This is a genomic window from Gordonia prachuapensis, assembly GCF_036350515.1.
Lineage (GTDB): Bacteria > Actinomycetota > Actinomycetes > Mycobacteriales > Mycobacteriaceae > Gordonia > Gordonia prachuapensis.
This window is the reverse complement of sequence record NZ_JAZDUE010000005.1, coordinates 230,687-288,357: the sequence shown is the minus strand read 5'-3', so window position 1 is coordinate 288,357 and position 57,671 is coordinate 230,687. Positions and strand designations below refer to the sequence as shown.

35 protein-coding genes and 1 riboswitch (2 of these 36 running past the window's edge) are annotated in these 57,671 nt (G+C 67.8%); of the genes, 12 read left to right on the top strand and 23 right to left on the bottom strand.

The window, feature by feature from the left end:
• Positions 1 to 150 carry the beginning of a mechanosensitive ion channel family protein gene (locus V1Y59_RS08270; protein ID WP_330504328.1) on the bottom strand. The gene continues 819 nt to the left of window position 1, outside the view, so 150 of the gene's 969 nt are visible here — the first part of the coding sequence; it begins with the start codon at positions 148 to 150; the stop codon falls past the left edge of the window.
• Between the two features lie 158 nt (positions 151 to 308).
• Here V1Y59_RS08270 and V1Y59_RS08265 point away from each other — a divergent pair, with 158 nt between their 5' ends.
• Positions 309 to 1,331: a nucleoside hydrolase gene (locus V1Y59_RS08265; RefSeq protein WP_330504327.1), complete on the top strand. Its 1,023-nt coding sequence runs from the start codon at positions 309 to 311 to the stop codon at positions 1,329 to 1,331.
• 307 nt (positions 1,332 to 1,638) lie between these two features.
• On the opposite strand, the gene V1Y59_RS08260 is transcribed toward V1Y59_RS08265, so the two are convergent.
• Complete coding sequence (locus V1Y59_RS08260) at positions 1,639 to 2,517, bottom strand: siderophore-interacting protein (protein ID WP_330504326.1); 879 nt, start codon at positions 2,515 to 2,517, stop codon at positions 1,639 to 1,641.
• The gene (locus V1Y59_RS08255) at positions 2,514 to 3,854 is read right to left on the bottom strand and encodes a lysine N(6)-hydroxylase/L-ornithine N(5)-oxygenase family protein (RefSeq protein ID WP_330504325.1); all 1,341 of its coding nucleotides are present in this window, start codon (positions 3,852 to 3,854) and stop codon (positions 2,514 to 2,516) included. Before V1Y59_RS08255 ends, V1Y59_RS08260 begins: the two co-directional genes overlap by 4 nt.
• Before the next feature lie 183 nt (positions 3,855 to 4,037).
• Between V1Y59_RS08255 and V1Y59_RS08250 the strand changes: the two genes are divergently transcribed.
• Entirely contained in the window at positions 4,038 to 5,201 is a 1,164-nt protein-coding gene (locus tag V1Y59_RS08250) for an isochorismate synthase (RefSeq protein ID WP_330504324.1), read from the top strand.
• A gap of 19 nt (positions 5,202 to 5,220) precedes the next feature.
• Here the strand turns inward: V1Y59_RS08250 and V1Y59_RS08245 are convergent, their stop codons facing one another.
• Genes V1Y59_RS08245 through V1Y59_RS08235 form a run of 3 tightly spaced genes read right to left on the bottom strand, consistent with a single transcriptional unit; the run spans position 5,221 to position 8,310 of the window.
• Entirely contained in the window at positions 5,221 to 6,486 is a 1,266-nt protein-coding gene (locus V1Y59_RS08245; protein ID WP_330504323.1) for a cation:proton antiporter, read from the bottom strand.
• Between the two features lie 46 nt (positions 6,487 to 6,532).
• Complete coding sequence (locus V1Y59_RS08240) at positions 6,533 to 8,041, bottom strand: tryptophan 7-halogenase (RefSeq protein ID WP_330504322.1); 1,509 nt, start codon at positions 8,039 to 8,041, stop codon at positions 6,533 to 6,535.
• Positions 8,038 to 8,310: a phosphopantetheine-binding protein gene (locus V1Y59_RS08235; protein ID WP_330504321.1), complete on the bottom strand. Its 273-nt coding sequence runs from the start codon at positions 8,308 to 8,310 to the stop codon at positions 8,038 to 8,040. The genes V1Y59_RS08240 and V1Y59_RS08235 overlap by 4 nt, the downstream gene beginning before the upstream one ends.
• Positions 8,311 to 8,580: 270 nt before the next feature.
• On the opposite strand from V1Y59_RS08235, the gene V1Y59_RS08230 reads away from it, so the two are divergent.
• The 4 genes from V1Y59_RS08230 to entS are packed head-to-tail and all read left to right on the top strand — an operon-like array spanning position 8,581 to position 33,615.
• Entirely contained in the window at positions 8,581 to 11,628 is a 3,048-nt protein-coding gene (locus V1Y59_RS08230) for an amino acid adenylation domain-containing protein (protein WP_330504320.1), read from the top strand.
• Entirely contained in the window at positions 11,625 to 19,199 is a 7,575-nt protein-coding gene (locus V1Y59_RS08225; RefSeq protein ID WP_330504319.1) for an amino acid adenylation domain-containing protein, read from the top strand. The genes V1Y59_RS08230 and V1Y59_RS08225 overlap by 4 nt, the downstream gene beginning before the upstream one ends.
• On the top strand, positions 19,196 to 32,326 hold the full coding sequence (locus V1Y59_RS08220; protein WP_330504318.1) for an amino acid adenylation domain-containing protein: 13,131 nt from the start codon (positions 19,196 to 19,198) through the stop codon (positions 32,324 to 32,326). Before V1Y59_RS08225 ends, V1Y59_RS08220 begins: the two co-directional genes overlap by 4 nt.
• On the top strand, positions 32,323 to 33,615 hold the full coding sequence (gene entS, locus V1Y59_RS08215) for an enterobactin transporter EntS (protein ID WP_330504316.1): 1,293 nt from the start codon (positions 32,323 to 32,325) through the stop codon (positions 33,613 to 33,615). The genes V1Y59_RS08220 and entS overlap by 4 nt, the downstream gene beginning before the upstream one ends.
• A 56-nt stretch (positions 33,616 to 33,671) precedes the next feature.
• On the opposite strand, the gene V1Y59_RS08210 is transcribed toward entS, so the two are convergent.
• Complete coding sequence (locus tag V1Y59_RS08210) at positions 33,672 to 35,249, bottom strand: (2,3-dihydroxybenzoyl)adenylate synthase (protein WP_330504315.1); 1,578 nt, start codon at positions 35,247 to 35,249, stop codon at positions 33,672 to 33,674.
• Positions 35,250 to 35,273: 24 nt separating this feature from the next.
• On the opposite strand from V1Y59_RS08210, the gene V1Y59_RS08205 reads away from it, so the two are divergent.
• The 4 genes from V1Y59_RS08205 (at position 35,274) to V1Y59_RS08190 (ending at position 38,790) form a co-directional block, all read left to right on the top strand.
• Positions 35,274 to 35,954 carry an isochorismatase family protein gene (locus tag V1Y59_RS08205; RefSeq protein WP_330504314.1) on the top strand — a complete coding sequence of 227 codons (681 nt, stop codon included), beginning with the start codon at positions 35,274 to 35,276 and terminating at the stop codon, positions 35,952 to 35,954.
• A complete protein-coding gene (locus tag V1Y59_RS08200; RefSeq protein ID WP_330504313.1) occupies positions 35,951 to 36,673 on the top strand; it encodes an SDR family oxidoreductase in 723 nt (240 codons plus the stop codon). The genes V1Y59_RS08205 and V1Y59_RS08200 overlap by 4 nt, the downstream gene beginning before the upstream one ends.
• Positions 36,674 to 36,721: 48 nt before the next feature.
• Positions 36,722 to 37,702 carry an iron-siderophore ABC transporter substrate-binding protein gene (locus tag V1Y59_RS08195; RefSeq protein WP_330504312.1) on the top strand — a complete coding sequence of 327 codons (981 nt, stop codon included), beginning with the start codon at positions 36,722 to 36,724 and terminating at the stop codon, positions 37,700 to 37,702.
• Between the two features lie 257 nt (positions 37,703 to 37,959).
• Entirely contained in the window at positions 37,960 to 38,790 is an 831-nt protein-coding gene (locus V1Y59_RS08190) for a DUF5995 family protein (protein WP_330504311.1), read from the top strand.
• 10 nt (positions 38,791 to 38,800) lie between these two features.
• Here V1Y59_RS08190 and V1Y59_RS08185 read toward each other — a convergent pair whose 3' ends face one another.
• From V1Y59_RS08185 to V1Y59_RS08165, 5 genes are all read right to left on the bottom strand, one after another.
• Positions 38,801 to 39,961, bottom strand: coding sequence for a lipase family protein (locus tag V1Y59_RS08185; protein WP_330504310.1), 1,161 nt, complete (start codon positions 39,959 to 39,961; stop codon positions 38,801 to 38,803).
• Positions 39,958 to 41,322, bottom strand: a complete 1,365-nt coding sequence (locus V1Y59_RS08180) for a hypothetical protein (protein WP_330504309.1) — start codon at positions 41,320 to 41,322, stop codon at positions 39,958 to 39,960. The genes V1Y59_RS08185 and V1Y59_RS08180 overlap by 4 nt, the downstream gene beginning before the upstream one ends.
• Before the next feature lie 198 nt (positions 41,323 to 41,520).
• Positions 41,521 to 42,546: a methylmalonyl Co-A mutase-associated GTPase MeaB gene (gene meaB, locus V1Y59_RS08175; protein WP_330504308.1), complete on the bottom strand. Its 1,026-nt coding sequence runs from the start codon at positions 42,544 to 42,546 to the stop codon at positions 41,521 to 41,523.
• Between the two features lie 11 nt (positions 42,547 to 42,557).
• Positions 42,558 to 44,837: a methylmalonyl-CoA mutase gene (gene scpA / locus V1Y59_RS08170; RefSeq protein ID WP_330504307.1), complete on the bottom strand. Its 2,280-nt coding sequence runs from the start codon at positions 44,835 to 44,837 to the stop codon at positions 42,558 to 42,560.
• On the bottom strand, positions 44,834 to 46,750 hold the full coding sequence (locus tag V1Y59_RS08165; RefSeq protein WP_330504306.1) for a methylmalonyl-CoA mutase family protein: 1,917 nt from the start codon (positions 46,748 to 46,750) through the stop codon (positions 44,834 to 44,836). Before V1Y59_RS08165 ends, scpA begins: the two co-directional genes overlap by 4 nt.
• Positions 46,751 to 46,876: 126 nt before the next feature.
• On the opposite strand from V1Y59_RS08165, the gene V1Y59_RS08160 reads away from it, so the two are divergent.
• Complete coding sequence (locus V1Y59_RS08160) at positions 46,877 to 47,611, top strand: TVP38/TMEM64 family protein (protein WP_431309128.1); 735 nt, start codon at positions 46,877 to 46,879, stop codon at positions 47,609 to 47,611.
• Between the two features lie 36 nt (positions 47,612 to 47,647).
• Here V1Y59_RS08160 and V1Y59_RS08155 read toward each other — a convergent pair whose 3' ends face one another.
• The 7 genes from V1Y59_RS08155 to V1Y59_RS08125 all read right to left on the bottom strand — a co-directional run bounded on the left by V1Y59_RS08155 (position 47,648) and on the right by V1Y59_RS08125 (position 53,167).
• Positions 47,648 to 48,445: an energy-coupling factor ABC transporter ATP-binding protein gene (locus V1Y59_RS08155; protein WP_330504305.1), complete on the bottom strand. Its 798-nt coding sequence runs from the start codon at positions 48,443 to 48,445 to the stop codon at positions 47,648 to 47,650.
• Positions 48,435 to 49,181, bottom strand: coding sequence for a CbiQ family ECF transporter T component (locus V1Y59_RS08150; RefSeq protein ID WP_330504304.1), 747 nt, complete (start codon positions 49,179 to 49,181; stop codon positions 48,435 to 48,437). The genes V1Y59_RS08155 and V1Y59_RS08150 overlap by 11 nt, the downstream gene beginning before the upstream one ends.
• A gap of 9 nt (positions 49,182 to 49,190) precedes the next feature.
• Entirely contained in the window at positions 49,191 to 49,586 is a 396-nt protein-coding gene (locus tag V1Y59_RS08145; RefSeq protein WP_330504303.1) for an energy-coupling factor ABC transporter substrate-binding protein, read from the bottom strand.
• Positions 49,583 to 50,308, bottom strand: coding sequence for an energy-coupling factor ABC transporter permease (locus V1Y59_RS08140; RefSeq protein WP_330504302.1), 726 nt, complete (start codon positions 50,306 to 50,308; stop codon positions 49,583 to 49,585). The genes V1Y59_RS08145 and V1Y59_RS08140 overlap by 4 nt, the downstream gene beginning before the upstream one ends.
• A 41-nt stretch (positions 50,309 to 50,349) precedes the next feature.
• A riboswitch (cobalamin riboswitch) is annotated at positions 50,350 to 50,540 on the bottom strand.
• 91 nt (positions 50,541 to 50,631) lie between these two features.
• Positions 50,632 to 51,849: an SPFH domain-containing protein gene (locus V1Y59_RS08135; RefSeq protein ID WP_330504352.1), complete on the bottom strand. Its 1,218-nt coding sequence runs from the start codon at positions 51,847 to 51,849 to the stop codon at positions 50,632 to 50,634.
• 8 nt (positions 51,850 to 51,857) lie between these two features.
• Positions 51,858 to 52,286, bottom strand: coding sequence for an NfeD family protein (locus V1Y59_RS08130; protein ID WP_330504301.1), 429 nt, complete (start codon positions 52,284 to 52,286; stop codon positions 51,858 to 51,860).
• Between the two features lie 50 nt (positions 52,287 to 52,336).
• Positions 52,337 to 53,167, bottom strand: coding sequence for a DUF3097 domain-containing protein (locus V1Y59_RS08125; RefSeq protein WP_330504300.1), 831 nt, complete (start codon positions 53,165 to 53,167; stop codon positions 52,337 to 52,339).
• Positions 53,168 to 53,257: 90 nt separating this feature from the next.
• Here V1Y59_RS08125 and V1Y59_RS08120 point away from each other — a divergent pair, with 90 nt between their 5' ends.
• Positions 53,258 to 54,061 (top strand): hypothetical protein, encoded by an 804-nt coding sequence (locus V1Y59_RS08120; protein ID WP_330504299.1) that lies wholly within the window; start codon positions 53,258 to 53,260, stop codon positions 54,059 to 54,061.
• A gap of 35 nt (positions 54,062 to 54,096) precedes the next feature.
• Here the strand turns inward: V1Y59_RS08120 and V1Y59_RS08115 are convergent, their stop codons facing one another.
• From V1Y59_RS08115 to V1Y59_RS08100, 4 genes are all read right to left on the bottom strand, one after another.
• Complete coding sequence (locus V1Y59_RS08115) at positions 54,097 to 55,182, bottom strand: ferrochelatase (RefSeq protein WP_330504298.1); 1,086 nt, start codon at positions 55,180 to 55,182, stop codon at positions 54,097 to 54,099.
• A complete protein-coding gene (gene inhA / locus V1Y59_RS08110) occupies positions 55,182 to 56,015 on the bottom strand; it encodes an NADH-dependent enoyl-ACP reductase InhA (protein WP_330504297.1) in 834 nt (277 codons plus the stop codon). Before inhA ends, V1Y59_RS08115 begins: the two co-directional genes overlap by 1 nt.
• Before the next feature lie 46 nt (positions 56,016 to 56,061).
• Positions 56,062 to 56,793 (bottom strand): 3-oxoacyl-ACP reductase FabG1, encoded by a 732-nt coding sequence (fabG1, locus tag V1Y59_RS08105; RefSeq protein WP_330432027.1) that lies wholly within the window; start codon positions 56,791 to 56,793, stop codon positions 56,062 to 56,064.
• A 64-nt stretch (positions 56,794 to 56,857) separates the two neighbouring features.
• Positions 56,858 to 57,671, bottom strand: partial view of a VWA domain-containing protein gene (locus tag V1Y59_RS08100; protein ID WP_330504296.1) — the 3' portion only. Its footprint extends 161 nt past the window's final position; the window shows 814 of its 975 coding nt (coding positions 162–975); its start codon lies off the right edge, out of view; its stop codon occupies positions 56,858 to 56,860.

Below are 57,671 nucleotides of genomic sequence, written 5' to 3'. Positions count from 1 at the left end.
GGACCGTTTGGTCATCCGGTCGATGAGCCGGTGCAGTATGTACCGGACGATCAGCCCCACCACCACGTACGTCGCGATCCGGATGGGGTTCTCGATCAGCCACTCGCGGTTTGTCTCCGTCCATTCGAAAGCGATGAGTTCAGGCGTCATGGCACCGACCGTACGGATGACGAATGGCATGTCCAGTTCGTGCGGCGACACCAACGCCGTGATCTCGCCGTGACCAAGCCGGATGTTGCGAATCTCACGATCCGCAGAGCGAGGAGGCCCCTCCCTGGGCCGTGCGACGTGCACGCGACAATGGCGGGGTGACCCGCATCCTCCTCGACTGCGACACCGGTATCGACGATTCGGTGGCACTGCTCTATCTGCTCGCGCGCCGTGATGTCGACATCGTCGGTATTGCCTCCACCGCGGGCAACGTGCCGGTCGACGTCGCCACCGCCAACAATCTCTCCTGGCTGCAACTCTGCGGGCGGACCGACATCCCGGTACACGTCGGATCGGCGACGCCGCTCGTCGCCGACCTGATGACAGCCGAGGACACCCACGGGCCCCTGGGAGTCGGCTATGCCGACCTGCCGACTGCGACGATCAGCCCCAGCGGAACCGATGCAGCCGATGCGTGGATCGACGCGTCCCTGGCATATCCGGGTGAACTGATCGGCCTCGTGACCGGACCGTTGACGTCGTTGGCCACGGCCATCCGCCGGGATCCGGCGTTGCCCGGTCGCCTGGCCCGGCTGGTCGTCATGGGTGGCGCATTCCACGTCCACGGCAACACGACGCCGACATCCGAGTGGAACATCGCCGTGGACCCGGAAGCCGGCGCAGAGGTGTTCGACGCCTTCTCCTCCGCCGGTGTCCGTCCGCCGATCATCTGCCCGCTCGACCTCACCGAATCGGTGGCGATGACCCCGGACCATGTCGTGCGTCTGGCGGCCGCGGCCGGCAGCGAGCCCGTCGAATGTCCTGATCCCGCAGACGAAACCGGGCTTCGGTCGGTCGCCGACAACCTCGTGATCCGTCATCTCGTCGACGCACTGCGCTTCTATTTCGAGTTCCATCATGCGCACGACGAGGGCTACATCGCTCATCTGCACGACCCGTTCGCGGCGATGGTCGCCCTGGCGCCCGAGATCGTCGACACGGTTCCGGCTCGAGTCGACGTGGAACTGGACGGACGGCTCACCCGCGGGATGACCGTCGCGGACGAGCGTGCCATGACCGGCGAACCCAACGCCCGTATCGCGACGGCCACCGATGTCGAGGCAGTGTTCGACGAACTGATCGAGACCATCGGTGCGTTCGCGCGAGGGCGGGTGGAGTAGGGCGAGCCGCCAACCCCACCGCCGGTCGCCAACCCCGTCGCCGGTCGAGTAGGTCGAGCCGCTAGCGAGACGGTATCCGCCGGATTGAGCCTGTCGAAATCAGACCACTTGATGTGCGGCGCAAGGGGTTTCGATACGCCCTCGCCTAGCGGCTCGGGCTACTCAACCACCGAGGGGAAGGCGCCTAGCGGCTCGGGCTACTCAACCAGCGGAGGGAGCGCGAGCGGTTCAGGCTACTCAACCAGCGGGTGAAGGCTCAGGCTACTCAACCAGCGGAAGGAACTCGCCAGCGGAAGAGCGCCAGGCGTCAGTCGTCGTCTTCCCCGTCGGCGGCGTGATGATCGAGGTTGACGGTTCCGGCACGCCAGTAGCCGTCGACCTTCACACGTTCCTTGGGCAATCCGAGTTCGCGGCGCAGGTGGCGGCGAACCGGCTTCAGCGAGTTGGCCTCACCGGCGACCCAGCAATAGAACGAACCGTCGCGCAGCTCGGCGGCGCGGATCGCGTCGTGGAGCAACGGGCTGTTGCCGGCAGGAGCGGCACCGCGATGCAGCACACGGATCTCGGTCCCGGCGCGCTGCGGGAGATCGATCTCGGCCGCGGCGTCGGACACCTCGACAAATGCGAGCACGCCCTTGTCGGCCGGCAACTCCTCCAGCCATCGAGCCAGCGCCGGCAGCGCGGTGTCGTCGGCGCCGAGCAGATACCAGTCGTACCCGGTCGGATAGATGTGCGAACCACGTGGGCCCAGCATGCCCAGCCGGTCCCCCGCGACCGCACGCGTCGCCCAGGAACCTGCGATCCCATGCGTGTGGAGGACGAAATCGATGTCCAGAAGGCCTGTTTCACGATCGAATGCCCGGACCGTGTAGTCCCGGTAGATCGGTCGGCGGCCGTCCTCCGGCGGACGCATGCCCTCCGGTCCGATCCCCGGCATCACGATCTCGCCGCTCTCGTCGGCGAAGAACAGCTTGATGTGGTCATCGGGTGCCATGTGGACGAAGTGGAAGTTGTCCGGCGAGGTGATGGCGAACGTGACACGACGCATCTCACTGCTGAGATCGATCGCACGGACGACCTCGACGGTCCGCGGCACGAGGTCGTACATGGTCAGTCGTACATCGGTGGCGTCCGGTGTCAGGTCGGCGTCACCGTTGACACCGCCGCGAGTGCGCGATCGGGTCATCGGAGTCCCTCCCCATTCAGTGCGCCCACGGCCTGCTGACCGTCGGGCCCGCCACCCGATCCCACGGTCGCGCCGACGCGGTCACGATCGTCCACCACTGCTCGCACGATCTCGCCCGAGCGAACGGCGACATTCGACAGCAACGTGGACGTCAATCCGTGCGTGTGTTCCGAATTGCCCTGGACGAAGATCCGTCCGGTGATGTCGTCGGCGGTCCGCACGCGATACATGCGGTCGAGGACGGGGCGCCCGTGTCGATCCTCGTGACATTCCCGCGCGAGCTCGCCCAGCATGTCGGCGAGGGGAGTCGGTTCGAATCCGGTGGCGAAGACCACGGCATCGCAATCCAGGCTGTGCTCCGCCCCCGTTAGCCGGTTGACGATGCGCAACCGCGCGGAATCATCGGTCTCGCTCAGTTCCAGAAGTTCGCTGGCACCGTGCACGAACAGGCGCCGCTTCCCGTCGACCCGTTCGGTGTACTCGCGCCGGTACAGGTCCTCGATGAGCGCGGGATCCACGGCGGAATAGTTGGTACTGCGGTGGTACTGCAGCAGCCGTTCCCGCCAGGCCTCGTCGGCCGAGAAGTACTCGTCGACGGCGTCGGGATCGAAGATGCGGTTCGCGTAGGGGCTGTCGTCGGCCGGCGTGTAACCGTACTTCGCGAAGACGGCATGTACGTCCGCGTCCGTCTCGGTGTGCAGGTAGGCCGCAACCTCGGCTGCGCTCTGACCCGCGCCGATCACGGCGTAACGCTTGTTGCGGTGAGCGGGGACGTCAGCGAATCGCGCGAGCATCTGGTGGTTGTGGAACACCCGTTGGCCCGCGGTGACACCGGCCGGCAACTTGGCCCGCAGTCCACCGCCGAGAACGATATGTCGTGCGCGCACGACACCGTGTTCGGTGGACGAGACCTCGAAGTGGTCGCCCGACCAGCGAACATTCGTCACCTCGTCCCCATAGGTCACCGGTACATCCACCCGCCGGGCGGCCCACGCCAGGTAGTCGTGGAACTCCGCACGCAGGGGGAAGAAGTCCTGGCGATTGATGAAATGTACGAGGCGATCGCGTTCGGCAAGGTAGTTCAGGAACGTGTAGGCGCTGCGCGCGTTGCGCTGCGTGGCGAGATCCTTCAGAAAGGACACCTGCATGGTGGTACCCGGCAGCAGCATGTCCGAATGCCACCCGAAATCGGACTTCTTCTCGAAGAATCGCGCCGACACCTTGGCACCCGCCGCGGCGGTCACATTGTGTTCCTCGATCGCGATGGCGAGGGCAAGATTCGACGGTCCGAAACCGATTCCGGCGACGTCGACGATCGGGGCATGATCAGTGGACAAGCATTGCTCCTCAGTATCGTTCTGAGACGGCGTGTCCCCGATTGCCGCGGACTCGCTCGTTCGACAGACGAAAGGTAAGTCTATCCTAAGCTTCGAGGGGCGGTTCCGTCGCCCTCGGGCTGTCGCCCTGTGTGGCGTTGCTCGGCCGATCACGACATCCTCGAACGAAAGGCGCAGACGCACATGCAGATGACGAACCCGGTGCCATCCGACGTGAGAACGTTTCTGCTGTCGCGGCCTGATCACCACGTCATCGCCGGGGGTGCAACTGCAGGTTTCACGGACCCGGCGGCCGCCGTGGCGGCCCTGCGCTCGGGAACCATCTGCGCAGTGGTGGGTGCGCTCCCCTTCGACCTGCGAGAGACATCCGCACTCATGGCGCCACGGACGCTGCGCCGTCTCGACGGGCCCTGGAAGCAGCCGCTGGAAGACGAGACGCCCGCGGCCACGATCACCACAGAGATCCCTCGGCCCGCCGAGCATCGCCGACGAGTGGAACGGGTAATCGCGTCCCTGGCCGACCCGGCGAGCCCGCTCGAGAAGGTGGTCCTGGCGCGCGCTCTGCAGGTGAGAACCGAATCAGCGCTCTCCCCATGGCATCTCGCGGCCCGACTGGGGGCGGGCGACGGACCAGGGAGTGTCTTCGTGGCAGATCTCTCGGCAGCCGGCCCTCGGTTCACCGGCCACCATCTCGTCGGCGCGAGCCCGGAGGTGCTCATCCGTAAACAGGGCTCCACGGTCTCGTGCCACCCCCTGGCGGGTTCGGCACCTCGTAGCTCCGATCCCGGCGTCGACGCGGCGCGCGCCCGTCACCTCGCATCGTCGACGAAGGATCTTCACGAGCACCGCATCGTCGTAGATGGCCTGCGCGCGGCGCTCGCACCTCTGTGCAGCTCCCTCGACGTGGACGATCAACCGTCTGTCGTCGGGACGCCCACGATGTGGCATCTCGGCACACCGATCCGGGGAGAAGTCTCCGACACTGCCGTCACCGCCTTGGAACTGGCTCTCGCAGTTCACCCCACCGCTGCCGTGTGCGGTTCCCCCACCCCGGCCGCTCGCGATCTGATCGTCGCCACCGAAGGCAGTCGAGGCTTCTACACGGGAGCCGTCGGCTGGAGCGACGCCCAGGGCGACGGACAGTGGATGGTCTCGATTCGGTGCACGCAACTCGCCGCAGACAACCGCACCGCCACCGCCTGGGCCGGTGGCGGCATCGTGGCGCAGTCACGACCCGACGACGAACTCCGCGAGACAACGGCGAAATTCCGAACCATCCTGGCGGCGTTCGGCATCGACCACGATGCCGCCGATCAGCGGAACCGGGCCCGGGCGCAGTCGGCGTGATTCGGGGCGCCGCGCCCGCTCAGTCGGTGACGGCCGGTGCCCGAACGTTCGCCTCGGCGGATGGGTCCGGCACTCCGGCGCCGCCGGAGGTGTCCGCGCGCCGCACGGCAGCGACCACCATCGGCCCGGCCATGATCGAGGTGACCACCGCGACGAGCACCACCACCATGTAGACGGCGTCGGTGAAGACACCCAGTTCCAGGCCGACGGTCGCCACGATGATGCCCACCACGCCGCGGGCATTGAGGCCCGATCCGTACGCCAGCGCCTCCCAGCGACCGACCCGGGCAAGGCGCGCCCCCACATAGCCACCCAGGAGCTTGGTCGCCACGGCGACAACGAGGACCGCGAGAGCCAAGAGGGCAACGCCCGGTTCGCCCAGCACGAGCAGGTCCAGGTGCAGGCCGGCCGTCGCCAAGAACACCGGCGCCAGGACGGCCGTGGTGACCGTCCTCAGCGGTGACGAGGTCGTGGCGTCTCGCTCACCCACCAGTAGACCGGCCAGGAAGGCGCCGAGAACGGCCTCGAGGTGGAGCGCGTCGGTCACCGCAGCACCGCCCGCGATGATGATGACCACCAGCGCGGTGACGTGCACCTTGTGGGTGGACGATTCGAGCCGGTCGAGGCCGCGACGGACCCACGGCCGCAAGACGATTGTCGCCAGGATGACCGCCGCCAGACTGAGCACGGTCAGTGGCAACTGCCAGCCGCGCAGGCCGACCGTCGTCATCGCCGACACAGCCGCGAGCAGCAGCCATGCGCCGATGTCATTGATCGTGCCAGCGGCCAGCGTGATCTGACCGATCTGCCCGCGCATCAGGCCGAGGTCCGTGAGGATCTTCGCGATCACGGGTATGGCGCTCAACGACATCGCCGCGCCGAGCAACAGTGCGAATTCGAGAGTCGACGATCCCTCACCATGGAAGGTCACGGGCACGAGGAACCCGACGGCCACACCGCCGCCGAGCGGTATGCCGAACGCCCACAACGACACCGAAGAAACCACGCCGATTCGACGGCGAAGCACCTCGGTGTCGAGTTCCGTGGCCGCGAGACCGACAAGGAGCAGAACACCGAACTGACCGATGCCCTCGACAAGGGGGCTGGGTGCACCATCGTCGAACAGGGCATCCGAGACCCGGGGCAGTAGCAGACCCAACAGCGATGGCCCCAACAGAACCCCGGCGATCAGCTCGCCGACCATCGCGGGCAAGCCGACCCGGCGGGCGATCATCCCCGCGATCAACGCCGCCGCGAGGATGATCGCCAGCTGGGCGAACATCATTGCGCGGTGTGCACTTCCACGGCCACCCGGCCGTGGAGAGCCGGTGTCATGCGGTCACGGATGCGGGTTCGGTCCACGCCAATCCGTCCAAAGAAGGCACCAGACCGCCTTCGAGCAGTGGCGGCTCCACACCGTTCGACCCTGTTGCCGCGCGCGCCTGAAGTGCGTTCATCTCCTCCATCACGTCACGGACCACCGGCGCGCTGAACATGTGTCCCATCCGCTGGCCCGAATCGGTGTCCATGCCACCGGTCCTGTCGGTCGCCTCGGTCAAGGCCTTGGTCGACGCGGTGAATTTCTCGACGACCTGATCGGCATCGGTGAGTGCGTTCTCACCGGAGTAGCCACCGGCGACGAGTGAGACGAACGCAGCGAGGTCGGTCCGGTCCAGATTGGTGACCCGTCGGGCCTTCCAGAAGTACGAGTCCTCGGACTGCTCCATGTCGTAGAAGGCCGAAAGGAACTCGTAGAACACCGCGTACTCGCGTCGGTAACGGCCCTCGAACTCGTCGAAGGCACGTTCCTCGGTCATCGCCCCCGACAGCACGCTGTTGATCGATCTCGCGGCGAGGACACCCGAATAGGTCGCGAGGTGGACACCGGTGGAGAACACCGGATCGATGAAGCAGGCGGCGTCGCCGACGAGCACCATCCCGTTGCCCCAGAACTTGGTGTTGGCATACGAGTAGTCCTTGCGGAGACGGATCTCGCCGTAGGTGCCCTCGGTCACCCGAGTCGCGTCGGAGAGCATGTCCTTGACGATGGCGCAGCGATCGATGTAGCCACGCAGCGTCGACTCCTGCGCATCGAGGCGATCGGCCTTGGACTTCGAGATGACCGCGCCGACGCTGGTGAGTTCATCGGTCAGTGGGATGTACCAGATCCAGCCTTCGTCGAACGCCGCGCACAAGATGTTCCCGGAGTCCGGGGCCGGCAGTCGCTTGCCGCCCTCGAAGTACCCGAAGATGGCGACATTCTGAAAGAAGTCCGAGTACACCCGTTCTCCCCCAGCATGTTTCGACAGACGCGTCGTGTTGCCCGAGGCGTCCACCACGAAAGTGGCCCGCACGTGGTGCTCCGTGCGGTCGGCGTCCACGTAACGCACTCCGACGACGCGCCCGTGCTCGTCCTGCTCGGTTCCGTTAACGCGGCAGTTCTGCCGGACGTCAACGCCCGACTCCGCCGAGTGCTCGAGCAGGATCTGGTCGAACTTCATTCGTTCGACCTGATACGCGTAGGAACCATCACCCGCGAACTCCGGGGAGATGGCGAACAAGAAGTTCCACGGGACCGGGTTCTTGCCCCATCGGAAACTGCCGCCGCGTTTCGGCATGAACCCGGCGTCCTTGATCTTCTTATCCACACCGAGCAGGCGACACACGCCGTGGATCGTCGACGGCAGCAGCGACTCCCCGATCTGGTACCGCGGGAAGGTCTCCTTTTCGAGCTGGACGACCCGATGGCCGCTCTTGGCCAGGAGCGTGGCCACGGTGGACCCGCCGGGTCCGCCGCCGACGACGACGACATCCACGTGCTCGATCGGGGCAGAATTCATCGAACGGCCTCCTCGCCAGACTCGGGATCTTCTGTCGTCAGCTCGCGGACCCACGCTCCGACCACCGGGTCCGAGGCCAGAGCCACGAGGTCCGCCTTCACGGCGCCCGCGGCCCGCCAACGCTCGATCAGCGACATCAGCCGGACCGAATCCAATCCGACGTCGAGGACGTTGGTGTCGTCACTGATCTCGTCGGCCGGCACCTGCAGGATGTCTGCGATGTCCGCGATGATCTGTTCCCTCGTGAGGGTGGAACTGGTGGTCGCCATGCGATGATCTCCTCACTTCCGCCATCGGTGTCGTGATGGCCTCAACTACTGTCCGAGCAGCGCCGCTCCGCGCAGGCGCACGCGCCATGTCGCGGCCATGTTGATTAGCCTAACCTTGGTTGCCTCGGGGCCGGCAACACGCCCGCCGTTCGCGTGGTCGGGAAGGCCGCGTCGATCGGTCCACAAAGGTTGGGTAGGCTAAGCTATTGTGCTCATCGCCCCTTGTGAATCCGTATGCGGGAGAACTCACCGACCCGCGGGACCGAGACGATGATGCGCGCGTCAGCGGCGCAACGCGGATTGTGGTCCGCGCAATCGGTGACGCCGCCGTCGTCTGTGTTCACCGTAGGTCAGCTGCTGGACTTCGACGATCGCCCGGATGTGGATCGACTTCTCGCCGCTGCTCGTTCGGCCGTGGCCGAGGCCGACGGCCTGCGGTCGGTCTTTCGCCCGCTCCCCGACGGCGATGTGGCAGTCGACGCCGGCGCGCAGATCCCGGTCACCCACGTCGACCTCGGGGCAGAATCCGCGGCCATCGACCAGCACGCAGCTCAAGCTGTCAGCGTCGCGATCGACCCCACCGTGGGTCCGTGTGCTCGAGTCACCGTCCTGACCGCGGGTGACCGCACGAGTCTGCTGGTCATCGCTCATCACATCGTGCTCGACGCCTACGGTCTCGGTCTGCTCGATCGTCGCATCGGCGCCTTGTACGCCGATCCCACCGACGACCGTCGACTGCGGTCGGTCACCGATCTGCCGGCCGATCACGATGCGCCACGTGGTACCGACCACGAGTTCTGGGACGACGAAGTCGCCGGCGTGAGCGGGCCGCTGACCCTGTCCGATCGCCCCCGCAGCCACCGCATCGCCGCAGCCGTCCACACCGCGCGTGTCACGGTGGCCGGTGCCGGAAACTCCACCGCCACCCCGGCTCGGGTGGTCTCGGCCATCGCGGCGTTCTGTGGCCGATACGCCGACACCCGCGACGTCGTGCTCGGCTTCCCGATGATGAACCGGCTCGGCTCCCCCGCCGCCAACGTGCCCTGCACAACCGTCAACGTGCTACCGCTTCGTATCGCGGTCGCGCCGGGCGACTGTCTCGACGACATCACCGAACGAGCCGGCGCACGTCTGAGGACGATCGCGCCGCACTCCCGCCACCGGGGCGAGGAGATCGTGCGCGCCGCGCGGCGCCACGGCGTGGACGGCGTGGTCGGTCCCACCATCAACGTCAAGCCGTTCGGCACCACCATCGGATTCGGGGAGGTGTCGGCACACATCACCTCGCTCGCCCGCGGGCCCGTCGTCGATCTCTCGATCACCGCACTCGGCCTCCCCGACGGTGACCTCGAACTATTACTCGACGGAGATGCGGATCTCTACCCCCACACACGGCTCGAGGAGATCGCCGAGCACCTCCGGTCGTTCGTCGCGACGGCGCTGGCCCACTCCGACCAGCCGGTCGGCGGTATCGGCATCGACCCGGAATTGTTGGAGACAGTCGAGGCCATCCGAGCCGCCGACGCCCGTACCCGAGTGCGAGCCGACACCTGTTCGGTCGCCGAACGACTCACGGCGCGGCGCGACGCATCCATCGCCATCGTCACCGGGGACGGCACCCTGGACTACGCCGAGCTCAACCGACAGGCGGATCGGCTCGCCGACGAACTCACCGGTTGCGGTGCCGAGGACATCGTCGCGGTGCGACTGCCCCGCGGCGCCGACCTGGTGGTGGCCCTGCTGGCGGTGCTCCGCCGCGGCGCGGCGTTCCTTCCGCTCGACCCCGGCTTCCCGACCGACCGGATCGAGGCCACTCTTGCCGACGCCCGTCCGGTCGCGATGATCGAACCCGGCGATGACGGGCCCCATGTGCTGTCACTGCGCGCGGGTTCCGGACACCCGACCCGCGCACCCCGGGCCGACACGCCGGCCTATGTCATCTACACGTCGGGCTCGACGGGTAAGCCGAAGGGTGTGGTCGTCAGCCATCGCGCTCTGACCAACTTCGCCGATGCGATGATCGATCAGCTCGAATTCCGTGCCGAACAGAAGATCCTGGCCGTGACGACGATCTCGTTCGACATCTCGATCCTCGAGGTCCTCGTTCCCCTCGCCGCCGGGATGTCCGTGGTGATCGCCTCCACCGACGACGTGCACGACCCCGCCAGACTCGCCGCCCTCATCACGACCCACGACATCGATCACGTCCAGGCCACACCGTCGTTGTGGTCGGCGTTTCTCGACGCCGGACATGCCGACGCCCTCGGGTCGGTCTCGGTCCTCGTCGGTGGCGAGCAACTGCCGACCGAGGTCGCCTCCGGGCTCGCCGGTGCCGCACGCAGTACCCGAAACATGTACGGCCCCACCGAGACCACGATCTGGTCGACCACCTCCGTGGTGCAGCAGAACGAGCCCGTCACGATCGGCACGCCGATCGACAACACCGGGGTGCGGATTCTCGACACCACCCTGCACCCGGTGCCGGATGGACGGGTGGGTGAGCTGTATCTGTCCGGCGACGGATTGGCCAGGGGATATCACGCTCGCGGCGCGCTGACCTCCGAACGATTCGTGGCCGACCCCTTCGGTGCGCCCGGCGCGCGCATGTACCGGACCGGCGACCTGGCGCGCACCCGCGCCGACGACTCGCTCGAGTGTCTCGGACGCATCGACCACCAGGTGAAGGTCCGGGGGTTCCGCATCGAACTCGGTGACATCGAGTCCACTCTGGCCGAACACCACTCGGTCGACAGAGCTGTGGCCGCAACTTCGGGCGGGCGCCTCGTCGCGTATGTGATCCCCGCTCCGGGAGGGGTGAACGACGCCGAGCTCCGTGCCCATCTGATCTCGCGACTACCCGACTACATGCTGCCGACGGCGATTCTGCCGATCGATCAGTTCCCGCTCACACCGAACGGCAAGATCGACCGTCGTGCGTTGCCCGCACCGGATTTCGCGGCTATCGCCGAACGCACGCGCGCGCCCGAGACGCAGGCGGAGCATGCATTCGCCGATATCTTCGCGTCGGTCCTCGATGTCCCGCGGGTCGGTGCGGAAGCCGACTTCTTTCTGCTCGGTGGTGACAGTATCCGCGCGGTGCGGGTGGTGACGGCAGCCGCACGCGCCGGCTTCGAAATCACCGCACTCGACGTGTTCGACCGACCGACCGTGGCCGCCCTCGCAAAAGTCGCCCGAACGGTCGATTCAGCATCCGAGCAGCGCGACAACAGCTTTGGGACATCCGATGACACCGCAACCACAACGGCCGGGGTCGGTGCCGATGAACTCGACGATCTGATGGACGGGAACCTGTTGTGACTGCTGTGAACGGGTCCGCCACCGGACCGGCGCTCGATGACGTCCTGCCACTCACGCCGATGCAAGAGGCGATCGTCTATCACTCGACCGTGCCGCGCGGCCCCGAGGCCACGGATCCGTATCTGATTCTCGCAGACCTGGATCTGACTGCGCACGTGGGCGTTCCGGATGTCGAACAACTCACCGAAGCCGTCCGCGTCGTCATGAATCGGCATGCCGCGCTGCGGACGTCCTACACCCGGCGCCGTTCCGGGCAACCCGTCGCGAGGGTGCATTCGCGGGTCGATGTCCCGCTGACGGTGGTCAGGCGCGACGACTTCCCGGACCTGGAAGCGCTGCGGGCACATGAGCGCGCCGACGGGATCGATCTCACCTCGCCGCCGCCGGTTCGGTTCATCCTGCTGTCGGACGCAGCGGACGACCAAGACGCGGGTCATCCCCTACTGATGGTCGCCCACCATGTCGCCGTCGACGGGTGGTCGATCCACCGAATCCTCGACGAGATCGTACGCGCATACCGCGGCGAGATTCTCCCGCCGCCACGGCCGATCAGCACATTCCTGCGTTGGCATGCCGACCGCGCCGACGACACAGCCGCCTGGACCCTGGCTCTCGACGGATTATCCGGGCCGACACCGGCTCCCACCGTCTCTCCGCTTCCGGGGGCAAACCGATCGTCGCCGTCGCGTGTCGTGGATCACCAGTTCTCTGCGGAGCGCTCAGCAGACCTGCGACGACTGGCCCGCGAGTCCGGATCGACGCTGAACACCGTCATCCAGGTCGCCTGGGCGCTCGTTCTGGCCGACCACAACGACAGCGACGACGTCATCTTCGGCGCAGTGGTCTCCGGCCGACCCCCCGGTGTCGACGGCGTCGACGAGATGGTCGGCATGCTGATCAACACGATCCCCGTGCGCGTCACGTTCGACCCGTCAGAACCCGTGAGCAAGTTGCTCTCTCGGGTGCAGCGTGAGCAACTCGCCATGTTCGATCACCACCACACCGCGCTGGGAGACATCCAATCCGCGGTGGGGATGGGTGAGCTCTTCAACTCGGTGGTGGTGTTCGAGAGTTTTCCCCGCGGGTCGGTACGTCCGCACATCGAGGACGAGAACACTTATCCGGCAACACTTCTCGTCGAGGACGAGCCGATAATCCGGCTGTTGCTGGAGTACCGTGACGGCCGGCCCGAGCTCCTCTCGCATGTCATCGGCTATCTCGAGGCGCTCCTCGAGGGATCGGGTACTCCGATCGGACGCCTCGATCGTCCCGGACGCCACATGGCGGCACCGACCGCCGGCGCGCCGGCGCACGCGTTCCGACCGGTCGCCGCTCAGATCGCCGACGCATCGGCGCTCGCCGGGCGCCGTGTCGCCGTCGCCGCCGGCGAACGATACCTCGGGTATCGGGAACTCGATTCTGCCGCAAGCCGTTTGGCCTCGGTTCTGGCGTCGAGGGGCGTCGGTGTGGAGTCGGTGGTGGCGATCCGCCTGCCGCGGCAGGTCGAGTTGGTAGTGGTCCTGCTGGCGATCGCACGCGTGGGCGCCGCCTATCTCCCGATCGACCCCGCCTACCCGGCCGAGCGCATCCGGTTCATGCTCGACGATGCTGCCCCGGACCTGGTCATCGACACCGCGGAGTTGCCCGGCCTGCTCACGGCCGCGGAGCACACCGACGCGCTCGACCCGGCGCCGGTTCCCCCGGAGGCCGCCGCGTACCTCGTGTACACGTCCGGCTCCACCGGTACGCCCAAGGGTGTGGTGGGTACTGCGGGGGCACTGGCGAACCGAATCGCCTGGGCGGCACGTCAGTGGGACGGCACCACGGCGCTCGCCAAGAGTTCGATCGCGTTCATCGACGGCACCACCGAGATCCTCGGGGCGCTGGCAGCAGGCGCGACGGTCGTGCTGGCCGACGACGACACCTCCCGCGACGCCACCGCGTTGGCCCGCTTGGCCGTCGCGTCCGGGACGGACCAGGTGACCGCGGTCCCGTCGCTGGCCGGCGCCATCGCGGACTCCGCCGCGTCGCTCGCCACACCACTGGGCCTGCGCCGATGGATCGTCTCCGGCGAACCGCTGCCCCCCAGCGTCGCCGACCGGTTACGGGCGGACACCGACGAGGTCGTCAACTCCTACGGCTCCTCGGAGGTCGCCGGTGATGTCGCGACCGGGGTGATCACCGATGACGTGCACGTGGGCACCGCGGTCGCGGGCTGCGAACTCCGGGTCCTCGATCGCCATCTGCGGCCGGTGCCGGCGGGAGTGCCCGGCGAACTCTATGTCGCCGGCGTGCAGGCCGCCCGCGGGTACCACGGCCGGCCGGACCTGACCGTCGCGCGCTTCGTCGCCGACCCCACCCATCGCGGCCAACGCATGTACCGCAGCGGCGACCGCGCGCTCGTCGATGAGGATGGACGCCTCCGCCTCCTCGGTCGCATCGACGGGCAGGTCAAGATCCGCGGCAACCGTGTCGAACTCGGCGAGGTGGAGGCCACGATGCTGTCCGTCGACGGCGTGGCGCAGGCCGCGGTCGTCGCGGGTCGTGACACCGACGGCGGTGTCCGACTCGACGCCTACTACACCGGCGCCGTCTCCGGCTCCGTCCTGTCGGCGGAACTCGCGAAACACCTGCCCGCCTACATGATCCCGGCCACCTGGACGGCGTTGAACGTCCTCCCGCAGACGCCGGGCGGCAAACTCGACCGCAGGGCGTTGCCCGCTCCGACCGTGGGATCCGCCCGCACGCGTCGCCAACCGGCCACGGCGCTCGAGACGCACGTCCGGGACGCGGTCGTCGACGTCCTCGGGATCGACAGCGCCGGCATGGACGACAACTTCTTCGATCTCGGTGGCCACTCGTTGTCCGCCACCCGCGTGTTGACGCGCCTGCGGGTCGCGACCGGCGTCAATCTGACCGTGGCAGAGGTCTTCGACCACCCTGTCCTGGCCGACATCGCGACCCTGCTCGACCGGAAGGGAAACGGGACCGACCGGCCCGACGACCTCCCTCACCGGTCGACATCGACGACCAACCGCGACGAGCCGCGGCCCTTGGCATCGCGTCCGGATCCGATCCCGTTGTCCCCCGCGCAGCGACGACTCTGGTTCCAGAGCGGAATCGACGACTCCGCCTACACGGTGCCGTTCGCCGTCGAACTGCGGGCCACCGAAGGCTCGTCGGTGGACCGGGCGCGCCTGACCAGGTCACTGCAGGGCATCGTCAGACGTCACGAGATCCTCCGCACCAGGATCGTGGACGGCGCTCAGGTCGTGGATGCGCCCGAGGCCGCAGACGCCGTGGACATCCACGAACGCCACGTCGCGTCGGACGCGGTGCCGTCCACCATGGCCGAACTGATCGCGCGTCCGTTCGACCTGGGCGCCGAGTCGCCGATCCGTGCGGATCTGCTGCGGACCTCCGCCGGTGCGGCGGTGTTGTTGCTCACCGTGCATCACATCGCGGCCGACGAGTGGTCGGCGCGCCGGCTGTTCGCGGAATTGGCCGCCGGGCACAACGGCGTCGCGGTGTCCGCGCCGCCGATCCAATTCGCCGACCATGCGGTCTGGCAGCTGAATGCGCTCGGCGACCCGGACGACCCCGACTCGCTCTCCCATCGCCAGCTCACTCGGTGGCGCACCACGCTTGCGGGAGCGCCGGATGAGCTCGCGCTGCCCTTCGACCGCCCGCGGGGCACCGACCGCAGCACGGTCGGCGACGAGATCGTCGTCGTCCTGTCCCCGGATCGGCTGGCAGCGCTCCGTGAGCGTGCGCGCGACGCGAACGCAACGATGTTCATGCTGGTCCATGCCGCGGTCACGGTGGCCCTGTCCGCCTCGGGCGCCGGTGACGACATCGTTGTCGGCTCCCCGATCGCCGGACGAACTGCCGCCGCCGCCGACGATCTCATCGGCATGTTCGTCAACACGGTCGCGCTGCGCACCGACCTCACCGGCGATCCCACGCTGGCCGAGGTGATCCGACGTGTTCGCGGAGTCGATCTCGACGCCTATGCGCATCAGGACGTGCCGTTCGACGAGGTGGTCCGCGCACTCGCCCCCGACCGCTCCCTCGGGCGGCATCCGGTCTTCCAGACGATGGTGCAGTACCGCGATCCCATCGTGGCGCCGCACTTCGACGGCTTGGCGGCCACACCGCTCTTCCCACGCACCGCGACCGCCAAGTTCGACCTGACCTTCGAGTTCGTCGAGCTTCCCGACAACGAAGGGATCCGGCTCCGTGTCGAGTATGCGACGGAGCTCTTCGACCGACCCACCGTGGACGACATGACGGCCCGCGTGGTCGGTGCACTCGACCTGCTGGCCGACGCACCCGATACCCGGATGGCGCACGTGCGCCTCGATGGCACTTCAACGCCGGACGCCCTGGTCGGCCTGCCGAGCACACGCCGCACCGGCGGGCGCACCCTGGTCGAGGTCTTCACCGACACCGCCGCCCGCACGCCCGAGCGAACGGCCGTGGTCACCCGAACCGGCAGCCTCACCTACCGCGAGATCGACCAGCGGAGTGCGGAACTCGCGCGTCGCCTGGTGTCCGACGGCGTCACGCCGGGGGATCTCGTCGCGCTCGTTCTCGACCGGTCGGCCGACCTGGTGGTGGCGATCCTGGCGACGCTGCGTGCCGGCGCGGCGTATGTGCCGATCGACCCCGACTATCCCGTCGACCGTGTCGCGATGATCACCGCCGACGCCGAGCCGACCCTGACCGTCGACACCACATATCTCACCGAGCGCGCCCCCATCGGGGCGGATGGACCCAGGCGTGCGGCGACGCTACCCCGGCCGGCGCCGGAATCGCCTGCGTACGTGATCTTCACGTCCGGCTCCACCGGACGTCCGAAGGGTGTCACCGTGTCGCACGCGAACGTGGTGGCACTGCTCGACGCCACCTCGGATCTCTTCGACGTGGGCCCGGACGATGTCTGGATGTTGTTCCACTCCTACGCCTTCGACTTCTCCGTCTGGGAACTGTGGGGGCCGTTGTCGACAGGTGGCAGCATCGTCGTCCCGGACCGCGCCACCACCCGGTCGCCGCAGGACCTCGGCGCGCTGATCGAGACGGAGCGGGTCAGCGTTCTCAATCAGACGCCGTCGGCCTTCTTCGCGCTGGATGCGGCGGACGATCCCGCGTCGTCGGCGTTCGACCTGTCGTGTCTGCGCTACGTGGTCTTCGGCGGCGAGGCGCTCGACATTCCCCGGCTGAGCGGATTTCTCGATCGACACCCGCATGTCCGGGCCGTCAACATGTACGGGATCACGGAGATCACGGTGCATGCAAGCCATCTGGCCATCGACACGTCAGAGGTCGCGACCGCCGCCGGCAGCGACGTCGGCCGTCTACTGCCGGGATTCGACGGTCGTCTCCTCGACCAGTATCTGCGGCCCGTGCCGACCGGGGTGGCCGGTGAGCTGTACCTCGCAGGCCCGCAGGTCACGAGCGGCTACCTACGGCGTCCGGGGTTGACCTCGACCCGGTTTGTCGCGGACCCTGCCCACGTCGGTGCGACCATGTACCGCACCGGCGACCTGTTCCGGTACGACCGCGACGGACGGCTCTACTACGTTGGACGCTCGGACACCCAGGTGAAGATCCGTGGGTTCCGCATCGAACTCGGTGAGATCCGTTCGGCGACAGCCGCGGTCGACGGAGTGAACGACGTAGCCGTGATCACCCGGCCCGGCCCGGCCGGCGGGGATCGCATACTGGCCTACGTCGTTGCCGATGTCGATCCATCGACGGTGCGCGCCGCGTTGGCCGAACGCCTGCCCGAGCACATGGTGCCGGCCGCGGTCATTCCGCTCGACCGCATCCCGCTGACCGTGAACGGCAAGACGGATGTGGCCGCGTTGCCCGAGCCCGACGCGCATCGGGAGCCGCATGGTCGTCGGCCCACAAACGACATCGAGTCCGTGCTCGCGGATGTCTTCGCCGACAGTCTGGGAATCGGCCGGGATTCCGACGGTCTCCCAGATCTCGGCATCGACGACGACTTCTTCGAACTCGGTGGGGACAGCATCATCTCCACCACGATGGTCAATCGAGCGCGTCGTCGTGGTGTGCACCTGACACCGCGTGACGTGTTCACTCATCGCACGATCGCCGGGCTCGCAGACGTTGCCGAATGGATCGACACGAACCCGACGTCGGCGATCGGCGGAGAAGTGTCGAGTACGTCGGGCACGTCGGGCTCCACGGCCATTCCGCTGCTACCGATCGTGCACCGACTGCGCGAGTTCGGGGGAAGGATCGATCGGTTCAACCAGTCGGTCGTCGTCGACACCCCGGCAGAGGCCGATCGTGAGTCGCTCGTGGTGATCCTCCAGGCACTTCTCGATTGTCATGAGGCGCTGCGCATGTCGCTCGACGTCGTCGCCGGGGTGGTGTGGAGCCTACGCACGCAGCCGCCCGGATCCGTCCACGCCGACGAGGTGCTCACCGTGGTCCCGGTCGGTGCCGACGACGATCTCGATCGCGTGGTCGCGTCCGAATCGGATCGCGGTGCAGCGCGCCTGTCCCCCACCGAGGGCCGGATGGTGTCCGCGACATTTTTGCAGCCACCATCGGGGACGGGACGGCTGATTCTCGTCATCCATCATCTCGCCGTCGACGGTGTCTCCCGCCGGATCATCCTCGACGACCTCGCCGCCTTCCACGCGGACGTCGTCGCGGGCAACGCACCGACACCCCTGACCGGCGGCACCACCATGAGCGAGTTCGCCACGGCCGCGTCCGCGCGGGCGGCCGACCCCGATCTGCTCGGCGAAGTCGAGCACTGGGCGACCGTCCTCGCACCGGATGGGGACCTCGTCCCCGGCCAGACGCCGGTCGGCGGTCGCGTGGGCGACCAGGCGCACCACACCGTGACGATCGGTCCCGACGTCACCGGCGTTTTGCTCACCGCGATCCCGGCGCGCCTGCGCGTCGGCGTCACCGCGATCCTGCTCGGTGCGCTACGCATCGCCGCGACAAAGGTTCTCGACACCCGAGACCTGATCGTCGACACCGAACGGCACGGCCGGGATACCGACCTCGCCGGATTCGACGGGGTGGATCTGGCCCATACGGTCGGATGGCTCACCACGGTCGCACCGATGCGGCTGCCTGCCACGGAGGACATCACCGATGCGATCACCAGCGCCGATCGTCTCTGGAACGAGATGCCCTCGGCAGGAGCGGGCTTCGGGATACTTCGCCATCTGAACGCGCAACTGTCCGCCGCGGTCGCGACCACCGCGCGACCCGGCGTCCTGTTCAATTACCTGGGTCGGTTCCCGGTCGGTGGCGGGGTGGCATGGCAACCGTCGGCCGAATCGGTGTCGCTCGACGCCGCCCCGGACGCGGATCTCGGCTGCGGCTACCCACTCGAGATCGACGTCGTCTGCAGGGACGAAGTCGACGGGCCGGTGCTCGCCGCCACGTTCACCCACCTGCCCGACCAGCTGACCGCCCAGACGGTGGCGGCACTGGCGGCCGAGTGGCGAATTACACTCGAAACCCTCACCGCCCCTGACGTATCCACCGTGCCTACGGAAATCGGAGTGCGCACGTGACCTCCACCTCTCTGCACACCCTGCCGGCCCTCGCCGGGCAGCGCGACATCTATCTCGCGATGCAGGTCGCCCCGGACCCGACCCTGTACAACACCGGGCTCTTCGCAGAGGTCCACGGCCACCTGGACTTCGACCGCCTGCACGAGGCCCTGGTGGCCACCCTCGAGTCGGCGGAGGCATTGCGAGCGGTGTTCGTCGACGACGCCGGTGAACTGCGGCAACGACTTCTGCCCGCCGACCGCTGGGAGCTTCCGGTTGTCGACGTTCGCACGGAAGGCGCGGCCACGTCGTGGATGGCCGACGACATGTCCCGACCGATGGACATCCACACCGGACCGCTGACCGAGGTCACCGTGCTGCACACGGTCGACGACACTCATGTGATCTATCTCAAGGTGCACCATCTGGTGTCCGACGGTGTCGGACTCATCCACTTCCTCAAAGCGGTGCAGGAGCACTACGACGGGTCACCGGTCGAACATGCATGGGACCTGCAGACCGTTCTCGGCGCGGACGCTGCGTACCGGGCCGGACCAGGATACGACGAGGACAGGTCGTACTGGCTGGACCGGATGTCGGATCGGCCGGAGCCGGTTCGATTGCTCGACAATGAATTGCCGCCCGGCAAGGGCCAGATCCACGCCCGATTCCAGTTCGACGTGGAACACACGGCGCCGGTGCGGGCCTTGGCCTCGCGCATCGGTGTCCGCCCGACGGTCCTGTTGATCGCAACAGCCGCTGGGTTCGCTCACATCCGCACCGGCCGAGAAGATCTCGTCCTGGCCCTGCCCGTCACGGGCCGTCTGGACCGCGCGGTGCGGACCGCGCCGTCGATGGTCACCAGCGTTCTCCCGCTGCGCATCACCGCGGGTGCTCGCGACACGGTCGCCGATCTCGCGCGGCGCACCGACCACGCCCTTTACGGTCTGCTGTCGCACAGTCGATTCCGCGGTGAGGACCTCGGACGCGAGCTGGCCGCCGCCGACCGTGGCGGCGACCGCTACCGCATGTTCGGTCTCGGCGTGAATGTCATGTCGAACACCGCCCGGCAGAAGATCGGCGGCCACGACTTCACCGCGCACGCACTCGCGTCCGGGCCGGTCTCCGATGTCGAGATCCAGATCCAGTTGCGCAGCAAGGACCGTCCGATCGAGGTCGTCTTGCGCGCCGTCGAGTCGGCCGCCGCGGAAGTACAGGTTGTCGCCGAGTCGTTCCGCGCCTTCCTCATCGCTCTCGCCGAACACCCGGACACGCGGATCGGCCATCTGGCGACCGGCACCATCGCTCCCGAAGACGATGTCGCAGTCGGACCGGTTGCGCCGCCGCCTGCGGTGCTGCGGCTCCGCGACTCCGGGGTCGACCCGGAATCGTTGCCGCCACGTATCGTCAGCGCCCGAGCCGACCAGGGAACCCCGGTCGAGGCGATCGAGGGCATCCTCAACGCCCTCGTCGCCCGCCACGGTGCACTACGAACAGGCCTGCGCCGGCCGGCACCCATCCTGTGGACTCTGCACACGGCGGCTGCCGAGGAGCAGACCATCCCGATGTCGGTCTCCGATCGGGTGCCCGACGATCTCAGGGCGCCCGCGGCCGTCTACGTGCCGACGACCGGGGAGGTGCGTATCGCCGTGGATGCCGCGCTCGTCGATGCACCGTCGGCACGGCTGGTGGCCGACGACCTCCGGACGGCACTCGACGATCTACGTGCCGACCGGCATATCGAGATCGACGCTGTACCGGTGTCGCTGCACCGTGTCGCCGGGGCACTCACCGCCGCTGCGATCGATCCGTCCCACCTCCCGACTTGGCTGCAGATCCTGGCCCCCGGTGGCGATCTGCCATCGCCCGAGGACCCCACCGACGTCGAATGGGTGACGCGCCGGCAGGCTGTCGCCGACGGCGGCCGGGTACCCGCGATCTCCGCCGGGTCTGCCCTGGGGCCGGTTGTCCTGTCGGCCCTGGTCGAGCTCTTCGGCCCACGGATGCCGGCCGGATTGCTCGTCGACCGGGTGATCGATCTCCGCCCGGACGGCGCCGAACGTACCGCCGGCCCATGGCAGGCACTGAGTCCCGCACGCCTGACCGTCGCCGACCCGGCACCGGAGGAGATCCCCGGTCCGCCGCTGGACGTACTGCGCTACGGCTCGCCGCAGGTCGGTGCTGCGCTCGCCGGCGCTCTCGCCACCCACGCCATCGCCGAACCCATTGTGCTGCTAGGCGATTACGGGTTGCCCACCGACCACGCACTGAAGGTCGCGGTCGTCGCGGAGGACGACGGCTGGGCGGTGGAGGCACACGTCGACCCGAGCAGGATCGACGACGCCGCGAGGGTCGCCGACACCCTCGTCGCCGCGGTCGCCCGGGCCGCCGACGACCGCCTGGTTCCACTCGAGGATGATGCCGTCGAGTTCCTCGCCGACCGGCACGGCGAGATCGAGGCGGTGTGGCCGCTCACCCCGTTGCAGGAAGGCCTGTACTACCAAGCACGCGTCGATGCCGACGCCGACATCTACACCGCACAGTTCTGGCTGGACTTCGGCCACCGCCTCGACGCCGAGTCGGTCCGGCGGGCCGCCCGAACCCTCCTGGACACCAATCCCGAACTACGCGCCGCGTTCGTCGAACACGACGGCACACCGGTACAGATCGTGATGGCCGACGTCGATCCCGACCTCGCCGTCGTCGACCTCACGGCAGTGGACCCCGAACGTCTGGACGTCGAAGTGGAGTCCGTGCTCGCCGCCGACCGCTCGGCCGGCTTCCCTCTCGAACGAGCACCACTGTGGCGGATGACCCTGATCCGGATGCCCGATCACGGCGACCGGCTCGTGGTCAATCGCCGATTCCTGTTGTGGGACGGCTGGTCCGGCGGTTTGTTCGTGTCCCGCCTGTTGGCGCATCTCAACCAGACCCCCGTCCCGCAGCGTGAAGCGTCGCTGGCCGACTACCTCCGTTGGATCGCCCGCAGCGACGACACCGACGCGATGGATGCGTGGCGCACCCACCTCGCCGGCTACGACGAGCCCTCCCTGATCGCGCCTCGCGCGGTCGCGGCGTCGCCACAGCCCCCGCGACGCATCGAGGTCGAACTCGGGGCCGAGGCATCCGACCGGCTCCGCAACGATGCCCGCGCCGCGGGCGTCACACTGAACACCGTCCTGTCGACCGCGCTGTCGCTCACACTGTCACGGGTGCTCGGACGCACCGACATCGCGTACGGCTCCACCGTGGCGGGTCGTCCCACTGAGGTGCCCGGTATCGACACGGTCATCGGCCTGTTCCTCAACACGGTGCCGGTGCGCACCCGACTCGACCCGGCGCAGACCGTCGGCGATCTGTTGCGTCGGGTCCAGGACGATCGGGTCTCGCTGATGTCCTACGACCACGTCGGTCTCGCGCGGATGCAACAGGAGACCGGCCACCAGGCGCTCTTCGATGTGCTCTACGTGCTGCAGAATTTTCGCACCGAGGACGAAGAGCGCGTCCAGTCCGAGTTGCACGATGTGGTCGGCGAGGGCAGCCTCGACCACACCCACTATCCCCTCGCCCTGGTCGTCACCCCCGGCCGGTCGATCCGGTTCCGTGTGGAGTACCGCGCCGATCTCATCGAGCACGCCGACGCCGACGATGTCGTCACCCGGTTCCGGGCCATCCTGGGCGACCTGGGCTCGCGGCTCGACGAACCGGTGGCGGCCCTCGGCGCTGCGCTGCCCACCGACGTGCCGTTGGTGGGCCCGGTCCACGACCTACCGCGTACCACCGTGTCGGAGTTGCTGTCCGAGCGCGCAGCGCTGATCCCCGAGGTCGACGCGCTCGTCTTCGAGGACCGGCGGCTGACATACGCCGAACTCGAATCCGAGGTCGACCGGGTGGCGCACGTGCTGCACGATCGCGGCGTCGGAGCGGAGAGCGTCGTCGCCCTCGCGATCCCACGCAGCATCGAGACGGTGGTGGCTCTGTTCGCGATCCTGCGGGCCGGTGGCGCCTACCTACCCCTGGAACTCGATCACCCGGACGAAAGGCTGCTGGGCATCATCGCCGACGCCGCGCCGGCGATCGTGCTGACCCGCGGCGACGTCGCGGGTCGTTTCGCCGCTGCTGCAACAAGAGTCGAGGCGATCCAGATCCTGGAGATCGATCGGCTGCCCGCTGCTGAGTCGCCGCATTGGACGGCACCGCCCGTCGATCCGGACTCGCCGGCCTATGTCATCTACACGTCGGGGTCGACCGGAAAACCCAAGGGCGCCGTGACGCCCTACCGCGGTCTGACCAACATGCAACTGAATCACCGCGAAGAGGTGTTCGAGCCGGCGATCGCCGTCGCCGCGGAGGCCGGGATCAACCGCCGCCTGCGCATCGCCCACACGGTGTCGTTCGCGTTCGACATGTCGTGGGAAGAGTTGCTGTGGCTGGTCGAAGGTCACGAAGTGCACGTGTGTGACGAGGACCTGCGGCGCGACTCCGCGGCGCTGGTGGCCTACTGCCGCACCCACCGCATCGACGTCATCAACGTCACCCCCACCTATGCCGCGCAGCTCTTCGCCGACGGGCTTCTCGACAGCGATCACGTGCCTGCTCTGGTGCTGCTCGGGGGTGAGGCGGTGCCGGAGCCGGTGTGGTCCCGACTGCGGTCGCATCCGCACACGTTCGGCTACAACCTGTACGGACCGACCGAGTACACCATCAACACGCTCGGAGTCGGCACGGACGACGCAGCGTCGTCGTCGGTCGGCACACCCATCTGGAACACGACCGCACATCTGTTGGATCCGTGGCTGCGTCCCGTGCCGCGCGGTGTGGCCGGCGAGCTGTACATCAGTGGCGCAGGCCTGGCCCGTGGCTATCTGGGCCGCCCCGGGCTGACCGCCGAGCGCTTCGTCGCCGACCCCTTCGGTGCGGGCGCCCGACTCTATCGCACCGGGGATCTGATGAAGGTCCGGCCCGACGGGAACCTGGACTTCCTCGGCCGCACCGACGACCAGGTCAAGGTGCGGGGGTACCGGGTGGAGCTCGGCGAGATCGACGCCGCCCTGACCGCGCTGCCCGAGATCGCGACGTCGGCGGTCGTCGCCTCCGCCGATCCGTCCGCACCGGACGTCAAACGTCTTGTCGCCTATGTCATCCCGACCGATCCCGATGGGGGCGTCGATGTCGCCGACATCCGGCGCCGTCTGTCGGCAGGCCTGCCGGACTACATGGTCCCGACACTGTTCGCGGTGGTCGATGATTTCCCGATGACCGTGAACGGCAAGCTCGACGTCCGCGCGTTGCCGCAACCGCAACGAAGTGGAGAACGACGCGCTCCCCGGACCGACCTCGAGCGGCGGCTGTGCGAGATCTTCGCCGAGGTGCTCGGTCTCGGCGGCGAGGACGGCGAAGACGGAGAGTGCCCGGTCGGCCTCGACGACGACTTCTTCGAGCTGGGCGGGCATTCGATGGCGGCGATGAAGCTCGCCGCCACGCTGCGCGCAGAACTCGGCGCCGAACTCGCGATCCGTGATCTGTTCGAGGCCCGCACGCCGGCCGAACTGGCGTCACGTGCCCGCATGACCGGTTCGAGCTCCGATATCGCCGTCGGTGAGCGGCCCGACAGGATTCCACTGTCGCCGGCGCAGGAACGCCTGTGGGTGCTGCACACGCTCGACCCCACCGACGTCTCCTACCACTACGGGCATGTGGTGCGCCTGGGCACGGCCGTCGACGAGACCGCCCTGCGGGCCGCCGTCCGCGACCTGCTGGTCCGACACGAGATCCTGCGAACTCTCGTCGACGACAGTGACGGCGAACCGGTTCAGCGAGTTCTCGATGTCGGCGAGATCCCCGATGTCGTCGTTGTCGGCGACATCCAGTTCGGCGATTCGGCATCGCCCGCCGATGACCTGCCCGCCACGGTGACCGAGCGTGCACGCGACTTCCTCACCCGGCCGTTCGACCTGCGGTCCGCGCTGCCGATCCGCATTCGCCTCGACAGGCTCGTCGGAGCCGAGAGCGACTCCGACGCGGGCATTCTGACCATCGCGATGCATCACATCGCCACCGACGAATGGTCTGACCGCCCGCTGCTGACCGACCTCACCGTCGCCTACGCGGCTCGGGTGGCCGGGATGTCGCCGGATGCCCCACCGCTGCCCGTGCAGTACGCCGACTACACGCTCTGGCAGCGAAAGCGCATCGAGGAGACCGGAGAGGCGCAGCTACAGTATTGGGCCCAGACGCTGGCCGACCTGCCCGAGGAACTCGATCTGCCCCGAGACCGGCCACGCCGCCACGGCGCCGTGAGTCCTGCGGCCACCACGACCGTCACCGTTGACGCCGACACCCGGGCCCGGCTCGCGGAGGTGTCACGTGCGGCCGGGGCGAGTATGTTCATGCTCGTCCAGGCCGCTGTCGCGACGCTCCTGTATCGCGAGGGTGCCGGCGACGACATCCCGCTCGGCACACCGATCTCCGGGCGCAACGACCCCGCTCTGGACGACCTGGTCGGGTTCTTCGTCGGTACCCAGGTGCTCCGTACCGATCTCGGTGGCCACCCCCGATTCGACGAACTCCTCGAACGCGTGCGCGTGCTCGACTTGGCCGCATTCGACAACGCCGACGTGCCGTTCCAGCAGATCGTCGAACGTCTGGCGCCCCCGCGGGTGTCCGGACGCAATCCGCTTTTCCAGGTGTCCGTCGGGTATCTGCCGCTCGACGCGGTGCCCGGCGAATTCCTGGGTGGCCCAGCCACATTCGAGCCACTCACCGCGGTCGCGGCGAAGTTCGATCTCGCGTTCACGTTCGTCGACATCACCGCGACCGGCGAACTCACCGTCGGCCTGGAGTACGCGACGGACATGTTCGATACCGCCACCGCCGAGCGGCTGCTCGTGCACCTGGGCGCCGTCCTCGACCACGTGGCTGCCGAACCCCGGATTCGGGTCGACGCCATCGGCGTCGTCTCCGCCGCTGAGATCGCCGCGATCCGCGCCGTCGAGACCGGACCCGCCGAGCAGTCCGGTACCGACACACTCGTCGATCTGCTGCGCGAGGCCTCCCTGGCCAACGCCGATCGGATCGCGTTGGTCGACACCGCCGGTCGCCGACTCACCTACCGAGACCTCGATCACGCGGCCGAGCAGCTCGCGGCCACCCTGGTCGACCTCGGCATCGGTCCCGAGAGTGTCGTCGCCGTGATCGCCGAGCGCGGGATCACCCAGATCGTCGCACTCCACGCGGTGCTGCGGGCGGGAGCGGCATACCTGCCGATCGACACGGATCTGCCGGCCGATCGCGTCGCGTTCATGATCGCCGACGCCCGACCGGCCGCAGCCGTCGTGAACGGTTCCACCGCGGTGTCGGGTGCGGTGCCTGCGGATCTGCCGACCGTGTCGGTGACCGACGACGGTGTCGTCGCGTCGGCCACCTCCGCGGCACCGAGCCGCCCGATGCCGCCGCCACATCCGGACCATCCGGCCTACGTCATCTACACATCGGGCTCGACCGGCAGGCCCAAGGGCGTCATCGTGACGCACCGCAATCTCGTCAATGTGCTGCGGTGGCGGTGGGAGTCCATGCCCGGCGGTGTCTTCGGGCCACAGCACACCGTGCTGGTCAAGACGCCCGCCGGTTTCGACGGCGCGGTGTGGGAACTGTTGCTGCCGTTCGTGACCGGCGCCTGCGCTGTCGTCGCCGAGCCCGGCGCACAACGCGATCCGGCGCGTCAGGCGGAGATCATCGCCGCCCAGGACGTCACGACCGTCGTGTTCGTGCCGTCGTTGCTCGAACTGTTCGTCGACCACCTCCCGAGCGTGCCGAGCCTGCGCCACATCATCGCCGGCGGCGAGGCGCTGACCACCGACCTCGCCGCGCGCATCCATGCGCACGCACCCGGGCTCGCACTGATCAACGCCTACGGCCCCACCGAGACAACGGTCGTCGTGACCGACCACACCGCGCAACCGGATGCGACGACCCGCACCGTTCCCATCGGCCGGCCCATCGCCGGCACCGACCTGATCGTGCTCGACACCGCGCTCCAGCGGGTACCCGACGGGGCCGTCGGCGAACTCTATGTTCGCGGTACCGCACTGGCCCGCGGATACCACGCACGGCGTGGCCTGACCGCGACCACCTTCGTCGCCGATCCCACCGGGGAGACGCCCGGCGCCCGCTCCTATCGCACCGGCGACCTCGTGCGCCGCCGCGGCGGCGTACTCGAGTACGTCGGCCGGGCGGACTCGCAGGTGAAGGTGCGCGGCAACCGCGTCGAACTCGGCGAGATCGAGACGGCGATCCGGGCGCTGCCACAGATCACCGCGGCCGCAGTCGCCACCGATGGAGACCGCGTCGTCGGCTGGGTGGTGCCCGACCGCGCGTTCACCGAGGGAGACGACTCCGACATCGCGGCCGGTGTGACCGAGCAACTCGCGTCGACGATGCCGAGCTACATGATCCCGGCGCCCCTCGTCGTGCTCGACGAGCTGCCGCTCAACCACACCGGCAAACTCGACCGGCTGGCCCTTCCCAAACCCGCCGCGGCCACCGCGGGCACCGAACCGCGGTCGGCGCTGGAATCGGATCTGGCCGAGATCTTCGGTGCCGCACTGGGGACACCGGTCACCGACGTCCACGCGAACTTCTTCGCACTGGGCGGACACTCACTTCTCGCGATCAAGATGACCAACCTGATCCGTGGCACGCTCGGCTATGAGATCGGACTCAAGGTGGTGTTCGACCATCCGACTGTGGCTGGACTCGCCACCCATCTGACCTCTGCCGACCCCGCGACGACGTCCACTGCCGCCGAACTGCGCCGCCGCGGCGACGCGGGGCCGGTGCTGTCGTTCGGGCAGGAGCAGATGCTCACCCTGCACGCGGTGTCCGGACCGACCGCCACCTACAACGTGCCGATGCTGTGGCGTCCGGGCGGCCCGTCCGGCACCGAGGCGATCGACCACGAGGCGCTGCGGGCGGCGGTCGGCGATGTCGTTCGGCGACATGAGGTGCTGCGCACCCGATATCCCGATCAGACACCGGAGATCGTCGAGAATCCGGACGTGGTGGTCACGTCCGTCACGACCACGGAAGAACTGTTCGCCGCGGGTGCCCATGCCTTCGAGCTCGACCGGGAGATCCCGATCCGGGTGTCGGTCACAGACGATGTCGCGGTCGTGACCATCCACCACATCGCGACCGACGAATGGTCGGCGGCCCCGCTGCGCGCCGACCTCGACACCGCCTATGCGGCACGGCGGAGCGGGAACGCCCCGGTGTGGCAGGAGCTTCCGCTGCAGTACGCCGATTTCGCGGCGTGGCAACGAGAGGTCGTGTCGGGCGAACGCCGGGACGCGCAGCTCGCGTTCTGGCGGGACACGCTCGCCGGCTCCCCCGAGGAGCTGACGCTGCCCTACGACCGACCCCGACCACCCCGTCCCTCCGGGCGCGGCGATGGTGTGTTCCTCGCCCTTCCCGGACCGCTGGTGCGGTCGCTCGCCGCGCTCGCCGCCCGCACCGGCACCTCGATGTTCATGGTCGTGCAGGCCGCTGTCGCGGTGTTGCTGTCGCGGCTCGGCGGCGGGCCCGACATCCCGCTCGGCACACCGGTCACCATCCGCAACGACAGCCGACTCGACCGACTCGTCGGGTTCTTCCTGAACACGCTCGTGCTCCGCACCGATGTCGGCGGCAACCCGTCGGCGACGGACCTGCTCACCCGCATCCGCGCCGCGAACCTCGCAGCTCTCGACAACCGCGACATCCCGTTCGAGCAGGTCGTGGAGGCGGTCGGGGCCGCACGATCGTCCGCGCTCAATCCGCTGTTCCAGACGATGGTCGTCTACGTCGACGGCAGACTTCCCGACGCCGCCACGGGCGGCGCCGCGCCGCCGCCGCCGACCACCGCGAAATTCGACCTGTCCTTCGACTTCACCGAGGACAGCTCCGGCGACGAACCCCGCGTCGGCGGCGTCATCGAATACAGCACCGATCTGTTCGACAGGTCGACGGTCGAGGCGATGGCCGCGCGGCTGCTCAAGATCCTCGAGTTCATGGCGTCCGAGCCGTCCAGCGCGCTACGCACGTTGGACGTGCGGGTGCCCGCTGAACTCCGGTCCATCGAACGGCCCGCAGCTGCACCTGCGACGTTTCCCGAACTGTTCGACGACGTGGTGCGCCGCGATCGCACGGCCTCCGCGCTGCGCGGCGCCGACGGCACCCGTTCCTTCGGGGAGCTCGACGACCGGGTACGGACCATCGCCGGTCGACTCGTCGAGCACGGCATCGGACCCGAAGACGTTGTCGCCGTGCGGCTTCCCCGAGGGGTGGCGGCACTGGAGACCATCTTCGCGGTGCTCTACGCCGGAGCGGCATACCTGCCGATCGAACCGGACACGCCGGCCGACCGCGTGGACGCGATGGTGGCGATTGCCCGGCCCGCCCGGGTCGTCGAATCCGGCGACGACCCGCTGCTGGCCCCGGCAGGCGGCCCGCCTCCGGCCGACTTCCGCCGGGTACGCCGTCTGCTGCCCGACCACCCCGCCTACGTGATCTTCACCTCCGGATCGACCGGCACACCCAAGGGAGTGATGGTCGCCCACCGCGGGCTCACCAACCTGTTCGCCAGTCATCGCCGGATGCTGCACGCCCCGACCCGAGAACGCACCGGACGGGAGCGTCTGCGCGTGGGTCATGCCTGGTCGTTGGCCTTCGACGCGTCGTGGCAACCGCAGTTGTGGCTGCTCGACGGTCACGAGGTCAGCATCGTCGACACCGACACCCAACGCGACGCACAGGCACTCGCCGCCCAGCTGACCGCGGAATCGTGGGACTTCCTGGAACTCACCCCGTCCCATCTCCGGCAGCTCGACGGTGCGGAGCGCGGCATGGCCGCGATCGGTTTCGGTGGCGAGGCGGTGCCGCAGGCGCAATGGCAACAGTTGCGGGACCTGAGCGGATCCGACTCCTACAACCTGTACGGGCCGACGGAGGCCACCGTCGACGCCCTGGTCGCGCGGGCCGGCGACGCAACTCATCCGATCGTGGGACACCCGGTCGACGGCGCGCGCGCCTACGTGCTCGACGCATACCTGCTGCCGGTGCCCGACGGCGTCGACGGCGAGCTCTACCTGGCGGGCGCCGGACTGGCGCGCGGGTACATGGGCCGCGGTGACCTCACCGCCGAACGGTTCGTCGCCGACCCGTTCGCCGGCGGCGGATCGCGCATGTACCGGACCGGAGACACCGTGCGGCGCAACTCCGACGGACAACTCGAATATCGCGGGCGCGGTGACGATCAGGTCAAGATCCGCGGCTTCCGGGTCGAGCTGGGAGAGGTGGAGGCCGCCCTCAGCAGAATGAACGGGATCGCCGCGGCGCTGGCCGTTGCTCGCGCCGGGCGCCTCGTCGGATACGTGGTCACCGAGCCAGACGCCGTCGTCGAGCCATCCGGACTGCGCGCAGGGGTGCGCGAAGTCCTGCCGGACTACATGGTGCCGTCAGCGATCGTGGTGCTCGACCGGTTCCCCGAACTCCCCAACGGCAAGATCGACCGCAAGGCGCTCCCGGAGCCCGAGCTCGACGTCGCTGTCCGCGCACCCGAAACCGCGGCTCAACAGAGCATCTGCGCGGCCATTGCGGATGTGGTGGGTGTCCCCCGTGACAAGGTCGGGCTCGACGAGGACTTCGGCGAGCTCGGCGGCGACAGCATCGTCGCGATGCAACTCGTGGCCCGTCTACGGGCGGAAGGCTTCACCGTGTCGCCGCGCGACGTGATGAACCAACGCACCGCCGCCGAACTCGCCGCGACCATCGGCGGTCCGTCATTGACGCCGCCGCGGGAACTGGCCGACATCAGATCCGGTGAGGTGCCGGCGACACCCATTGTCGGGTGGCTCGAGTCATTGGTCACCGACGAACGGGTGCGAGACGCTACCCGCGCGCCGGCCGATCTCATCCGCGGGTTCCACCAGTCGGCGCTGCTCCGCGTCCCGGCCGACATCGACCAGGCGCTGCTGCAGCGGTCCCTGGCGGTACTCGTCGCACGTCACCACATGCTGCGCGCACGGCTGGTCACCGAGACCACGCCGTGGCGGTTCGAGGTGCCCGAGAGCGTGGCGGGACCGCTGCTGGTCGCCGAGACCGACCGAGACATCGAGGCGGTCGCGCTCCGAGCGAGGGCAAGGCTCGATCCGCAAGCGGGCGTGATGCTTTCGGCCGCATGGGTCGACTTCGGCGATGAACCCGGCCGACTGCTGCTGGCGATCCACCATCTGGTGGTCGACGGCGTCTCCTGGCGCACGCTGGTTCCCGAACTGATCGCCGTCTACTCGCAACTGCACGACGGGGTCGAGGAACCCGCGCTGCCGCCGACGCCGACGGCCTTTGCGGCGTGGGCCCGCGGACTCGTGCAACTCGACCGCATGGCCGAGCTCGACCTGTGGCGCGAGATCGCCGACGAGGCCACCCCTCCGGCGATGTTCCACCGTGCTCTCGATCCGACGATCGACCGGCAGGGCACGGCCCGGCGACACCGGGTGGAGATCGAGCCGGAACTGGCCGAGAAGCTGCTCGGTCCGGTACCTGCCCGCATCGGGGCCGGCGTGGACGACGTCCTCCTCGGGGCGTTCGGTGCCGCGACCGGCGAATCGATGCTCGTCGATCTCGAAGGCCACGGTCGCGAGGAACACCTGGTGCCCGGTGCCGACCTCAACGCGACAGTCGGCTGGTTCACAGCCGTGCATCCCGTGCGGGTCGGCGGCGCCGGTGGTACCACCGAACAGATCCGTGAGCTGGCGTCGCAGCGTGCCGGCCTCCCCGACGGCGGGATCGGCTACGGCGTGCTCCGCTACGTCGGCGGACACGAACTGCCCGGTGCGGCCATCGAATTCAACTACCTCGGCCGCTACCGCACATTCGAGTTCGGCGACTGGGGTATGGCGCCGGAGTCGGCCGATGTCGGACCCGACGATGCGATGCCGGCCGGCTACGCGATCATCATCGACATCACGACCATCGACGGTCCGGAAGGAGCGCGAATGCAGGCCACGTGGACGTATCAACCAGGGGTCGTCGACCCCGAGCGGATCGCGGATCTCGCGCGGGACTGGGTCGCGGCCCTGCACACCGTCGCCGAGGAGGTGACCACCGCATGACCGCCGCCCGGTCGCTGCTGATCGACATCTCGCCGCTACGCGAGAGCAAGCCGTTTCGGCGGATCTTCGTCGCCCGGCTGATCTCACTGGTCGGCATCGGTCTGCTGCTGGTGTCGGTGCCGGTGCAGATGTTCGACCTCACCGGCTCGTCCGCCCACGTCGGTGCCGCCACCGCGGTCACCGGCATCACGACGTTCGTCGGGATGCTCGTCGGCGGGTCACTGGCCGACCGGTTCGACCGCAAGAAACTGATCCTGATCGGCCGCAGCGGCGCCGCGTTGTCGTTCGCGGGGCTGGCGGTCAACGGGTTCGGATTCATCTCGGGCACACCGTCGGTCGGCGTGCTGTACGGTCTCGCCGGCATCGACGGTCTGATCGGCGCCCTGTCCACGTCGGCCCTGATGGCTGCGGTACCGACCCTGATCCCCCGCGATCAGTTGGTGGCGGTCGGCGCACTCAGCGCGCTGACCGTACGAATCGGTTCGGCGGTGTCGCCCGGCATCGCCGGATTCGTCATCGCCGCAGCCGGTGTCGAATGGGCGTATGTGGTCGCCGCGTGTCTTGCCACGACAACTGTGCTCATCCTGCTGGGCCTTCCGTCCATGCCACCCACCGCACCGATCGTGGGTGCGCAACCCGCACCGGCATCGCCGAATAGCGCACCACCGGAGCAGCCGAAGTCGCTGCTGCGCTTCATCGCCGGCGAACGTGTCGTCCTGGGGGTGATGATCGTCGGTGTGCTCGCCATGCTCGGCGCCGGTGTCGTCGCCCTGCTCCCCGGCCTGGTCGCGGAGCGATTCGATGGTGACGCGCGGGCCACCGGCTTGCTCTACGCGGCGGTGGCCGCCGGTGCGATCGTCGCCGCCCTCACGAGCGGCTGGTTGGCCTCCGTCCGACGCCCCGGCGTGGTCCTGCTGTCCGCGTTGCTGGCGACCTTCGTCGTGCAGATCCTGTTCGGTCTCGCACCGCTGGCCTGGCTCGCGATCGGCCTGTTGCTCGTCGTCGGTGTCCTGGAGGCGATCCAGGAAGTGTTGCGCTACTCACTGATCCAACACCACACGCCCGGACCGCTACTCGGCCGGGTGAACGGTGTCTGGATGGCTCAGGAGGTCGGCGGCGTGAGTGTCGGCGCCCTGGTCGCCGGAGCATTCGGCACGATCTGGGTGGCCTCCGACGCGATCGTCTACTACGGCATCGCGCTGCTGGCCGTCTCGGTCATCGCCGCACTGGGCCTACGGTCGTTGGTGGGTGTCCGCAAGGAACCGGCTCAGGCGGACGCGGTCCGCTGACCGTCGCGGACCCATCGACCGCGCGCGTGTAGCGTGCGCGCTCGCGAGACGGTGGGCTATCCGGCGAGGATGGCGCGCAGTTTCTTTCGGCTGACCTTGCCCACACCGGTCTCCGGGAACTGCTCGACGACCTTGACGGTGTCGGGCAGTTTCCATTCGGCCAGCCCACCCTCACGCACGAATCGGCGGATTCCGGCCAGATTCGGCGGATCGTCGGGATTTTCGGGGATCACGTAGGCGCAGGTCCGTTCGCCGAGATAGGCGTCGGCCACGGCGACGACGATGGCATCACGCACGCCGGGGTGGGTGAGGAGCTGCTCTTCGAGTTGCTCCGCGGAGACCTTCTCGCCCCCACGGTTGACCCGGTCCCCGCCCCGGCCGCGAACGATCAGGTTTCCGCGGTCGATGAACTCCACGACGTCACCTGTGCGGTACCAGCCGTCCGGTGCGAAGGAGTCGGCGCCCGCGCCCTTCCAGTACCCGCGAATCGTGTACGGCCCCTGGGTCTCGAGAAACCCGGGGCCCGAGGTCACCGGATCGCCGTCCTCGTCGACCAGACGGAGTTCGTCCTGGTCGGACATCGGCGCACCCTGCGTGGTGCACACCTCCTGGAGCGGGTCGTCGAGCCGCGTGTAGCAGACAAGTCCCTCGGCCATTCCGAACACCTGCTGCAGTCGGACACCGAGTGCCGGGCCGATCCGCCGTGCCAGTTCGTCGGGACACCGGGCGCCGCCCACCTGTACGGTCTCCAGCGACGAGATGTCGAATGTCGCGCCCCGCTCGGCGGTCTCGGTCCACAACCGCGCCAGCGGCGGGACCAGACCCGTCATCGTGACCCGCTCGCGCTCCACCAGTTCCCACGCGACGGACGGCGTGGGCGAGGCGGTCAGGGCGATGGTGCCTCCCGCGTACATCGCTCCCAGGATGCCCGGCGAACTCATCGGGAAGTTGTGTGCCACCGGCAGTGTCGCCATGTACACGGTCGCGTCGGTGACACCGCACACCTCGTTGCTGCGCCGCACGCTGTACAGGTAGTCGTCGTGGGTGCGTGGAATGAGTTTCGGGACGCCGGTACTGCCACCGGACAACTGTAGGAACGCCAACCCGGAGGGATCGGCGCGCCCGTGGTCGACGGGATCGGCGAACAACGTTTCCAGGTCGTCGACGTCGATCAGATGACGCACCGAGTCGACCTGTGCGGCGACGGTCTCGGCGAGGGCACGGTGATCGAATCCTTCGTGAACCCCAGGCGCCACGATCGCTGCGGCCTCCGCCGACCTCGCGATCCCCACCAACTCGGCCTCGCGATGGGCGGGCAGCCCGAACACCGGCAGCAGACGCGCACGGAACAGAGCAAAAACGGTCTCCACGTAGGCGACCCGGTTGGGGATCTGCAGTAGCACCCGGTCACCGGGCCGGAGACCGAGGCAGTGCAGTCCTGCCGCAAGCCGATCCACCCGCTGGTGCAGCTCGGCGTAGGTGAGTCGACGGTCGATGTCGACGACCGCGATACGCGAGGCGATGTCGGGGTCGCCGGCCCGCGCACGCAGGACATCGTCGAAGGTCTCTCCGGTCCATAAGCCCTGCACACGATAGCGTTCGGCGAGCTCGGGGGGCCACGGTGAGAACGTCACGAGAGGTGAGGCTACCCTAATCCTGTGGCCATTCCGTCTATCGCCCCCTACCCCATCCCCCGCGGCCCGTTTCCCGCTCGCGTCGACTGGACCCTGGAGCCGAGACGTGCCGCATTGTTGATCCACGACATGCAGCGCTACTTCATCGACGCCTACCAGCGCGACCACGAACCGATGCGCAGCGCACTGCCGAACATGATGAGGATTCGCGACGCATGCCGCAACGCAGGCGTGCCGGTTGTCTACACCGCCCAACCAGGTGATCAGCATCCCTCCCGTCGAGGTATTCTCGCCGACTTCTGGGGCACTGGCCTGGAATCCGGTCACGACGAGGAGATCGTCGATGAACTCGCCCCGGGTGCGGGCGACATCACCGTCACGAAGTGGCGATACTCGGGTTTCCAGCGCACCGACCTGCGCCAGCTGCTCGGTCACAAGGGCCGCGATCAGCTGATCGTCGTCGGGGTGTATGCCCACATGGGCTGCATGATCAGCGCCACCGAGGCGTTCATGAGCGATGTGGCACCGTTCTTCGTCGTCGACGCGATGGGCGACTTCACCCGAGACGAACACCAGATGGCAGCCGACTACATCGGCAAACGCGCGGGACTCGTCTGCACCACCGCACATGTCGTCGATGCACTGTCCGTCACCACCGAGATGACCGTCGACACCTCGACGATCCACACCGGCTCGCACCGATGAGCACCGCGCCCGTCGCCGGCATCGAGGGCCGTACCGCTGTGGTCACCGGAGCCGCCGGCGGCATCGGCCAGGCTGTGGTCACCGCGCTCGAGGCGGCCGGCGCGACGGTCCACGCCTGGGATCTCGACACCGGTGGTGCCGGGCGCCGGGTCGACGTCACCGATCGCTCCGCCGTCGAAAGTGCATGGCAGGAAACCGAACAGCAGGACGGGCAGATCGACCTGTTGGTACACGCGGCCGGAGTGCTCAGCGACGACTGGGATGCGTGCATGGCGGTCAACGCGACCGGAGTTCGCAACGTACTGGACGTCGCGGCGACAGCGATGTCGACCCGGCGCACCGGTGCCGCCGTGGTGATATCGAGCAACGCGGGCGCCACGCCACGCGCCGACATGGCGGCATATGCCGCCTCCAAGGCAGCGGCGACCTCGTACACACGCAGCGTCGCGCTGGCAGTCGCGTCCAGTGGCGTCCGGGTGAACATCGTGTCCCCGGGCTCCACCGACACATCGATGCTCCGCAGCATGTGGTCGTCGGACGCCGACCGCGAAACCGTGATCGCCGGCGATCCTGGTCGGTTTCGTCTCGGAATCCCCCTGCGACGCATCGCCGACCCCGATGACATCGCGGCGGCGGTGGTCTACTTGGCCTCCGATGCTGCTCGGCACGTGACGATGCACGATCTGCGTGTCGACGGAGGTGCAACGTTGGACATGTGAATGGCGAAGTACACGTTGGTCAGAAGTCCCCGAAGTTAGGTAATCGTCTTGAAGAACAAGCGTTTTGCACTCCGCGCCCCGTTGGTCGCGGCCACCGCTGCGCTCATCGCACTGGTTGCGGGTTGCTCGGCGCCGTCCGAGGAATCGGCGGACAGCAGCGCCCGCTACACGCCCGTGACCATCGAGCACGAGTACGGCAGCACCACCATCGAGAACCGTCCCGAGCGCGTCGTCACCCTGCTCACCAACTGGACCGACACCCTGGCCGCGCTGGACATCCCGATCACGGCCGAGTTCAAAGAGCAGGGATATGCGGGCCCCAACAACGAGTTCGAGTGGACCCCGGAGCACGAGTCCGAGGTGAAGGTCGTGGGTTCGCAGTCCTCGCTGGACATCTCGGAGATCGCCGCGTACGAACCAGACCTGATCCTCGCAGGCTACCTGGGTGACGAGCGACGCTACGAACAGCTGAGCGGTCTGGCGCCGACCATCCCCGTCATGCAGGAAGGCGCAACCGTCGACACGTGGGAGGACATCGCGACCACAACCGGACAGATCTTCGGAGTCGAATCCGAGGCCGAGGATCTGGTGACCGAGACCAACGAGAAGATCGAGCAGTTCAAGTCCGATCACCCGGACGCGATGGGCAAGACCTTCACGTTCGCCCAGTTCCAGCCGACCGGACAGATCGGTGCGATCAACTCCACGAAGGACTCGGCCGCCGGCCTGCTCGAGCAGCTCGGGTTCACGCTGAACCCTGCTCTCGCAGAACAGCACAACGGGACTGCGACGCGGTCGCCGATCTCGACCGAGCGTATCGACCTGCTCAACTCGGACCTGCTGGTCGCGTGGACACTGGGTGACGACACCGTGTACCAGAACGTCCCGGGATGGGACAATCTCACGGCCGTGCAGAACGACACCGTCGTGTACCTGACCAACGACAACGCCCCTGCATTCGGTGTGCCGAGCGCACCGTCGGTGGATTACGTGATCGGGCTGCTGAATCCGGTGGCCGACCGGATGTGACACGACGCGTGTAACGGGGTCTCGATACGCCGCTCCTTCGTCGCGGCTACTCGACCAACGGTTGGAGCTGGTCTCGATACGCGACCAACGGTTGAGGATCACCTCCGGTCGAGTAGCCGCGCGAGCCGACCTTTCGCTGGTCGAGTAGCCGCGCGAGCCTGCGAGCCGGCGTATCGAGACCCCCGCACCGTCCGTTCATCAACCGAATTCCCCTCTCCGCTCTACCGATAGATCCCGGCGCGGCCGACAATCGTCACATGACCCGGCCACCGCCACCGCTTCCCGCGGTCCACACGATCGACGAAGTCGTCGCAGCGATCGACGTCATCGTCGACTGGGCCGGCTCCGAAGCGAGCCGGATCGGCTACTTCGCCGCACTTTACAAACGCATCACTCTGGCCGTCGGCATCGCCATCGACGAGGGCGCCTTCGACGACGCCGCCCGGATGGAGCGGCTGGACGTCGTCTTCGCCGCCCGCTATCTCGATGCGGTGAATGGCTGGTTTCACCCCGACCGGTTCCCCGCGCCGACCCGATCGTGGCGTACGACCTTCGAACACGCCACGCAACCTGAGCCGATCCTGGTGCAGCACATGTTGTCCGGGGTGCACACCCACATCGTCCTCGATCTCGGCATCGCGACGGTCGACGTCGCCGGAAGTGCACGGCGGCTGCGTGATCTCCGCCGTGATTTCGACACCATCAACGCCGTCCTGGCGAGTCAGGTGGCCGGCGTTCTCGCCGATGTCAACGAGATCTCACCGGCACTGGCCGACATCTATGCGGTGCTGCGCGATCACCAGATCTTCGTGATCAATGAGGCCATCCGAGCGTTGCGGGACAGCGCATGGCGGTTCGCCACCGTTCTCGCGCCGACTCCGGGTTTCGCACGGCCGCCAGTGATCTGGGCCCGGGACCGTCGTGTGTCACATCAGTCGGCCCTGGTGTTCGATCCGCCGGGGCTCATCGGTGTGCTCGATCGTGCGGTCACCCAGATCGCTGCGCGGGAGAGCCGCGACGTCGCGCACAACATCCATGTGTTGAACGAGGTCGCGGCCACCCCGGCGCCGATTCAGACCGAACTCTGAGTCCAGAGCTTCAGCGTCCGGGCCACTGCTGGGCGTTGGACCACTGCAGCGCCTCCGTTTCAGCCCACGCACCCAGCCCATGCCCGGCTTGGGCTTGCCGGAAGTCCACATCGGCACCGTCGGTGCGCATCTCGTCGACGAACTGCGTGGTCAGTGGCGCGAATGACACCGGGTCGAGCGTTCCCTGCTGGACCAACATCGGTGCGCCGTAGCCCGATGTCGGCACGCCGGTCGCCTCGCGCAGAGCCGGGATCAGCGGCCCCTGGTCGAATGGGCGGGCGATCAACTGACCGACGTTCATCCCCCGCGTCGCACGACCCTGATTGGGGTAGCAGAGGGTCTTCGCGTCCTCGACCACCTTGCGCCCCAGCGGAGTGAGGTAGGAGTCCACGTCCAGGTCGGGACGAGCCACCTTCAGCCCGGCCATCACGTAGGAGAAGTACGTGACGTAATCCGGCACGGCGACCGGCGGCACGCCGGGTCGCAGCAACTGGAAGTAGTCGGCGATGTTGACCGGCGGTGAGCTCGCCACACCACCGACGTTGGTGAGTTCCGGAGCGTAGGTACCCGCCAGGCTGGCCGACCACAGCGATGCGTGGCCGCCCTGCGAGGCGCCACTGGTGATGTAACCCGACGATGTGCTGCCACCCTGCTGTGCGACAACTGTCCGTGCGGCCCGCACCGAATCCAGCACGTTCTTACCGGAAACCTCGCCGTCGAGGTAGGCGTGCACGCCGGGCCCGCCGATGCCGGCGTACTCGGTCGCGGTGATGACGTAGCCGTCTTTCAGCCACGGCCCGAGCCAGTCGTCGTAGCGCCCTTCAAATCCCATCCGACCGGTCACCGTGCACTGATCACCGAGGCCGGCCGTGCCGTGCGCGTAGCCCAGCACACGCCATCCGCCCGGACGCGGTGCCTTCGCCGGGATCATCACGGTCCCGCGGACCGGAATCAGCTGACCCTTCGGATCCTCCGACAGATAGGTCATCGCGATGACCTTCCCGGCGCCGGCGACCTTGGCGTCACGGCGATCGGTGATGTCGGTAGTGCTCAGGACTGTTCCGGCCTCCGGCTGCGGAGCGGCCCAGGCAACCGAGGCCGTCACGAGGCCGGTGATCGTCAAGACGAACACGCCCACGAGGGCGATGACGCGAGATGCCAGTCGGCTCATGCTATTGCCGCCTCCACTTTCTTGTCCTCGGAGAAGCACATCGACCGCAACACGTTGTGGTACGCGTTGAATCCGAAGTTCAACGGCGCGTAGAAGAGCCCGAACGGGCGCGGCACGTACTGGGCCACACCGGGAAGTGCGATCGGCAGTGCATTGGCGTAGATCGTCTGGGCGACATAGATGCTGAAGTACATCGTGTAGTACGCCGCCGTCATCGACTTGGTGACCGGCAGGTCCCAGAGCCGGACCTGCTCACCCAGATTCTGGCCGTGGTTGAAGTTGTGGATCAGCCCGATCACGATGTCGAGCGGCGCCCCGGACGTGCCGATGCTGAACTGGTTCTCGCCGATGGTGATCGGGATGTCCGGCGAGACGTATCCGCCGAGCAACGAGATCAGGCCCTCGATCTGGTTGAAGTCGGCCGGATCGGCGGGGATCAGATTGGCCGGCACCCACGTGTTGCGCATGCGGTTCTCGATGTCGCGGGAAATGCCGGTGATCGCGGCTTTCGTCGCCGGATCCTTGTTGGTGTAGACGAGATACTTCGTGGTCCGGTCGACGATGCGGGACATCGGCTGGTTGCCGATCGGTTCGCAGCCTCGCTGATCGGCGAGATCCACCTGGCCGGCGATCTCGTCGATGAACTTCGGTACCGATCCCGCGAATCGCAGATCCTTGACCGGCTTGCCGGCCCGGTCCCGCTCTTCCTGTGTCATCGAGACCAGACAGGAGTTCACCAACGCGCTCGAGATGAACTGGTACAGATATCGCGCTCCGTACATGCCGATGTAGAACGGCAGCGTGACGAGGAACCGCACGTTGATCGGTCCCCAGATCGGTGCGATGTTCGGCACGGCGCTCAAGACCACCGTCAGCGGGATGATGACGGTGGTGTGGATGAGCAACCACAGCGTCTCGACGGCCTGCGCCAGGGTCAGATTCTCGACCGTGATGGCCTGGAACTGCTTGCCCTCGCGCACATTCAGCAGCTGCGACACGACATACAGCGAGATGGGATCGCGATACTTCATGATCGGGTCCCCGCGCTCGGCACCGAGCTGATTCGGGTGATTGGACACCACCATGTTGGAGATGCGCAGCCGATCCATGTCCCGATGAGCCTGCGCCTTGATCCTGGCACGGTCCTTGCGGACCTGCGGCGGCAGGTACGGGACGATCGAGTCGAAGATCGCGTCGTAGATCTTGCCGAAGGTGGCGAAGTCCGACCCGACGCATTCCTTCTTCGCCTCGGCAGAGGCGTTCGGTGCAGCGGGTACCGACGGCGCCGCCGGTACCGCAACGGCCGGAGAGATGAGAGAACCATGACCTTCGGCGAAACCGATCGTGATGACGGCAGCCATCACGATGATCGTCAGTCGGCGTAGCAAGCGCCCAACCCCTCTACCCACTCGTTACTTGTCCACTCGCCGCCCACGACCATCGATCGCCCCCCGGCCAGGGTCACCAAGATTAGGTGACCCTAAGAAAAGTAACAGGCCTGTCTCAGCACGGCCAAGACCGGTGACCATTTCCACAACAATCGTGTCGCGGAAGCTGCGCTATGCGCGAGCGTCGAAGGCGTCCACGATGCGTTGGGCGGCCAGCGCGGGGGTGAGATCGCCCGTACGGACGTCGCGTTCAACCCCGGAACGGATCGCCCTGACCTCGGGACTGTGTGCCAATCGAGACAGCACGATGTCGTTGACCATCGCCCAGGTCCAGTCGATCTGCTGTTGAGCGCGCCGGGAGTCGAACTGTCCTGCGTCGCTCAGGGTTTGCTTGTGTCGCAAGACGGCATCCCAGTATTCGGAGACACCGGTGTTCTCCAGCGCGCTCATGGTCTGCACCGGAGGCACCCAGAGTGCGTCATGCGGGTAAATCAGCTTGAGCGCGTTCTTGAGCTCGCGGGCCGCTCCCTTGGCCTCGTTGAGGTGCTTTCCGTCTGCCTTGTTGACCACGACGACGTCGGCGAGCTCGAGCACACCTTTCTTGATGCCCTGCAACGAATCCCCGGTCCGCGCCAGCGTCAGGAAGGTGAACGTGTCGACCATGTTGGCCACGGTCACCTCGGACTGTCCGACGCCGACGGTCTCGACGAGTACGACATCGAAGCCTGCGGCCTCGACCAGCACGATCGTCTCCCTGGTGGCCTTGGCAACGCCGCCGAGGGTGCCGGAGGTCGGTGACGGTCGGATATAGGCGTTGCGGTCCATGGACAGTCGGCCCATGCGGGTCTTGTCGCCGAGGATCGACCCACCGGTCCGCGTCGACGACGGATCCACCGCGAGAACCGCCACCTTGTGTCCCTGCTCGATCAGGTACATGCCGAGCGCCTCGATCGTCGTCGATTTCCCGACGCCGGGGACGCCGGTGATGCCGACCCGAAACGACTTACCGGAGTGCGGTGTCAGACGCAGCAACAACTCCTGGGCAGCGGCACGATGATCGGCGCGGGTCGACTCGACCAGCGTGATCGCGCGCGCCAGGTCGGCCCGGCGGTCGTCAAGAACGCCACTCTCCAGCGCGTCGACATCGATTCGTCTGCGCGCCGCCGCGACTGCGCCGTCGTTATCCTCGGAGGTCACGCTGGGACGACTCACTCTGGGGCGACCCCGGCCAACTCGTGCCCGAGACCGCTCGCGAGCTTGGTCACCAACTCGACCGCGGAATCGGCGATCACGGTGCCCGGCGGGAAGATCGCCGACGCGCCGGCCTGATACAGCTCGTCGAAGTCGCCCGGCGGGATGACACCTCCGACCACGATCATGATGTCGGGCCGTCCCACCTCGGCAAGCGCCTGCTTGAGCGCCGGCACCAGCGTCAGGTGACCGGCAGCCAACGAGGACACACCCACGACATGCACGTCGTTGTCCGCGGCCTGCGCTGCGACCTCGTCGGGGGTGGCGAACAACGGGCCCACGTCGACGTCGAAGCCGAGATCGGCGAAGGCGGTGGCGATCACCTTCTGGCCTCGGTCGTGGCCGTCCTGGCCCATCTTGGCGACGAGTACACGGGGACGACGACCTTCGGCCTCGCCGAACTGCCGGACGATCTCGGTCGCCGCGTCGACGTTCTTCACCTCGCCCGCCTCATGTCGGTACACCCCGCTGATGGTCTTGATCTCCGCTTGATGGCGACCATAGACCTTTTCCATGGCCTCGGAGATCTCCCCGACCGTCGCCTGGTGGCGGGCGGCTTCGATGGCGAGGGCCATGAGGTTGTTCTCCAGGCCGCCTTCGTCGGACGCTGCGGCCCGCGTGAGATCGGCGAGGGCGGCCTGGACCGCGCCCTCGTCACGCTCGGCGCGCAAGCGCTGCAATTTCTCGAGCTGTTCGGCGCGCACCTTGGAGTTCTCGACCTTGAGGACTTCGATCTCCTCGTCGTCGGCGACCTGGTACTTGTTCACCCCGACCAGCGGCTGACGGCCGGAATCGATGCGCGCCTGCGTACGGGCGGCCGCCTCCTCGATCCGGAGCTTGGGCAGCCCCTCGTTGATGGCCTGGGTCATGCCGCCGGTCTCCTCGACCTCACGGATGTGCGCGCGCGCCTTCTGCGCCAGCTGATGGGTCAACCATTCGACGTAGTTGGAGCCGGCCCACGGATCGATCGACCGGGTGGTCCCGGACTCCTGCTGCAGGAGCAGCTGTGTGTTGCGGGCGATCCGCGCCGAGAAGTCGGTGGGCAGGGCGATGGCCTCGTCGAGCGCGTTGGTGTGCAGCGACTGGGTGTGCCCCTGCGTCGCAGCCATGGCCTCGACGCAGGTGCGGGCCACGTTGTTGAACACGTCCTGGGCGGTGAGTGACCATCCCGATGTCTGCGAATGTGTGCGCAGCGACAACGATTTCGGATTCTTCGGCGCGAAGTCGGCGACGAGTTCGCTCCACAGCAGGCGCGCCGCACGCAGCTTGGCGACCTCCATGAAGAAGTTCATCCCGATACCCCAGAAGAACGAGAGCCGGGGTGCGAACTTGTCGATGTCGAGGCCGGCCTCGAGGCCGGCGCGGATGTATTCGACGCCGTCGGCCAGTGTGTAGGCGAGTTCGAGATCGGCTGTCGCCCCGGCCTCCTGGATGTGGTATCCGGAGATCGAGATCGAGTTGAACTTCGGCATCTTCTGGCTGGTGTACTCGAAGATGTTCGAGATGATCCGCATCGACGGCTTCGGCGGATAGATGTAGGTGTTGCGGACCATGAACTCCTTGAGGATGTCGTTCTGGATGGTCCCGGCAAGCTTCTCCGGCGGAACGCCTTGCTCTTCGGCCGCAACGACGTACAACGCCAGGATCGGCAGAACGGCGCCGTTCATGGTCATCGACACCGACACCGACCCGAGATCGATACCGTCGAAGAGCTGACGCATGTCGAGGATCGAGTCGATCGCCACCCCGGCCATACCGACATCGCCGGCCACACGCGGATGGTCGGAGTCGTATCCGCGGTGCGTGGCGAGGTCGAAGGCCACCGACAGGCCTTTCTGGCCCGCGGCGAGGTTCCGTCGGTAGAAGGCGTTGGATTCGGCGGCCGTCGAGAAGCCCGCATATTGACGAATCGTCCACGGCTGGTTGACGTACATCGTCGGATACGGGCCGCGGATGAACGGCGCCTCACCGGGGATGGAGTCCAGCGGGTACGGATGCTCGTCGTCGTTGGTCACCGCGTCCCGGTCCGCCCGGGTGTAGATCGCCCGAACGTCGATCTGTTCCGGTGTGTTCCAGGTGATCTCGTCGGGTGACTGGCCCTGTGCGCGCGCGAGCCGCTCGATTGCCGGCTCTGCCGACTCGCTCGTGGTGGCGGTCGCGGAATCCAGGTCCACCCCGGCGAAGCTGGGGACGGCACCGAAATCCTGTGCCGTGCTGGTCGGTTCGGTCTGGGTCATGATGATGCTCCCGCCGATTCGTGGGTGAGCTGGTCAAGGAGTTCACGCAGGGTGGTGACGGCGTCGATGCCGATCCGCAGGGATCCGTCGGGTTTCTCTCCGTCGGGCCATTCCTTGTCGGGCCCCGCCATCAGCACGGTGGACAGCCCGGTCGCGCGTGCCGCGGCGAGCGCGGCGGCCCCGTCGTCGGCGTAGCGCTGCTTGCTCGCACACAGGACGGCGATCGGCGTGTCGCCGTCGCGCACCGCATCCGCGATGGCATCGGGGGTCAGCGGGCCCGGATTGATCGCCGAGATGCCGCCGGAGGCAAGGAGGTTGGCGACGAATGTCGTCCGTCCATTGTGTTCGGCGACCGGGCCGAGCGGTAGCAACAGCACCGAAGGCCGTCGGCCGGTCTCGGCGAGTGCGGCGTCCGATCGATCCCGCAGTTCTTCGAAGGCGCGACCCACCCGGGCCAGCCGTGGCGAACCCCCGGGGACGTCGTCGATGTCGGCCACGTCGGTACCCAGCGGCTTCTCGTCGAGGTTCGGGAACTCGTTGAGCCCCGTGACCGCGATCCGGCGATGAGCGACGGAGTCGTCGCGGCGCGCGAGCGTCGCGCTCACCTGATCTGCGATCCACCCCGAGTCTAGTACTGCGCGATAGCCTCCGGCCGTCTCGATCTCGCCGAAGACGGCCCACGCGTTGGCGGCCATCTCCTCGGTGAGCGTTTCGACGAACCACGATCCGCCGGCGGGGTCCAGGACCCGACCGATGTTGGATTCCTCGAGCAGGAGCAGCTGGGTGTTGCGCGCGATTCGTCGTGAGAAGGTGGCACTCGATGTGCGCCGATCGGCGGGGATCGCCGCGTCGAAGCCGAGAACCGTCACCTGGTCGGCGCCACCGACGCCCGCACCGAACGCCGCAATGGTGGTGCGCAGCATATTGACCCACGGATCACGCTGACTCTGCATCGACAGGTCGGTGACTCCGTGGGTCAGTGCGGCACCCGCGTCCGGGGCGCCGACGACCTCGGCCACCCGAGCCCAGAGCTTGCGTAGCGCACGGAACTTGGCGATGGTCGCGAACTGATCGTCACCCGCGGAGACCGCGAAGGTGATCTGCCGCAACGCGTCGGCGGCGGACACACCGACGGCGGTGAGATCCCGCAGGTGGGTGACGGCTGCGGCGACGATCAGCGCGAGTTCGAGTCCGTTGTCGGCACCGGCGGTGGCGAAATCGGTGCCGTCCACGCGGAAGGATCGCACCGATGAGGGCGCTTGTGCGGCAAGTGCGGTGGCTTCCGCGACGTCGACGGTGGGCCGGCCGGAGAACGCCGCCGTCAACGGCGAGAAACCGAACGAGGTGACAGTGGCGGCAGTGGGCGCGGCGGCCTGCGGCGCGGCGCCGGCCTTCTCCCGCAAGGCGAGCAGGGCACGCGCCGCCGCGATCCCGTCAGCACCCGCGTCGAGGGTGACCGGGATCAGGTCGAGGTACACACCGTCGAGCAGCGTGGCGAGATCATCGGCGCCGAGCGCATCACCGATGCGCAACCACAACCCGCTGGTCCCGTTGGCCAGCGCTTCCAGGATGCTGCCGTTGACCTCGGCGGCATTGGCCGTGTCGTCGCCGAATCGCTCGGTGACACGCCAGCCCATCGCGACGTCACGATCCGGGTCGGCACCGCGAACGAACGGGAAACTGCCCGGGAGTCCGGGTTCGGCCGTCTCGTCCTTGCGGGTGTAGAGCGGGCGGATGCGTAGTCCGTCGATCGTGTCGGTGGACAGCAGTTCCTCCGCTGTGCCCGGCAGCTCCTCGACGGTGGACCGCCGGGATTTGGCCAGCACTGCAGCGGCAGCATCTGACCAGGACTGATAGGCCTCGGCGAGCGGCCCGTCGGGCCGATCGGACGTCGACGCAGTGGTCTGCGACATGGGGCGTGGTACCTCCGTCATGCTCGGGTCGAGCGCGTACCCGACTTTAGCCGAACGCTCGCTCGGCCCACATGGGAGGGCTGTTGTGACAAGGAGCACGCAGTCGCCCGCGGGTAGAGTGTCCCGGTGCCCTCCGACCCCCTCACCACTGCGAACGCGTCGCCGACCGGGGGTGACCCAGAAGTCGGCCGGCCCGGCCGCCGGCGCATCGACCCCCGGGTGGTGCGGCCGGCCCTGACCCTCACCGCGGTCGTCGCGGTCGTCTTGGTGAGCTCGTACTTCATCCCGATCCCCTCGATCAGCGCGGTCCGATCGTGGGGCGAAGACCTCGGTCCCGTCTTTGTCTGGGTGTTCTTCGGTGCCTATGCGCTGATCACCATCGCGCCGATCCCCCGGTCTCCGTTCACCGTGATGTCCGGGGTCCTGTTCGGTCCTGCGGTCGGCATCGTCGGCGCGATGGCCGCGTCGACCGTGTCGGCGATGGTGTCGTTCTGGCTGGTCCGTGCCATCGGACGGGAACGCGTGCGTCCGTACCTGACGAAGCCGGTCGTCCGGTCCGTGGAGTATCGGCTCAGCAGGCGCGGGTGGTTGGCGGTCGGCTCACTGCGTCTGATCGCGGCATGCCCGTTCTCGGTCGCGAACTACTGTTCGGCGCTGTCCTCGGTGCCCGCGCTGCCCTACCTGGTCGCCACGGTCGTGGGTATGGCGCCCGGGACCATCGCCGTCGTCCTGCTCGGCGATGCCATGGCCGGACAACGCAACCCGCTGTTGCTGTTGCTCAGTGCGTGCTTCTTCGCCGTGGGACTCACGGGGTTGATCCTCGACGCCCGACTACCCGTGTCAGCGCCCACACCTGGCTGAACGTCGCCCGATCAGCCGCTTCAGAAATGCTGTGCCTCACACATCCTCGGGCCGGAGAACGAGTCGACCGAGTGCGCGCGAGACCGGTGCGCCCCACGGCACCCCGAGTCGTGCTGCTGCCATCAACTCGGTGTCGACCAGCAGTTCATGGGTGATACCGCGACGCACCCGCCGCTCATCGATCACGAGAACCTCTCGCGCCCAGGACCACGCCACATCCACGTCGTGTGTGGCGAGAACCACCGTCGTTCCGGATTCGACCAGACCGGCCAGCGTGACCAGCAGGTCGTCGACCGCTTGCGGATCGAGCCCCGAGGTCGCCTCGTCGAGAAGCAGGATGCGTGGACGCATCGCGATCGCTCCCGCGATCGACACACGTTTGCGTTGGCCGAACGACAGGTGATGGGGGATGCGTTCGGCGAGGTCAGCGATCCCCAACGCCGTCATCGCTTCCTCGACGCGCACCGTCACCTCGGCACTATCGAGTCCGAGATTGGTGGGCCCGAACGAGACATCGGCGCGCACCGTGGCGCCGATGATCTGGTCGTCCGGCTCCTGCAGGACCATCTGCACGCTGGTCCGACGGCGGTTTCGGTCCGCTCGCGAGCCGGTGACCGCGGTGCCGTCGAGCCGTACCGCGCCCGATGTCGGTGTGGCGAGACCCGCGAGCATCCGCAACAGCGTCGTCTTGCCCGACCCGTTCGCACCCAGCAATGCAATGCACTGCCCGGTGCCCAGCGTCAGGTCGACGTGGTCAAAGACCTGTCGGCCTCGCGGAAAGCGGAATCCGACCCCCTCCAGGGAGAGGACCGCGGTCCGTTCGTCAACCCACATGCCACATCCTCGCAAGCAGCAATGACATACCGACAATCGACAGGAGTACTCCGGTCGTGGCCAGCAATCGTGCCGGCCGCGCCGGTCGGTCGGCGGTCAGAACCGCCGTCATGCCGGGCTCGGCTCTCAGCGACATCGCCTCCGACATGGCGTGCGCGCGGTCGGTCGCCCGAACGAAGACCAGAGCGAACTGCGTGCCCACCACCGAGATCGCCACCCGCGGATTCCGCAGGCCCAACCTCAGGCCGGACGCCTCCCTCGCGGCACCCACCGACCGAATCAGTATGCCGATCAGCCTGTAGGTCAGATCGGCCACGTGGCAGAGGGCGGCGGGGACCCCGGCGCGACGTGCCAGGTCCAGAAGGTCGGCCACCGACGTGGTGACCGCCAATCCGATCGTCGCCGCCGAAGCCGCAATCGCCCGCAGCCCCGTGGTGACGGCGAGATCGAGCCCGCCGGGTTCCACGTGCAACCCGCCCCGCAGGCTCACCGCGATCGGCACCGCTCCGAGCACGATGAACACCGCAGGTCCCAGCAACGCCAGGAAGAAGAGCCGTGCCCTCACCCGGGCCAACGTCAACGTCACCACCAGCGTCGCAACCACCACAAGTGGTGCTGCCGTCGGTGGCGGCAGCAGCATCGCACACAGGAGCAGACCGCCGAACAGCCACAGCTTCTCGACGGCCGGTCTCGTCGACCATCGGTTGGTGGCCGCGCTGACGTCGAGCGGATTCACGGCTGTCCGTCAGTCGCCGGGACGATCCGTATCGGCTGCCAAGGACGCGGGCGCGGAGCTCACCGCCGGGGTTTCGCTGCGGCCTCTGTTTCGTCCCGCATACCATCCGATTCCGAAACCCAGCACGATCCCGCCGATCCCTGCCTGGAGCGCGAACAGGCCGGACTCGACCTCGCCGGGAAGCTCACCGACCAGAGGCGAGAACCATGACTCGTACTCCGGGTCGACCTCGACGATCACTTCCTCTGCCTGGCCATCGGCGCCACCGAATTCCGCGTCGGCGTCCTGCGCATATCCGTAGAGCAGGGATCCGACCGCGATCACGACCGCGATCGCCAGCAGTCCGAGCATCACTATCAGTACGGAACGGTTACTCGAACCGCGTTTCGCGTCGGTTCCGGTCATCGGGCTGCCTCCTCACGGTCGGTCTGCTCCTGACCATCGCCGGCGCCGTCTGGCACCTCCGTGCGTTTGAGGAATCCGAGACCCAGGAGCTCGGATGCGGCCACCTGCATGAGCACTCGGACGACCACCACCGTGATGAGCCCCTCGACGATGGCGAGCGGCACCTGGGTGATCGCGAAGACGCCCATGAACTCGCCGAAGCTCTCCCAGAAACCTCCTTCCGACGCCGGGAAGGCGAGGGCCAGCTGGAAACTCGTCACGACGTAGGTGACCAGATCAGCGACGAAGGCCAGCGCGAAGACCGCAGGGAGCACTCCGACCCCGGATCTGCGGAGTGCGTAGAACACGGCGAATCCCGCCCACGGGCCGGCGATCGCCATCGAGAACACGTTGGCGCCGAGAGTGGTGAGCCCACCGTGCGCCAGCAGCAGTGCCTGGAACAGCAGCACTATCGTACCGAGGAACGCCATGACGGGTGGTCTGAATATCGCGGTGCCGAGCCCGGTGCCCGTGGGGTGTGAACTCGACCCTGTCACCGACGGCAGCTTGATGGCCGACATGACGAACGAGAACGCTCCGACCGCGGCCAGCAGCGGACCCGAGGACGGGTGTTGTCTGACGGTGACGACGACCTGCCTGGCGCCGTAGACGACGAACGGCGCCGCTGCGACGGTCCAGGCCACCGCGTGCGCCGGGGGCAGAAAGCCCTCTGCTATGTGCATGGAAGTACCGTGTGCCTTTCCGCCCAACCCCTCGTGGGCATTCGGAATCGAATGCCACGGTCGGTCTCCTGGCTCACGGCCGGCCGATCACCGAGGGTGCTCGACCACCGGCGTCCGCCTTCCCGCCCCGATTCGAGCAGTGGCTTCTCGGACGCCGCATCTCCGTTCACAGTGGCGAGGGCCGCCCCGGTCTCACACCGGGTTCCCGTTCACCGCAGCGTGACGGAGCTTAACAAACCCTGAGGGCGGACGTGCCATCACCGACACAGCTGCTTCCGACGGGATCTATCACCTCACCGGCCCGGATCAGGGGCGAGGACAGATCACGTCCCTTGCTGGTCGGCGGGTGGCGCTGCCGGAGGAACGGCGGACCCTGCGTCGGACGCATCGGGGGCGGGCGCCGCAGTGCGTTCATAGGACAACTCGCGGGTGCGGCGGGTGGCGATCTCGGGATCGACGGGACGACGGGCCACCTTCTCGGCCTCGGCGACCGCCTGGGCGACCTTCGGGTCGGAGGCCAACGAGAACCAGTCCTCGGTCTCGGACTCGTCCACCGCGGACGGCTCATCGTCGGTCGGTTCGTAGCGGAACACCCCGTCGTCGCTCTGCACGCCGAACGACTTCGCGAAACCTTGCAGGGCCGAACCGAAGTCCGACGGGACGACCCAGACCTTGCTGCCCTCGCCCTTGGCCATCTCCGGCAGCTGCTGCAGATACTGGTAGGCAAGCAATTCCGGGGTGGGCTTGCTGGCCTTGACCGCGGCGAACGTCTTCTCGATGGCCTTGGCCTCACCCTGAGCCCTCAGATACGACGCGCCCCGGTCGCCCTGGGCCCGCAGGATGGTCGACTGCCGGTCTGCCTCGGCCGCCAGGATCGCCGCCTGCTTCGCACCCTCGGCGGCGAGGATCTGGCTTTGCTTGTTGCCCTCGGCGGTCTTGATGGCCGACTCGCGCTGACCCTCGGCCGACAGGATCGTCGCGCGCTTCTCCCGGTCGGCCTTCATCTGCTTCTCCATCGATTCCTGGATCGACGGAGGCGGCATGATGCTCTTGAGCTCCACGCGCGCGACGCGCAGACCCCAGCGACCGGTGGCCTCGTCGAGCACACCACGGAGCTGCCCGTTGATCGAGTCGCGGGAGGTCAGCGTCTCCTCGAGGGTCATCCCACCGACGACGTTGCGCAGCGTCGTGATCGTCAGTTGTTCCACACCGGCGATGTAGTCATCGATCTCGTAGACCGCCGACTTCGGGTTTGTCACCTGGAAGTAGACCACCGTGTCGATGGACAGGGTCAGGTTGTCCTCGGTGATGACCGGCTGCGGCGGGAACGACACGACCCGCTCACGGATGTCCACGCGGGCGCGGATCCGGTCGATGAACGGAAGCAGCAAGGTCAGCTGTCCCGACACCGTCCGCGTATAGCGCCCGAGGCGTTCGATGACCGCTGCTTCGGCCTGCGGAATCAGTGCGATGGACTTGACCAGCACCACGACCACGAGCAGGACGAGCAGGGCCAGTACCACCAACCCGGCATACTCCATGTTCTCCGTCACCCCTTCCAGACGACTGCGGTGGCGCCGTCGATCTGCACGACGGTGACCTCGGCGCCTGCTTCGATCACCTCACCCGGATCCATCGTCCGGGCCGACCAGACGTCGCCGCCGATCTTGACCCGGCCGTCGTGCGAATCCACACGTTCGGTCACGACGGCATGCTTCCCCTCGAGTGCTTCGGTATTGGTGAGCAGTTGCGGGCGGTTGAGCATGTGGCGCCGGGCCACCGGCCGGACGACGACCAGCAACAGCACCGAGACAACCGCGAACACGACCGCATCCACCCAGAGCGGGGGCTCGAGTGCGAAATCCACGCCGGCCGCGGCCAGCGCTCCCCCGCCCAGCATGAGAAGTACCAGGTCGCCGCCGAACATCTCGGCGATGACCAGGACGATCGCGGCGGCGAGCCACAACAGAGCGGTCATGACTCCAGTGTGCCAGACGTCACGGTTTGCACGTTTCGTCCGAATCGGGGTCAGCGGTCCCCGTCGGCGGCGGTGACGAAATCGATGAGTTCCTCCACCGAGCGCAACAGATCGACCTCGAGGTCGGCGTAGCTCCGGACCGACGAGAGCACTCGACGCCATCCGTCCTGCGGTGTGCCCCAGCGCAACTCGCGGCACACCCCGGTCTTCCAGTCGACGCCGCGGGGAACCTTCGGCCACGCACGGATGCCGACCGAGGCCGGTTTGACCGCCTCCCAGACGTCGATGAACGGGTGGCCGCACACCAGTACGTGCTCCCCCACGCCCCCGGTCAGCCGCATCTCCTTCGACCCCGCGACCAGGTGATCCACCAACACACCAGCCCGACGATGCGCGGCGGGACCGAACACCCCGAGGACGTCGGCGAGGTTGTCCAATCCGTCGAGACTCTCCACGACGACGCCCTCGACGCGGAGGTCGTCACCCCAGACGCGCTCCAGCAACGTCGCATCGTGCACACCTTCGACGAAGATGCGGCTGGCGCGAGCGGTGCGCGCGCGGGCCGGTCGGACCGTCCGCGAACCGGATGCGGTCGTGGCCGGTGTCTGCGGACCCCGCGATCGGGGGCGGACGAGGGTCACCGGCCGCCCGTCGATCAGGAACCCGGCGGGATGCATCAGGAACACGCGGGTTGCGCCGTGCCGGTCCTCCAGGCGCACGAGGTCCCCGGAGTAGCTCTTCTCGATGCCGACGATCGCGCCGCAGAAACCGGTGGCGGCGTCTTCCACCACGAGATCTGGGTCGGCAGCGATCTCGGGGGCTCGGGGCTTGGCTCGGCGAGGGTTCGCCAGCACGTCACGTCCATACCGGTCAGCGCTCACGAGAAGTCACCGTAGGACGCATCGCCGCGTAGCCGTGACCGCCACGCCGGATGATCGGCGATTGCCCGACTCGCCTATCGTGGAGAGGCCATGACCAGCACCGACCTCATCGCCCCGGGACCACCTGCGTGGCCCGGCTGTGCCCTCGGCGCGTGGGCCGCGGCGTGGTCGGCCGGGCGTTGCGGCCCCGACGACGTCACCGACACCCTCGGCGATTTCGCCGACCGCCACGTGGTCGACGGGGACGCGCTGCCGCCGGATCTCGCAGAGCACTCCCGACTCGGGCTGCTCGCGCTGGTCCGTCGCGGTCGACGGCTCGCGGTGCGCCTGCCCACCGCCGGCGACCCGCAGGGACTCCCGCCCGGCCCCGCGACCGCCGCGGCGCTCGACGCCGGTGAGATCCTGCTGATCGACGACCACGCCGGCAACATGACGGTGGGTCTGGTCCCGACCCTGGTGGGCGACGTCTGCCATTGGGGCGTCCACCGTTACGAACAGCCCGTCGAGATGACCACGGCCGAATCCCTGGCGCAGCTGGAATACGATCTCCGCGAAGCGATTCGGGAGACGGCCGAGATCATCGGCGGACTCGGTGGCTCTGACCTGTGGGTGCGTCCGGCCGCACTGCGTGCGACGTTGGCGACGCTCACGGCCCGCCATCAGGTCGATCTCCCCCCGCATGACGATGCCCGCGCGACGCGCGTGATCGACTCCGCGGCAAGGGTGGAGGCCATCGTCACGATGGCCGGAGCGCACGTACCGACCTTCGGTGTCACTGCCGGCCACGTCGAAACCGGTGACGCCGGACTACGTCGGCTCGCCACCCTCGCCCGCAACGCACGCGCAGCCGCCGTCAATCGGGTGATCGGCGAACACCTGCCGACCGGCCCCTGACAGGACCGACGCGCGCGAGGCGTCGGGCGGGCGGGCTACGAAGCGCCGCTCGCGCGCGCCGGCCGCACCGCGGGCACACAGCAATCCGGCCAGCACGTCTTCCCGTTGTCGGCGCAGCCCATCGCGTCGAGGTCGCCACCGCCGTCGGCGTATCGCTCGATGAGGTCGGCGATCAGCCGGATGAAGCGCGGGTCGGTACCCACCGTGTCGGCGCGGACGTAGTCGATCCCGAGTCGTGCGGCGACGTCGGCGGCCTCGTTGTCGAGGTCCCACACCACTTCGAGGTGATCGGAGATGAACCCGACCGGGTAGACGATCACCTGGCGGACCCCTTGGGCGGCAAGCTCTTCCAGGTGATCGCAGATGTCGGGCTCCAGCCACGGCACCTGCGGCGGCCCGGATCGCGACTGCCACACCTGGTCGAAGTCGGTGTGGCCGACTCGATCGGCGACCGCAGTGGCGGCGGCGTACACCTGACGGGAGTACAGACCGCCGCCGTCGGATGCCGGTCCGGCGGCGCGGTCGGCCGACAACGGAACCGAGTGGGCGGTGAACACCAGCCGCGGCGGGACGTCGCCGGCCGGCAACGCGCCCGCCGCCCGGGTGATCGCGTCGGCCCCGGCGTCGATCATCGCGTCGGCGTCCCAGTACTGCGGGATCTTCCTCAACAGGGTCGGATCGTCGGTGACACTGGCCGGCTCGGAGCGCGCCAACGCGTCGAGCGCCCGTGCGATGTCCTCGTGATACTGGCGACAGCCCGAGTAGCCCGCCCACGCCGACGTCGGGAAGACCAGGATGCGGCGATGGCCGTCACGGAACATCTCCGCGACGGTGTCCTCCACCATCGGATGCCAGTTGCGGTTGCCGAAGTAGACCGGCAATCGGCGATCTCGCGCCTCCAGTTCGGACCGCAACGCGTCGATCATGTCGAGGTTGAGTCGATTGATCGGTGAGACGCCGCCGAAATGCAGATAGTGTTCGGCCACGGCTTCGAGCCGTTCACGGGGTACCCCACGGCCACGAGTGACGTTCTCCAGGAACGGCATCACGTCCTCGGGTCCATCCGGTCCCCCGAAGCTGAGGAACAGGACGGCGTCGAATCCAGCCGCGGTGTCGGCCACTATCCGGCGAAGTTCTCGGGGAACCAGGTGTTGTGGCTGGCGCCGCCGTCCACGTAGACGATGGAACCGGTGGTGGCCGGCAACCAGTCGGAGAGCAACGCGCACACCGACTTCGCGACCACGGTCGGATCGTCGACGTCCCATCCGATCGGCGACGCTCCGTCCCAATAGGTGTTGAGCATGCTCAACTGCTTGGCATCGTCGGTCGCGGTTCCGGCGATCGCCTTCGCCGCCAGGGTCTTGATCGGCCCTGCCGCAACGAGATTGGAACGAATCTTCTTGGCGGTGCCGACTTCGCGGGCGACATACCGGTTGACCGATTCGAGCGCCGCCTTCGCCACGCCCATCCAGTTGTAATACGGCAGCGCGGTGCGCGGATCGAAGTCCATACCCACGATCGACCCGCCCTCGTTCATCACGGGCAGGACCGCGCGTGCCAGGGACGCGTAGCTCCAGGCGGAGATCTCGAAGGCCTTCGCGGCATCTGGACCGGGTCCGTCCAGGAACGGCTTGGCGTCGGGACCCATCAGGGTGCGCGGCGCGAATGCGATGGAGTGCATGACGCCGTCGACGCCTTCGGGGGCGAGTTCGGCGACCTTGCCGGCCAGCGCGTCGAGGTCGTCTTCACTGGTGATGTCGAGTCCGATCGCCGGCGGCACCTCCTGCGGAAGCCGCTTGGCAATGCGGTCGATGAGGCGGAGACGCTCGGGGATCCCGGTGATGATCACCTTCGCGCCCTGCTCCTGGGCCATCGCCGCGGCGTGGAACGCGATCGACGCGTCGGTGATGATGCCGGTGATGAGGACGGTCTTCCCGTCGAGAATTCCTGTCACGGTTCGCTCCTGGTGTCTGGTGGTCTGATCGGCGAGTCGGCGGGCGTCAGTTGCCCATGCCCATGCCGCCGTCGACGGGCAGCACCGCGCCGGTGATGTAGCCGCCCTCGTCGGAGGCAAGGAAGCTGATGGCGGCCGCCACGTCCTCGGGCTTTCCGGTCCGTCCCAGCGGGATGGCCTGCTTGGCCATCTCGATGTAACGGTCCTCCATGGCGGCGGTCATGTCGGTGTCGATGAAGCCGGGCGCGACGACATTGGCGGTGATGTTGCGCGATCCGACCTCACGGGCGATCGAGCGGGCCAGGCCGATCAGGCCGGCCTTGGATGCCGCATAGTTGGCCTGACCGGGGATACCCGACGTCGCGACAACCGAGCCCAGAAAGATCATCCGGCCCCACTTGGCGCGCTGCATGCCCTTGGTGGCCCGCTTCGCACAACGGAACGCACCCGTGAGGTTGGCGTCGACGACCTTCTCGAACGACTCCTCCGACAGCCGCATGAGGAGCATGTTGTCGGTGATCCCGGCGTTGGCGACCAGGACCTCGACCGGCCCCTGGTGCTCGGCCACCTCGTCGAACGCACGCTCCACCGAGGCGTTGTCGGTGACGTCGCACTGCACCCCGAACAAGCCGTCGGGCGCACCGGACCCGCGGTGGGTCACCGCGACCTTGTGTCCGTCGGCCGCGAGACGGCGAGCGACCGCGAGGCCGATCCCGCGGTTGCCACCGGTCACGAGGACCGAGCGGGAGACCTGCTGAGCTTCGTTGCTGTCTGCCATGGTGGTCAACTTATCCGTTCGTCGGAATCCGGTCCTCTGGTGGGCTGCTCGCGCCACGGTTCGCTCAGGGCAGGCGTCGGTTGATGGCCAGTGCGGCGAAGGCCGAGAGCAGCGCCAACAACGTACCGGCGATCAGCCATGGACGGGAGTTGTCGCCGCGACGCGTTTCGTACCCGATCTGCTGCTGCAGCGTCTCGTAGACCCGGTTGAGTTCGTCGAGGCTGGCCGCGGTGAAGAACTGCCCACTGGACAGATTGGCGATCTTGCGCAGCGATTCGTCGTCGACCGGGACGGGCACCTGGTCACCCTCGAGGTCGACGGTCCCGTTCATCGTGCCGAACGAGATCGTCGAGATCGGAATCTTCTCCTCGCTCGCCTTCCGGGCCGCGGTGAATGCCCCGCGCGGGTCGTCGGGGTCGTCGGGCACCGTCTCCTTGCCGTCGGAGAGCAGCACGATCCGGGCCGGCGGTGCCGCCGCGTCGCCGCCCAGCACGGCGTTGAGTGTCTGGATCTGTTGGATCGCCGCGAAGATCCCCTCACCGGTGGCGGTCTTGTCGTCGAGTCGTAGCTTGTCGACGGCCGCCTTCGTCGCGTTGTGGTCGGGTGTCGGCGACACCAGCGTCGAGGCGGTACCGGCGTACGAGATCAACCCGAGGTTGATGCCGTCGGTGAGCTCGTCGGCGAACGTCCGCGCGGCGTCCTGTGCGGCGCGGATCCGCGACGGCGCGACGTCGGTGGCGTTCATCGACCGCGAGACGTCCATCACCAGGATCACCGTCGCCTTGTTCCGTGGCACCCGCCGATCGGCCTGGGGCGCCGCGACGGCTACGACCAGCAGGATCAACGACACCAACAGCAACGCGATGGGTACGTGCCGC

What these genes read in the sequence shown, in the direction of transcription:
- V1Y59_RS08260 (WP_330504326.1), bottom strand. Translation starts at nt 2,517, where the DNA reads ATGACCCGATCGCGCACTCGCGGCGGTGTCAACGGTGACGCCGACCTG.
- V1Y59_RS08250 (WP_330504324.1), top strand. Translation starts at nt 4,038, where the DNA reads ATGCAGATGACGAACCCGGTGCCATCCGACGTGAGAACGTTTCTGCTG.
- V1Y59_RS08245 (WP_330504323.1), bottom strand. Translation starts at nt 6,486, where the DNA reads ATGATGTTCGCCCAGCTGGCGATCATCCTCGCGGCGGCGTTGATCGCG.
- V1Y59_RS08240 (WP_330504322.1), bottom strand. Translation starts at nt 8,041, where the DNA reads ATGAATTCTGCCCCGATCGAGCACGTGGATGTCGTCGTCGTCGGCGGC.
- V1Y59_RS08235 (WP_330504321.1), bottom strand. Translation starts at nt 8,310, where the DNA reads ATGGCGACCACCAGTTCCACCCTCACGAGGGAACAGATCATCGCGGAC.
- V1Y59_RS08230 (WP_330504320.1), top strand. Translation starts at nt 8,581, where the DNA reads ATGATGCGCGCGTCAGCGGCGCAACGCGGATTGTGGTCCGCGCAATCG.
- entS (WP_330504316.1), top strand. Translation starts at nt 32,323, where the DNA reads ATGACCGCCGCCCGGTCGCTGCTGATCGACATCTCGCCGCTACGCGAG.
- V1Y59_RS08200 (WP_330504313.1), top strand. Translation starts at nt 35,951, where the DNA reads ATGAGCACCGCGCCCGTCGCCGGCATCGAGGGCCGTACCGCTGTGGTC.
- V1Y59_RS08190 (WP_330504311.1), top strand. Translation starts at nt 37,960, where the DNA reads ATGACCCGGCCACCGCCACCGCTTCCCGCGGTCCACACGATCGACGAA.
- V1Y59_RS08185 (WP_330504310.1), bottom strand. Translation starts at nt 39,961, where the DNA reads ATGAGCCGACTGGCATCTCGCGTCATCGCCCTCGTGGGCGTGTTCGTC.
- V1Y59_RS08180 (WP_330504309.1), bottom strand. Translation starts at nt 41,322, where the DNA reads ATGGCTGCCGTCATCACGATCGGTTTCGCCGAAGGTCATGGTTCTCTC.
- scpA (WP_330504307.1), bottom strand. Translation starts at nt 44,837, where the DNA reads ATGACCCAGACCGAACCGACCAGCACGGCACAGGATTTCGGTGCCGTC.
- V1Y59_RS08165 (WP_330504306.1), bottom strand. Translation starts at nt 46,750, where the DNA reads ATGTCGCAGACCACTGCGTCGACGTCCGATCGGCCCGACGGGCCGCTC.
- V1Y59_RS08155 (WP_330504305.1), bottom strand. Translation starts at nt 48,445, where the DNA reads ATGTGGGTTGACGAACGGACCGCGGTCCTCTCCCTGGAGGGGGTCGGA.
- V1Y59_RS08145 (WP_330504303.1), bottom strand. Translation starts at nt 49,586, where the DNA reads ATGACCGGAACCGACGCGAAACGCGGTTCGAGTAACCGTTCCGTACTG.
- V1Y59_RS08140 (WP_330504302.1), bottom strand. Translation starts at nt 50,308, where the DNA reads ATGCACATAGCAGAGGGCTTTCTGCCCCCGGCGCACGCGGTGGCCTGG.
- V1Y59_RS08135 (WP_330504352.1), bottom strand. Translation starts at nt 51,849, where the DNA reads ATGGAGTATGCCGGGTTGGTGGTACTGGCCCTGCTCGTCCTGCTCGTG.
- V1Y59_RS08130 (WP_330504301.1), bottom strand. Translation starts at nt 52,286, where the DNA reads ATGACCGCTCTGTTGTGGCTCGCCGCCGCGATCGTCCTGGTCATCGCC.
- V1Y59_RS08120 (WP_330504299.1), top strand. Translation starts at nt 53,258, where the DNA reads ATGACCAGCACCGACCTCATCGCCCCGGGACCACCTGCGTGGCCCGGC.
- fabG1 (WP_330432027.1), bottom strand. Translation starts at nt 56,793, where the DNA reads ATGGCAGACAGCAACGAAGCTCAGCAGGTCTCCCGCTCGGTCCTCGTG.